The 56,595-nt window shown below is 70.6% G+C and carries 57 protein-coding genes and 1 pseudogene (1 of these 58 only partly in view); 19 read left to right on the top strand and 39 right to left on the bottom strand.

The genetic code is table 11. The features are described from left to right. Together E1161_RS00275 and E1161_RS00270 are read left to right on the top strand one after the other, a co-directional pair. A protein-coding gene (locus tag E1161_RS00275; RefSeq protein WP_132618281.1) for a LysR family transcriptional regulator crosses the window boundary here: on the top strand, positions 1-836 show its 3' portion. Its footprint begins 118 nt before the window's first position; 836 of the gene's 954 nt are visible here — the last part of the coding sequence; its start codon lies beyond the left edge, outside the window; it ends in the stop codon at positions 834-836. 51 nt (positions 837-887) lie between these two features. Continuing rightward, entirely contained in the window at positions 888-1,403 is a 516-nt protein-coding gene (locus E1161_RS00270; RefSeq protein WP_132618279.1) for an isochorismatase family protein, read from the top strand. Between the two features lie 5 nt (positions 1,404-1,408). On the opposite strand, the gene E1161_RS00265 is transcribed toward E1161_RS00270, so the two are convergent. From E1161_RS00265 to benA, 5 genes are all read right to left on the bottom strand, one after another. Beyond that, positions 1,409-4,087 carry a helix-turn-helix transcriptional regulator gene (locus E1161_RS00265; RefSeq protein WP_235874671.1) on the bottom strand — a complete coding sequence of 893 codons (2,679 nt, stop codon included), beginning with the start codon at positions 4,085-4,087 and terminating at the stop codon, positions 1,409-1,411. A gap of 159 nt (positions 4,088-4,246) precedes the next feature. Next, positions 4,247-5,590 (bottom strand): MFS transporter, encoded by a 1,344-nt coding sequence (locus tag E1161_RS00260; RefSeq protein ID WP_132618275.1) that lies wholly within the window; start codon positions 5,588-5,590, stop codon positions 4,247-4,249. 116 nt (positions 5,591-5,706) lie between these two features. After that, positions 5,707-8,358, bottom strand: a complete 2,652-nt coding sequence (gene benC, locus E1161_RS00255) for a benzoate 1,2-dioxygenase electron transfer component BenC (protein ID WP_132618273.1) — start codon at positions 8,356-8,358, stop codon at positions 5,707-5,709. A gap of 11 nt (positions 8,359-8,369) precedes the next feature. Next, on the bottom strand, positions 8,370-8,900 hold the full coding sequence (gene benB / locus E1161_RS00250; RefSeq protein ID WP_132618271.1) for a benzoate 1,2-dioxygenase small subunit: 531 nt from the start codon (positions 8,898-8,900) through the stop codon (positions 8,370-8,372). A gap of 26 nt (positions 8,901-8,926) precedes the next feature. After that, positions 8,927-10,291: a benzoate 1,2-dioxygenase large subunit gene (gene benA / locus E1161_RS00245; RefSeq protein WP_132618269.1), complete on the bottom strand. Its 1,365-nt coding sequence runs from the start codon at positions 10,289-10,291 to the stop codon at positions 8,927-8,929. A 241-nt stretch (positions 10,292-10,532) separates the two neighbouring features. Here benA and E1161_RS00240 point away from each other — a divergent pair, with 241 nt between their 5' ends. The 5 genes from E1161_RS00240 (at position 10,533) to E1161_RS00220 (ending at position 15,145) form a co-directional block, all read left to right on the top strand. Continuing rightward, positions 10,533-11,441, top strand: a complete 909-nt coding sequence (locus E1161_RS00240) for a LysR substrate-binding domain-containing protein (protein ID WP_132618267.1) — start codon at positions 10,533-10,535, stop codon at positions 11,439-11,441. Continuing rightward, on the top strand, positions 11,438-12,541 hold the full coding sequence (locus E1161_RS00235) for a mandelate racemase/muconate lactonizing enzyme family protein (RefSeq protein WP_132618265.1): 1,104 nt from the start codon (positions 11,438-11,440) through the stop codon (positions 12,539-12,541). The genes E1161_RS00240 and E1161_RS00235 overlap by 4 nt, the downstream gene beginning before the upstream one ends. 25 nt (positions 12,542-12,566) lie before the next feature. After that, positions 12,567-13,412, top strand: coding sequence for a catechol 1,2-dioxygenase (gene catA, locus E1161_RS00230; RefSeq protein ID WP_132618263.1), 846 nt, complete (start codon positions 12,567-12,569; stop codon positions 13,410-13,412). A 26-nt stretch (positions 13,413-13,438) separates the two neighbouring features. Continuing rightward, positions 13,439-13,720 carry a muconolactone Delta-isomerase gene (gene catC, locus E1161_RS00225; RefSeq protein ID WP_132618261.1) on the top strand — a complete coding sequence of 94 codons (282 nt, stop codon included), beginning with the start codon at positions 13,439-13,441 and terminating at the stop codon, positions 13,718-13,720. Between the two features lie 165 nt (positions 13,721-13,885). Then, positions 13,886-15,145: a benzoate/H(+) symporter BenE family transporter gene (locus E1161_RS00220; RefSeq protein WP_235874670.1), complete on the top strand. Its 1,260-nt coding sequence runs from the start codon at positions 13,886-13,888 to the stop codon at positions 15,143-15,145. 12 nt (positions 15,146-15,157) lie between these two features. Here the strand turns inward: E1161_RS00220 and E1161_RS00215 are convergent, their stop codons facing one another. Together E1161_RS00215 and E1161_RS00210 are read right to left on the bottom strand one after the other, a co-directional pair. Then, positions 15,158-15,781, bottom strand: a complete 624-nt coding sequence (locus tag E1161_RS00215; RefSeq protein ID WP_132618257.1) for a phosphatase PAP2 family protein — start codon at positions 15,779-15,781, stop codon at positions 15,158-15,160. A 95-nt stretch (positions 15,782-15,876) separates the two neighbouring features. Next, the gene (locus E1161_RS00210) at positions 15,877-16,824 is read right to left on the bottom strand and encodes an aldo/keto reductase (RefSeq protein WP_132618255.1); all 948 of its coding nucleotides are present in this window, start codon (positions 16,822-16,824) and stop codon (positions 15,877-15,879) included. A 127-nt stretch (positions 16,825-16,951) separates the two neighbouring features. Between E1161_RS00210 and E1161_RS00205 the strand changes: the two genes are divergently transcribed. Beyond that, positions 16,952-17,296, top strand: coding sequence for a DUF3040 domain-containing protein (locus E1161_RS00205; RefSeq protein ID WP_328591193.1), 345 nt, complete (start codon positions 16,952-16,954; stop codon positions 17,294-17,296). Between the two features lie 19 nt (positions 17,297-17,315). Here the strand turns inward: E1161_RS00205 and E1161_RS00200 are convergent, their stop codons facing one another. Next, positions 17,316-18,791, bottom strand: coding sequence for an SDR family oxidoreductase (locus tag E1161_RS00200; RefSeq protein WP_132618251.1), 1,476 nt, complete (start codon positions 18,789-18,791; stop codon positions 17,316-17,318). A 134-nt stretch (positions 18,792-18,925) separates the two neighbouring features. On the opposite strand from E1161_RS00200, the gene E1161_RS00195 reads away from it, so the two are divergent. Next, positions 18,926-20,284 (top strand): cryptochrome/photolyase family protein, encoded by a 1,359-nt coding sequence (locus E1161_RS00195; protein ID WP_132618249.1) that lies wholly within the window; start codon positions 18,926-18,928, stop codon positions 20,282-20,284. 100 nt (positions 20,285-20,384) lie between these two features. Beyond that, positions 20,385-21,029: a phosphate signaling complex PhoU family protein gene (locus tag E1161_RS00190; protein ID WP_132618247.1), complete on the top strand. Its 645-nt coding sequence runs from the start codon at positions 20,385-20,387 to the stop codon at positions 21,027-21,029. 16 nt (positions 21,030-21,045) lie between these two features. On the opposite strand, the gene E1161_RS00185 is transcribed toward E1161_RS00190, so the two are convergent. Genes E1161_RS00185 through E1161_RS00160 form a run of 6 tightly spaced genes read right to left on the bottom strand, consistent with a single transcriptional unit; the run spans position 21,046 to position 26,007 of the window. Beyond that, positions 21,046-22,065, bottom strand: coding sequence for a DUF5914 domain-containing protein (locus E1161_RS00185; RefSeq protein WP_207920038.1), 1,020 nt, complete (start codon positions 22,063-22,065; stop codon positions 21,046-21,048). 2 nt (positions 22,066-22,067) lie between these two features. Further along, positions 22,068-23,633, bottom strand: a complete 1,566-nt coding sequence (locus E1161_RS00180; protein WP_132618243.1) for an FAD-dependent oxidoreductase — start codon at positions 23,631-23,633, stop codon at positions 22,068-22,070. Next, positions 23,626-24,369, bottom strand: a complete 744-nt coding sequence (locus tag E1161_RS00175) for a class I SAM-dependent methyltransferase (protein WP_132618241.1) — start codon at positions 24,367-24,369, stop codon at positions 23,626-23,628. The genes E1161_RS00180 and E1161_RS00175 overlap by 8 nt, the downstream gene beginning before the upstream one ends. Further along, positions 24,366-24,698: a lycopene cyclase domain-containing protein gene (locus E1161_RS00170; protein ID WP_132618239.1), complete on the bottom strand. Its 333-nt coding sequence runs from the start codon at positions 24,696-24,698 to the stop codon at positions 24,366-24,368. Before E1161_RS00170 ends, E1161_RS00175 begins: the two co-directional genes overlap by 4 nt. Further along, positions 24,695-25,042, bottom strand: coding sequence for a lycopene cyclase domain-containing protein (locus E1161_RS00165; protein ID WP_268951352.1), 348 nt, complete (start codon positions 25,040-25,042; stop codon positions 24,695-24,697). The genes E1161_RS00170 and E1161_RS00165 overlap by 4 nt, the downstream gene beginning before the upstream one ends. Further along, complete coding sequence (locus E1161_RS00160) at positions 25,039-26,007, bottom strand: phytoene/squalene synthase family protein (protein ID WP_132618237.1); 969 nt, start codon at positions 26,005-26,007, stop codon at positions 25,039-25,041. The genes E1161_RS00165 and E1161_RS00160 overlap by 4 nt, the downstream gene beginning before the upstream one ends. 234 nt (positions 26,008-26,241) lie before the next feature. On the opposite strand from E1161_RS00160, the gene E1161_RS00155 reads away from it, so the two are divergent. After that, positions 26,242-26,457, top strand: a complete 216-nt coding sequence (locus E1161_RS00155) for a hypothetical protein (protein ID WP_235874669.1) — start codon at positions 26,242-26,244, stop codon at positions 26,455-26,457. A 252-nt stretch (positions 26,458-26,709) separates the two neighbouring features. On the opposite strand, the gene E1161_RS00150 is transcribed toward E1161_RS00155, so the two are convergent. Together E1161_RS00150 and E1161_RS00145 are read right to left on the bottom strand one after the other, a co-directional pair. Beyond that, complete coding sequence (locus E1161_RS00150) at positions 26,710-27,357, bottom strand: CoA transferase subunit B (protein WP_132618233.1); 648 nt, start codon at positions 27,355-27,357, stop codon at positions 26,710-26,712. 9 nt (positions 27,358-27,366) lie between these two features. Continuing rightward, positions 27,367-28,080: a CoA transferase subunit A gene (locus E1161_RS00145; RefSeq protein WP_132618231.1), complete on the bottom strand. Its 714-nt coding sequence runs from the start codon at positions 28,078-28,080 to the stop codon at positions 27,367-27,369. 169 nt (positions 28,081-28,249) lie between these two features. Here E1161_RS00145 and E1161_RS00140 point away from each other — a divergent pair, with 169 nt between their 5' ends. Then, on the top strand, positions 28,250-29,029 hold the full coding sequence (locus E1161_RS00140; RefSeq protein ID WP_132618229.1) for an IclR family transcriptional regulator: 780 nt from the start codon (positions 28,250-28,252) through the stop codon (positions 29,027-29,029). Positions 29,030-29,375: 346 nt separating this feature from the next. On the opposite strand, the gene E1161_RS00135 is transcribed toward E1161_RS00140, so the two are convergent. The 10 genes and pseudogenes from E1161_RS00135 to E1161_RS00095 form a co-directional block, all read right to left on the bottom strand. Continuing rightward, positions 29,376-30,176, bottom strand: coding sequence for an urease accessory protein UreD (locus tag E1161_RS00135; RefSeq protein ID WP_132618227.1), 801 nt, complete (start codon positions 30,174-30,176; stop codon positions 29,376-29,378). 7 nt (positions 30,177-30,183) lie between these two features. Continuing rightward, entirely contained in the window at positions 30,184-30,882 is a 699-nt protein-coding gene (gene ureG / locus E1161_RS00130; RefSeq protein ID WP_132618225.1) for an urease accessory protein UreG, read from the bottom strand. Then, the gene (locus E1161_RS00125) at positions 30,875-31,543 is read right to left on the bottom strand and encodes an urease accessory protein UreF (RefSeq protein WP_132618223.1); all 669 of its coding nucleotides are present in this window, start codon (positions 31,541-31,543) and stop codon (positions 30,875-30,877) included. Before E1161_RS00125 ends, ureG begins: the two co-directional genes overlap by 8 nt. Positions 31,544-31,553: 10 nt before the next feature. Then, on the bottom strand, positions 31,554-33,263 hold the full coding sequence (locus tag E1161_RS00120; RefSeq protein WP_132618221.1) for an urease subunit alpha: 1,710 nt from the start codon (positions 33,261-33,263) through the stop codon (positions 31,554-31,556). 191 nt (positions 33,264-33,454) lie between these two features. Beyond that, positions 33,455-33,736 (bottom strand): annotated as a pseudogene (locus tag E1161_RS27800) (urease subunit beta); the annotation flags it as partial. Then, entirely contained in the window at positions 33,733-34,035 is a 303-nt protein-coding gene (locus tag E1161_RS00110; RefSeq protein ID WP_132618217.1) for an urease subunit gamma, read from the bottom strand. The gene E1161_RS00110 and the pseudogene E1161_RS27800, both read right to left, overlap by 4 nt. Before the next feature lie 508 nt (positions 34,036-34,543). Then, positions 34,544-34,720, bottom strand: a complete 177-nt coding sequence (locus E1161_RS26945; protein WP_165939639.1) for a hypothetical protein — start codon at positions 34,718-34,720, stop codon at positions 34,544-34,546. 85 nt (positions 34,721-34,805) lie between these two features. Further along, complete coding sequence (locus E1161_RS00105) at positions 34,806-35,693, bottom strand: universal stress protein (RefSeq protein WP_132618215.1); 888 nt, start codon at positions 35,691-35,693, stop codon at positions 34,806-34,808. A 120-nt stretch (positions 35,694-35,813) separates the two neighbouring features. Beyond that, a complete protein-coding gene (locus tag E1161_RS00100) occupies positions 35,814-36,539 on the bottom strand; it encodes a DUF1990 family protein (RefSeq protein WP_132618213.1) in 726 nt (241 codons plus the stop codon). Positions 36,540-36,559: 20 nt separating this feature from the next. After that, positions 36,560-36,772 (bottom strand): hypothetical protein, encoded by a 213-nt coding sequence (locus E1161_RS00095; RefSeq protein ID WP_132618211.1) that lies wholly within the window; start codon positions 36,770-36,772, stop codon positions 36,560-36,562. Between the two features lie 91 nt (positions 36,773-36,863). Here E1161_RS00095 and E1161_RS00090 point away from each other — a divergent pair, with 91 nt between their 5' ends. Next, positions 36,864-37,607, top strand: coding sequence for a DUF1990 family protein (locus E1161_RS00090; protein WP_132618210.1), 744 nt, complete (start codon positions 36,864-36,866; stop codon positions 37,605-37,607). A gap of 465 nt (positions 37,608-38,072) precedes the next feature. Then, positions 38,073-38,225, top strand: a complete 153-nt coding sequence (locus E1161_RS26940; protein ID WP_165939638.1) for a hypothetical protein — start codon at positions 38,073-38,075, stop codon at positions 38,223-38,225. 18 nt (positions 38,226-38,243) lie between these two features. On the opposite strand, the gene E1161_RS00085 is transcribed toward E1161_RS26940, so the two are convergent. After that, entirely contained in the window at positions 38,244-38,525 is a 282-nt protein-coding gene (locus E1161_RS00085) for a DUF6343 family protein (protein ID WP_132618208.1), read from the bottom strand. 96 nt (positions 38,526-38,621) lie between these two features. Here E1161_RS00085 and E1161_RS00080 point away from each other — a divergent pair, with 96 nt between their 5' ends. After that, a complete protein-coding gene (locus tag E1161_RS00080; RefSeq protein WP_132618206.1) occupies positions 38,622-38,858 on the top strand; it encodes a hypothetical protein in 237 nt (78 codons plus the stop codon). Positions 38,859-38,943: 85 nt separating this feature from the next. Next, on the top strand, positions 38,944-39,498 hold the full coding sequence (locus E1161_RS00075) for a glycerol-3-phosphate responsive antiterminator (protein WP_132618204.1): 555 nt from the start codon (positions 38,944-38,946) through the stop codon (positions 39,496-39,498). Position 39,499: 1 nt separating this feature from the next. Here E1161_RS00075 and E1161_RS00070 read toward each other — a convergent pair whose 3' ends face one another. From E1161_RS00070 to E1161_RS00050, 5 genes are all read right to left on the bottom strand, one after another. After that, positions 39,500-40,927, bottom strand: a complete 1,428-nt coding sequence (locus E1161_RS00070) for an FGGY-family carbohydrate kinase (RefSeq protein ID WP_132618202.1) — start codon at positions 40,925-40,927, stop codon at positions 39,500-39,502. 136 nt (positions 40,928-41,063) lie between these two features. Beyond that, positions 41,064-42,521, bottom strand: coding sequence for an FAD-binding oxidoreductase (locus E1161_RS00065; protein WP_235874668.1), 1,458 nt, complete (start codon positions 42,519-42,521; stop codon positions 41,064-41,066). 29 nt (positions 42,522-42,550) lie between these two features. Next, positions 42,551-43,327 (bottom strand): SDR family oxidoreductase, encoded by a 777-nt coding sequence (locus E1161_RS00060; RefSeq protein WP_132618200.1) that lies wholly within the window; start codon positions 43,325-43,327, stop codon positions 42,551-42,553. A 591-nt stretch (positions 43,328-43,918) separates the two neighbouring features. Further along, entirely contained in the window at positions 43,919-45,424 is a 1,506-nt protein-coding gene (locus E1161_RS00055; protein ID WP_132618198.1) for a glycerol-3-phosphate dehydrogenase/oxidase, read from the bottom strand. A 4-nt stretch (positions 45,425-45,428) separates the two neighbouring features. Then, positions 45,429-45,995, bottom strand: coding sequence for a TetR/AcrR family transcriptional regulator (locus E1161_RS00050; RefSeq protein WP_132618196.1), 567 nt, complete (start codon positions 45,993-45,995; stop codon positions 45,429-45,431). 17 nt (positions 45,996-46,012) lie between these two features. Here E1161_RS00050 and E1161_RS00045 point away from each other — a divergent pair, with 17 nt between their 5' ends. Together E1161_RS00045 and E1161_RS00040 are read left to right on the top strand one after the other, a co-directional pair. Further along, positions 46,013-47,614 carry an FAD-binding oxidoreductase gene (locus E1161_RS00045; RefSeq protein WP_132618194.1) on the top strand — a complete coding sequence of 534 codons (1,602 nt, stop codon included), beginning with the start codon at positions 46,013-46,015 and terminating at the stop codon, positions 47,612-47,614. Beyond that, entirely contained in the window at positions 47,611-48,489 is an 879-nt protein-coding gene (locus E1161_RS00040) for a diacylglycerol kinase (RefSeq protein ID WP_132618192.1), read from the top strand. Before E1161_RS00045 ends, E1161_RS00040 begins: the two co-directional genes overlap by 4 nt. A 74-nt stretch (positions 48,490-48,563) precedes the next feature. Here E1161_RS00040 and E1161_RS00035 read toward each other — a convergent pair whose 3' ends face one another. From E1161_RS00035 to E1161_RS00005, 7 genes are all read right to left on the bottom strand, one after another. Next, a complete protein-coding gene (locus tag E1161_RS00035) occupies positions 48,564-49,688 on the bottom strand; it encodes a S1 family peptidase (RefSeq protein ID WP_132618190.1) in 1,125 nt (374 codons plus the stop codon). 523 nt (positions 49,689-50,211) lie between these two features. Next, positions 50,212-51,819, bottom strand: coding sequence for a solute symporter family protein (locus E1161_RS00030; RefSeq protein ID WP_132618188.1), 1,608 nt, complete (start codon positions 51,817-51,819; stop codon positions 50,212-50,214). 20 nt (positions 51,820-51,839) lie between these two features. Beyond that, complete coding sequence (locus E1161_RS00025) at positions 51,840-52,181, bottom strand: DUF485 domain-containing protein (protein ID WP_132618186.1); 342 nt, start codon at positions 52,179-52,181, stop codon at positions 51,840-51,842. 170 nt (positions 52,182-52,351) lie between these two features. Beyond that, entirely contained in the window at positions 52,352-54,025 is a 1,674-nt protein-coding gene (locus E1161_RS00020) for a sodium/solute symporter (protein WP_132618184.1), read from the bottom strand. 3 nt (positions 54,026-54,028) lie between these two features. Beyond that, positions 54,029-54,379, bottom strand: a complete 351-nt coding sequence (locus tag E1161_RS00015; protein WP_132618182.1) for a hypothetical protein — start codon at positions 54,377-54,379, stop codon at positions 54,029-54,031. Continuing rightward, positions 54,376-55,155, bottom strand: a complete 780-nt coding sequence (locus E1161_RS00010; RefSeq protein ID WP_132618180.1) for a LytR/AlgR family response regulator transcription factor — start codon at positions 55,153-55,155, stop codon at positions 54,376-54,378. The genes E1161_RS00015 and E1161_RS00010 overlap by 4 nt, the downstream gene beginning before the upstream one ends. After that, entirely contained in the window at positions 55,152-56,234 is a 1,083-nt protein-coding gene (locus E1161_RS00005; protein WP_132618178.1) for a sensor histidine kinase, read from the bottom strand. The genes E1161_RS00010 and E1161_RS00005 overlap by 4 nt, the downstream gene beginning before the upstream one ends. 198 nt (positions 56,235-56,432) lie before the next feature. On the opposite strand from E1161_RS00005, the gene E1161_RS28470 reads away from it, so the two are divergent. Then, a partial coding sequence (locus E1161_RS28470; protein WP_328591198.1) for an acetyl-coenzyme A synthetase N-terminal domain-containing protein occupies positions 56,433-56,595 on the top strand: 163 nt, incomplete at its 3' end.

The following is a 56,595-nucleotide window of genomic DNA, read 5'->3' as shown; positions in this document are numbered from 1 at the left end:
TGGAAGCGGAGGTCGGACAGCCGTTGTTGCACCGCTTGCCACGCGGAGTCCGGCTCACCGATGCCGGGCACGCGCTGGTCGAGCGCGGCCGCGCCATCCGCCGCGAACTCCGCGGCGCGCAAGCGGATCTGGAATCGCTGGCCCAGCTCGACCAGGGCACGCTGCGCCTCGGATCGTTCCCGACGGCCAGCGCCTCGCTGCTGCCGCTGGCGCTGACCCGGTTCTCCCGCAAGCACCCGGGGATGCGGACCGCGGTGCGCTCGGCGCTGTTCGCCGAGCTGCTCGAACTCCTCGACACCGGCGAGGTCGAGCTGGCGCTGCTGTGGGACTACGACTGGAACCGCACCGACGAGCAGGCCCTGCACGTCGAGCACCTCCTCGACGACCCCACCGTCCTCGTCGTGCCCGCCAACTCCGAGCTGCTGGAGGAACCGCGCATCAGCCTGGCCGACCTGGCGAGCCAGGAGTGGATCATCCGCGCTGACAACCACCCGGTCGCCGAGGTGCTGCGGCGCAGTTGCCGCCTCGCCGGTTTCGACCCGAAGATCTCCTACGAATCCCACGACTACCAGGAAGCGCAGGCGATGGTGGCCGCGGGCTTGGGGATCGCGATCGCACCACGCCTGGCGTTGACCAACCGCCGCCACGACGTGCGGCTGGTGCACTTCGCTGACGACGTGCCCGCCCCGACGCGGCGAATCCTGTTGGCCCGCAACGCGACCAGGCCGCCGACACCGGCCGCCTCCGCCATGACCGAGATCATCCGCTCGGTCTCCCAGCGGTTCACCGAGTCCAACCTCCACCGCACCCAGCTCGGCACCGTGCGCACCGGCTGACACCGCGTCGCCGTAGAGCCGTCGAGTGGTCTCGCGCCTAGGCTTGGTGCCATGCCGCTGCTCCACGCCGATTCTTCCGTCCTGCTGGTCGTGGACCTGCAGGAACGCCTCATGCCGGCCATCGCGGACGGCCCTGCCGTGCTGGACAGCAACGCGCGGCTGCTCCGCGCTGCGACGCGGCTGGGCGTCGATGTCCGGGCCAGCGAGCAGAACCCCGCAGGACTGGGCGCGACCGTCGGCGAGATCGCCGAGCTGCTGCCCCGGCCGGCCCAACCGAAGACGTCCTTCGCCGCCGGGTTCGATCCCGGACCCGGAACGGTCGTCGTGACCGGGTGCGAGACGCACGTCTGCGTGCTGCAGACGGTCCTGGCGCTGCTGGAACGCGGCCGGGACATCGCGGTGGTCGCCGACGCCGCCGGCAGTCGCGTCGAGTCCAACCACGATCGCGCGCTCGACCGGATGCGCGCCCACGGCGCCGACGTCGTGACCACCGAGATGGTGCTCTTCGAATGGCTGCACGACAGCGACAACCCCGCCTTCCGCGAGGTGCTGGAGCTGATCAAGTAGCGGCGTCAGTCCTGTTGAGGCAGGCCGAAGTCGCTGCGGGCGGCGAGTTCCGCGCGGGAGCGGATGCCCAGCTTCGCGTAGACGCGGGTGAGGTGGTACTGGACTGTTTTGCTGGACAGGAACAGTTCCGCCGCGACTTCCTTGTTCGACAGTCCGCGGGCGACCAGTCGCGTGACCGATTCCTCCTGCGGGGTCAGAGCGTCCGCGGTCGGTTCCGGCCGGGTTCGGTGCACACCACCGGCTTTGAGCTCGCGGTCGCAGCGCTCGACGTAGGTGGTGGCGCCCATGGCGGCGAAGCCGTCCCGGGCGGCGCTGAGCACGACGTCCGCGCGGGCGCGGCGTCGGAGGCGGCGCAACGTCTGGCCGTAGCTGAAGTTGATGCGGGCCTGGTCGTAGCGCATCGGCAGCGCGCTGATCAGCTCCAGCGCCTCGTCGAAGGACGCCGACGCGGACGCGACATCACCGCGGGCGCCGTGCAGGCGGCCGCGGGCCGCGGCGAGACGCGCGCGCATCGAGGCGTGGCCGCGCTTGGCGGCCAATTCCTCGTGCGGGACCAGGAACTCGCCGGCCTCGTCGAGGCGGCCTAGCAGGACCAGGGCGTGGGCGTACATGTCCTGCCAGGGCCAGTGGCCGGGTTCGTCGGTGCTGGCGCTGGGTGACGGTCTGGTCAGCGGGTACAGCGCGCGCAGCACGCCGTCGGAGTCGGCGCGGGCCTCGGCCGCGTGCGCTCGGGCGAGCTGGCTCGGGACGCGCATGATCTGGTAGTCGCCCGCGCCGGTCGCGCTCTTCAGCAGCACCTCCTCGGCCTCGGGGAACTCGCCGCGCAGCGCGTGCACCGCCGCAGCCGTCCACAGCAGGAGCGGGCCGGTCACCAGGATTCCGGTGCGCTCCTGCATGTCCATCGCTTCGCGCACGGTGGCGAGCGCCTCGTTCCACTCCCCGGTGAGGAACTGGACCCTGGCGAGCCAGGCGCGGGCCCACAACGAGATCCGTGCGGACCCGCCGAGGTAGGCGGTGGGGATGGAGCTCTCGAAGTCGACCCGGGCGTCGTCGACCCGGTCGGTGATCAGGTTGATCCAGCCGCGGGCCATGGTGGCGCGCTGCCACTGCGCACCGTGGCGCAGCCGGGCGGTGAGCGCGTCGTAGTGGTGCTGGCCCTGCGCCACGTTGCCGGTCGCGGCCAGGCCGAGCCCGCGGATGGCCTCGGCTTCGACCGCCGTCGGTGTGTTGGGGCCCGCCAGCTCGATGGCCCGATCCGCCCACAGGACCAGGTCGCGACCGTCGTACCGGCAGAGCGCGTCCAACACGTAGCGCTGGCAGATCAGCGCCGCGGTCTCGGGTTCGCGGTCGGTGTTGACGATGTCCCAGGCTCGCCGGAGCCTGCTGCCCGCTTCGGCCGCGCGACCTCGGACCATGGCGAGGTATCCGAGAACGGCGTCCCGCAGCGGAGTTTCGCGGATGCTCTCGACCTCGGGGATCAGGGCCGTGGCGCGGAAGACGTCGCCCGCGCCGATGAGCGCGTCGACCGCGCGGGTGATCAGCGCCTGCTGGTGCTGCGGGTCGTCGGTGAGCCGGCTCGCGTCGCTGAGCAGGGTGGCGGCGGTTCCCCAGGCTCCTTCGGCCGCGCGCTCACCAGCGAGGGCTTCGAGCCGACCTGCCACGTCGGCGTCCGGCACTGGACTGGCGGCGACCAGCAGTCGCACGGACCGGACCGGGTCGTCGACCAGCTCGGCGGCTCGGCGTTGCAGCGCGGCGCGTCTCGCCGGTCCGAGGACGGTGAGCACGGCGGCGCGCACCATCGGGTCGGGTGGGCTGACGTAGGTGAGTCCGCGCGGGGCCAGCGCCACGAGGCCGGCGGCTGTGGCTTCGTCCATCAGCGGCAGCGGTTCGCCATCGAGCTCCGCCAGGGACATGACGTTGCGGACCGGGGCGTCGTTTCCCAGCACGGCGGTGGCCTCGGCGAACCCGCGTGCGCTCGGTGTGCACGTCTCGAGGCCCTCACGCACGAGGGCCTGGACCGCGGCGGGCGCGGGGAGGGTGGGTTCGAACTGCGACCAGGTGGCGCGGGGGAGCTCGGTGAGCAGCTGCACAGCCGGTCGCGGCCTGCCGAGGGTGTGTCGCCGCAGGCGTTCGGCCATCGACGGGTGCAGCGCGACTCCCCGCGCGGCGGCCAGCTCGCTGATCTGCGCGGCGTCCAGCGGCGGGATGCGTGGTGCGTCGGTCGCGATGCGCGGCAGCAGGTCCAGGACCTCCGCGGACGCCCGCCGATCGCCGGAGGTGGAGGTCGCCACCACCCGCAGCGCGGCTTCCGGGTGGTGGCGCTGGGCCGAGGCGAGGGCGCGCAGCGAGTCGAGGTCGCCGAACTGCGCGTCGTGGATCACCAGCACCGTGCGCGGTGCGAGTCGTGCGACGAGTTCGGCTGCCGTGACCAGCGGGTTGGACGTCGGCAGACCGGGGAAGAGCTGGTCCAGCAGGGTTCCGGTCTGCTCCGCCTCCCACTCCGCTGCCGTGGCGCGCAGGACCGGTCCGTCGTGACGGCGCGCGAGGTGTTCGGCGAGCGTGGAGCTGCCGATCCCGGGCGGCCCGCTGAGCAGCACGAAACGGCTCTGGCCGGTCTGGAGGGTCTGCTCCAGACCGGCCACGAGCTCTGACCGCCCGATCAGCGGCTGCGCTGGTCGTGTCACGTCCACCTCGTCGTTGGTCCCAGGTCCGGGGCCGCCGGTGCGTCCACGGTGACTCATCGCGTCGGCGGCGGTCGAGTCACGCTGCTGGGACTCTCCCCGATCGCCCGTCCCGATCGCCCGTCCCCGGTTCGCCGGCACCGGGAACGGGCGCGGGAGGGCCTAGGCCGGGTTCGGGCTGCCGACCGCGGCCGCGGCCAGCGGCCGTTCCGCCTCGTCCTCGTCGCGCGAGCGGGGGACGAGCAAGGTCACCACCGCCGCACCGGCCGCGACGGCGGCGAACAGGTAGAACGCCGTGGTGCCGCCGAGACCCGCTCCCACGAGGAGGCCGCCGACGACGGGTCCGACGATGCCACCGATCCTGCCGAAGCCCGCGCACCACGCGACACCGGCCGCGCGCGCCCTGGTCGGGTAGTAGTTCGACACCAGACCGTAGATGAGCACCTGAGTGCCGATCGTGCCGATCCCGGCCACGGCGACCGCGAACAGCAGCACGATCAGCGGGAGTTCCATCGGGAGCAGCGCGAGGGTGCACGCCGCGAGGACGAACGTCGTGGCGACCACGCGCTTGGCCCCGGCTCGGTCAGCCCACAGCGACGCGAACAAGCCGCCCACGATGGCGCCGAGGTTCAACACGAGCAGGAACGCCAGCGAGTACGTCTTGTCGTAGCCGTTGTTGGCCATGATCTGCGGCAGCCAGGTGTTGAGCCCGTAGGTCAGCAGGAGACCTGCGAAGCTCATCAGGCCCAGCAGCGCCGTCGGCCACGCGAGGTCCTTCGACGCCAGCGCGGGGAATCCCGAGCGGGTGGTGGCCGCCGGCGCCACCGGCTCGGCGCGCAGCTCGATCCCGGTGCGCTCGGCGAGCGCCTTCGCCTGCTCGAACCTGCCGCGCGAGGCGAGCCACTTCGGTGATTCCGGCAGCTTCACCACCGCCAGCGGCAGCACGAGCACGATCGGCAGGGCACCGATCCAGAACAGCCCGCGCCAGCCGACCACGTCATCGAGCACCAGGGCGAGCAGACCGGCCAGCACGCCACCGGCGGGCACTCCGCTGTAGACGATGGCGTTGAGCCTGTTCCGCCGCCCGGGATCGGCGAATTCCGCCACCAGCGGTCCTACCGTCGCCACCAGCGCACCGACACCGATACCGGTGAAGAAGCGCCCGATGCCGAAGGCGGCGACGTTCTGGGTGAGCGCGGTCGCGCCCATCCCGATGGAGAACCAGGCGAGGTTGATCAGCATGATGCGGCGGCGGCCGATCAGGTCGCCGAGGGAGCCCGCGACCAGCGCGCCCACGAGGACTCCGATGAGCGCGTAGCTGCCGAGGGTGCCCGCCTGGCCGGGCGTGATCGCCCCGAGCTGGGTCGGGTCCTTGAGCAGGGTGGGCAGGACGGTGCCGTAGACGACGAGGTCGTACCCGTCGAACACCAGCACGATGGTGGACAGGGCCACGACCCAGGAGACGGTTCGTTGGCGCCGACGCATCGTTGAGTCGGTTTCGGACATGAGGAGCTCCCGATTCGTCGGAGGAGGAAGAGCGGCCTGTTCAGGCCGAACCGGCGGCGCGCAGCCGCACGTGCGAGAGGGGGCGGAAGCGCTCCTCGCCGCCGCCCCGACCGGCGTCAACCGAGGTCGCCGCCTGCGACCGGCAGGACGCTGCCGGTGATGTAGGACGCCTCGTCGGAGGCGAGGAAGGCGATCGCCGCGGCCTGCTCGTCCAGCGTGCCGTAGCGCTTCATCAGCGAGGTGCTCACGGTCTGGTCGATGTGGGCCTGGAACCAGGCGCGTTCCTCGTCCGTCTCCAGCGCGGACCCTCCGCGCGAGATCCGCCGAGGTGGCGCCTCCGTCCCGCCGGGAGCCGTGGCGACCACGCGGATGCCCGAGTCAGCGCACTCCAGGGCCAGCGACGCGGTGACAGCGTTGATGCCGCCCTTGGCCGCCGAGTACGGGATGCGGTGGACGCCGCGCGTGGCGGCGGACGAGACGTTGACGATCACACCGGTGCCGCGCTCGCTCATCGAGGGCAGCACTGCTCGGCAGGTGAACAGCGTCGTCAGCAGCGACCGGCGCAGCTCGGCCTCGATCTGCTCCGGGGTGAACTCGGTGAACGGCTTGAACCAGATCGCACCCCCGACGTTGTTGATCAGCACGTCGACGCGGCCGTGGCGAGCGATCGCCGCGTCCACCACCGCTTGCGCGCCTTCCCAGGTCTCCAGGTCGGCGACCACGGGCACGCCCGCCAGCTCCCGGGCCAGGTCCTCGACGAGCGCCGACCGGTCGGCGAGCACGAGATCGCCGCCCTCGGCCGCGACCCGGCGGGCGGTCCACTCCCCGATGCCCTGGGCCGAGCCGGTCACGACGACGACCTTGCCGTCGAAGCGTCCCGGGGTGATGAACCGCGGCCGCTTCGCCGGCTCGGCGTCGGCAATGGCCCGCCGCGTGGTGACCTTCGAACGATCCGCGTGCTCGGCGATCAGCTGGCGAGCGGTCGTGCGGTCTCCCGCCTCGAAGGCGCTGACGATGTCGAGGTGGTCCTGCGCGCAGCGCGGGTGGCACCAGGTCGCGTTGCGCAGCGTCGTCTCCATGTAGCCCTTCACGCCGAGCGCGCGGTAGGCCTGCAGGAGGTGCTCGTTGCCGGTGAGGGTGAACAGGTAGTCGTGGAAGGCCGCGTTGGTCTCGGTGTACTCGGCGGCGTCCACGAACCGGTCGCCCTCGACGTAGGGCACGGCGGACTCGGCGAGCAGCCGGTAGCCCGCCAGCTGCTGCGAGGTGAGCCTGCCGATGGTGAGTTCGAGCGCGCCCAGTTCCAGCGCCTGGCGGGCCTCGAACACCGCGTCCGACTCGTGCACCGACGGGTGCTCCTCGCCGATCTCGTACCCGCCGGGCGCGGGTGCGGACAGCGGTTCGAGGTCGGTCTGCGGGGACAGCAACTCCTGCCCGGCGATGGATCGGGCCTCGGCGTTGTCGATCAGCGCCGCACCGGGATCGAGGGCACGGCTACCGCTGCCGGTGCCCTGCCAGATCCGCTGCCCGGCGATCTGGCTCGCGGTGACCGTCTCCTCCCCCGCCGACCGCGCGAACCCGGCGTGCAGAGGCGGGATCGAGACGTCCGGGAAGAGGTCTTGCCCGGCGACCTCCCGGCTCCCACCGGGGCACCCGCCCGGAGCGAGCTCAGGTCCGGGTTCGGGTTCCACCTGGGCGGATGGTCCCGGTTCCGGTCCCGGCTCGGGCTCCTCAGCGGGTTCGGGCGCCGGTTCCGGAGTCCCGGTGGCGGCGAGGGCGAACTTCTCGTAGTAGAAGCCGGTCGGCTCGAACCCGCCGTCGGCGAAGTGCTCGCGCACCGCCTCCACCATCGGCGGAGGTCCGCACAGGTACACCGCGACGTCGCCGCCGTGCAGGTGCTCGTCCTGGATCAGCTTGGTGACGTAGCCCTTGTTGGGCGCTGCGCTGTCCGGATCGGCGACGCAGTAGTCCCAGGTGAGGTTGTCGATGTCGGCCGCGAGCTCGTTCACCGCGTCGGTCTCGACGAGGTCGTCGTCGGTCGTCACGCCGTAGATCAGGTGCGCGGGGCGCTTCGACCCGCACGCCCGCATCGTGCGCAGGATCGACAGGATCGGCGCGAGCCCGGTGCCACCGGCCAGCAGCAGCACCGGGCGGTCGGTCTCGCGCAGGAAGAAGCTCCCGTGCGGGCCGGTGAACGACAACTCGTCGCCGGGCTTCGCGCGCTCGGTGAGGTACTCCGACATCACCCCGCCCGGGGTGATCTTGACCAGGAAGCTCAGGTGCTCCTCGTCGGGAGCGCTGCTGAAGGAGTACGACCGCGTCTGGTCGGTGCCGGGCACCGCGATGTTGACGTACTGGCCGGGCAGGAACGCGAGCTTGTCGCGGTCCGGCGTCTTCAGCGTGACCGACACCGTGGTCGGCGAGAGCCGTTCGAGCGCGGTGAGCGTCGCGGGGTAGGTCGCCGCCTGCGTCTTGGCCACGGCCGAGGTGCTCGCGATGCGCAAGACCAGGTCCGACTTCGGGGACATGCTGCACGGCAGCACGTAGCCGCGCTCGGCCTCGTCGGAGGTCAGCGCGTCGTCGATGTAGGTCCCGCCGTCGTACTCACCGGACTCGCAGAACGCCTTGCACGTGCCGCAGGCGCCGTCCCGGCAGTCCAGCGGGATGTTGATGCGCTGCCGGTAGGACGCGTCGGCCACGGTCTGGTCGGGAGCGCACGTGATGAACCGGGTGACACCGTCCTCGAAGGACAGCGCGACTTGGTGGGTCATGGCCGCCTCGCTCAGATGTGGTACACGTCGACGACGTGGTGGATGTAGTCGTTCTTGAGCACCACGGTCTTCCGGCGGATCAGCGGCGCCGGGCCGGAGAAGTCGATGGTGTAGAACGACGTCCCGTAGTAGGGGTCCACGGTCTTGTACCGGAAGTACATGGTGTGCCAGTTGAAGCGCACGTCCACGATGTCGCCGCGGCGCTCGATCAGCTCGACGTTGCTGATGTTGTGGCTGGTGCGCGGTTCCGGGATCGAGGTGGCGCTGGAGCGCTCGGTGCGGATGCGGAACACCCGGTCCTCCAGGCCGCCCTTGTTCGGGTAGTAGATCAACGAGATGTCGGTCTGCGGATCTTCGGTGAGCAGGTCGTCGTCGCCCCACGAGGGCATCCAGTAGACGACGTCGTCGGCGTAGCACTCCAGCCACTTCTCGAACTCGCGGTCGTCGAGGTAGCGGGCTTCGCGGTAGAGGAACTGCTCGATGTCCTGCTGGGTGATCGGCTTTCCGGTGGTGGTGGCGGTGGCGTCGGCGTGGACGGTCATCGGGAACTCTCCTGGCGCAGAGGGGGTCACTGGGATTCGGCGGCGCGTTCGGCGGCGATGGCGGCCTGCATGGTCTGCTGCCAGTAGCCGTGCTGAACCGGGTAGAGGCCCTCGTCCTCGTTCTTCTTGCCCGCCGAGATCACGCCCGGCATGTCGAGGGCCTCGGCGACCTCGTCGGGACCGGTGAGCCAGTGCTCGGCACCGCGGCTCATGTCGTTCCACGGAGCGGCGCTGGCGCGGAAGGTGAGCTGGCAGGAGCGGAACTCCTCCAGGTCGTCGGGAGTGGCCATGCCGGAGGCGTTGAAGAAGTCCTCGTACTGGCGGATCCGCCAGGCCCGCGCCTCGGCGCTCTCGCCCTTGGGGGCGATGCAGTAGATGGTGACCTCGGTCTTGTCCGGCGCGATCGGCCGGAAGTGCCTGATCTGCGTGGAGAACTGGTCCATCAGGTACACGTTGGGGTACAGGCACAGGTTGCGGGAGCCGCGAACCATGAACTCGCCCTTGGCCTCGCCGAACTGCTCCTTGAGCTCGTCCATGCGGTCCCACAGGGGACGGTCCTGCGGGTTGCCGGCCCACGTCCACAGGCACAGGTGGCCGTTCGGGTAGGACCAGTAGCCACCGCCGGACTTGCCCCAGCTGCCCGCGTCGAGGGTCTTGGTGCTGTTCTTGGACTCGCCCGTGCCGCGCCGGGCGGTGGTCGCCGCGTAGTTCCAGTGCGTGGCGGTGACGTGGTAGCCGTCGGCGCCGTTCTCGGCCTGCACCTTCCAGTTGCCGTCGAAGGTGTAGGTCGACGCGCCGCGCAGCACCTCCAGCCCGTCCGGGGACTGGTCGACGAGCATGTCGATGACCTTGGTGGTGTCGCCCAGGTGCTCGCTCAGCGGCGCCACGTCAGGGTTGAGGCTGCCGAACAGGAAGCCGCGGTAGGAGTCGAAGCGGGCGACCTTGGTCATGTCGTGCGAGCCGCCGGTGTCGAACGAGTCCGGGTAGCCGGCGCCGTCGGGGTCCTTGACCTTGAGCAGCTTGCCGTCGTTGCGGAACGTCCAGCCGTGGAACGGGCACGTCAGCGTGCTCCGGTTGTCGGCCTTGCGGCGGCAGATCATCGCACCGCGGTGAGCGCAGGCGTTGATCAGGCAGTGCAGCTCGCCGTCCTTGTCGCGGGTGATCACCACGGGCTGGCGGCCGATGTAGGTCGTGAAGTAGTCACCCGGGTTCGGCAGCTGGCTCTCGTGGGCGAGGTAGATCCAGTTCCCCTCGAAGATGTGCTTCATCTCGAGTTCGAAGATCTCCTCGTCGGTGAAGATGCGGCGATTGGCCCGGTACACCCCGGCCTCGCGGTCTTCTACGACAGCGTCTGCGACGACGGCGGACACGTGGTTCAGCATCTCGGTCATGGATCCTCCAACGGCCCAGATCGACTTTGATCGGCCCAGCGGCGACACCTGGCCGCGGTGGCATGACTGGGAACCATGACACCTCGTGGTAGCGGTCACACCAGGCAAATACCCAGACCTGGCTTAGGGTGCTGTTCATCCACGCTGTTTATCAATCGAGCACAACCAAGTCTTTGTCTTCGATGAGAGCGTTCCTTACCGTGAGGAAGGTCGGTGACGAGGACGAGGGAGGAGGCCCGCCGTGGAGCTTCGCCACCTGCGCTACTTCGTCACCGTGGCTGAGACGTGCCACTTCGGACGCGCCGCCGAGCAGCTGCACATCGCCCAGCCCGCGCTCTCGCACACCGTCCGCCAGCTCGAGGACGAGCTCGGCGTCGCACTGCTGGCCCGCACGACCCGGCAGGTCCGGGTGACCCCGGCAGGCGAGTTCTTCCTGGGCGAGGCCCAGCGCGTGCTCTCCGCCGTGGACGCCGGGGTGCGCGGGGTGCAGCGCATCGGAGAGGGGAAGCTCGGGCTCGTGCGGGTCGGGTTCACCGGCACGGCCGCGTTCTCCCACCTGCCGCACCTCGCCCGGGCGCTGGCCCAGCGCGTTCCGCAGGTCGAGCTGGAAGTGCACCCCGAACTCCTCACCGCCGAGCAGTGCGAGCAACTGCGCGACGGTTCGCTGGGCATCGGCGTGCTCCGGCCGCCGGTGACTGGTGACGACATCGACTACCGCGTGATCGAGGTGGAGCCGCTGGTGCTGGCGGTGCCGGCAGACCACCGGCTGGCGGTCGAGCCCGTGGTGGCCACGACCGATCTGCGAACCGAGCCGCTGGTGACCTACGACGGGCGCAACTCCGTCGTGCACGCGGCGGTGCTGCGCAGCTGCCGGGACGCCGGGTTCACCCCGGACCAGCAGCACCAGGCCCCGGGCACCGCAGCACTGCTCGCGCTCGTCGCGGGCGGTCTGGGCGTCGGGGTCGTTCCGGCTTCGGCGCGCTCGTTGCCGCTGGCCGGAGTGGTGTTCCGGGACCTCGCCGGTGCGGCGACCGTCGAGCTGGCGCTGGCCTGGCACCGCGAAACGAGCTCACCCCTGGTCAACACCGTCCTCGCCGAACTGGAGGACGTCTTCCCGTCCGCACGACCACCAGCAGAGGCCGGTTCATGAAGATCACCCAGGTGGAAGCGATCCCGTTCGCCATCCCGTACCGCAAGCCGCTGCGCTTCGCCTCCGGCGAGGTGCACGCCGCCGAGCACGTGCTGGTGCGGGTGCACACCGACGACGGGATCGTCGGCGTTGCCGAGGCTCCGCCCCGGCCGTTCACCTACGGCGAGACCCAGGCCGGCATCGTCGCCGTCATCGACTCGATCTTCGCTCCGCAGCTGGTGGGCCTGAGCCTGCTGGAACGCGAGACCGCGCACGCCCGGCTCGGGCGCACCGTGGGGAACCCGACCGCGAAGTCGGCCATCGACATGGCGATCTGGGACGCGCTCGGCCGCGGCCTCGACGTGTCGGTGACCGAGTTGCTCGGCGGCTTCACCGACCGGATGCGGGTGTCGCACATGCTCGGCTTCGACGAGCCGGCCGCGATGCTGGCCGAGGCCGAGAAGATGCGCGACAGCTACGGAATCACGACGTTCAAGGTCAAGGTCGGTCGCCGCCCGGTGTTCCTGGACACCGCCGTGGTGCGCGCGCTGCGCGAAGGGCTCGGCGACTCCGTAGAGCTCTACGTCGACGGGAACCGGGGCTGGACGGCCGCCGAGTCCGCGCGCGCCATGAAGGAGATGGCCGACCTCGACCTGCTCTTCGCCGAGGAGCTGTGCCCGGCCGACGACGTTCTCGGACGGCGCTGGCTGGTGCAGCAGCTCGACGTGCCGTTCATCGCCGACGAATCCGCCGTCTCCCCCGCGGACGTCACCCGCGAGATCCTCGGCGGCTCGGCCACGGCCGTGAGCATCAAGACCGCGCGGACCGGGTTCACCCGCTCCCAGCGCACCCACCACCTGGCCGAAGGGCTCGGGCTGGAGGTCGTGATGGGCAACCAGATCGACGGCCAGCTCGGTTCCCTGTGCAGCGTGGCCTTCGGCGCCGCCTACTCGCTGACCTCCCGCCGGGCCGGCGAGTTGTCCAACTTCCTGGACATGAGCGACGACCTGCTGGCCGAGCCGCTGCGCATCAGCGACGGTGAGCTCACCGTCCGACCCGGCGCCGGTCTCGGCGCCGAACTCGATCCCGACAAGCTCCGGCACTACCGCCAGGACTCCTGACCCACCACGAATCGAGGAGGATCCCATGACCACCGCTTCTGACTCGGCCACCGCCGCCGCTTCCGGCGCCAACGCGACCGAGCGGTTCAAGAGCGACAAGCTGGTCGGCGTGGAGGGCACGCCGCCCGAGCGCGTCAGCACGCTCGCCCGCGAGGTGCTGGAGGCCGTCCACGAGACGATCCGCAAGCACAAGGTGACCTACGACGAGTACAACGCCCTCAAGGCGTGGCTGATCAGCGTCGGCGAGGACGGCGAGTGGCCGCTGTTCCTCGACGTCTGGGTCGAGCACGTCGTCGAGGAGGTCGCCACCGAACACCGCGAGGGCAACAAGGGCACCATCGAGGGGCCGTACTACGTCCCGGACGCCCCCGAACAGGGCGCCAGCGGAGCGGTCCCGATGCGGGACGACGAGCCGGGCACGCCGCTGACCTGGACCGGGAAGGTCACCTCCACCCACGGCTCCGCGCTGGCGGGGGCGAAGGTGGAGCTGTGGCACGCCGACGCCGACGGCTACTACTCGCAGTTCGCGCCGAACCTCCCGGAGTGGAACCTGCGCGCGTCGTTCACCACCGACGCCGACGGGAACTTCGAGATCCGCACGGTCCGCCCGGCTCCCTACCAGATCCCCACCGACGGGGCCTGCGGCAAGCTCATCTCCGCCGCCGGCTGGCACGCGTGGCGCCCGGCGCACCTGCACGTCAAGGTGTCGGCACCGGGCCACGAGCTGCTGACGGCGCAGCTGTACTTCCCCGGCGACGAGCACAACGACGACGACATCGCCTCGGCCGTCAAGCCCGAGCTGATGCTCGCCCCGAAGCCGGCCCCCGGCGGCGAGACCATCGAGTACGGCTTCGTCCTCGACCCCGCCTGACCGATCAGTCCACAGGAGACAGACTCGTGCTCTACCACATCCGCATGGACGTGAACCTCCCGCCGGACCTCGATCCGGAGGAGCGCGCCGACCTCCTCTCGCGGGAGAAGGAGTACAGCCAGGAGCTCCAGCGCGAAGGCAAGTGGCCGCACCTGTGGCGGATCGCGGGCGAGTACGCGAACGTCTCGGTCGTCGACCTCGCCGACCACGACGAGCTGCACTCCGTGCTGTCCGGGCTTCCGCTGTTCCCGTACATGAACATCGAGGTCACGCCCCTGGCAGTGCACCCGAACAAGATCGACGGCTGAGGTCCCTGTTGAGCAGTCGCCATGCGTGGCGGTGCGGGTAGCGGAACCTCGATCGGTCTTCTGACAACGGCTCCCGCAGCACACCTCAACAGCTCTCAGCAGGACTCCACCGATGCCGGGTGTCCGTTGTGGACGCCCGGCATCTCCTCTGCCCGAGGGGGACTCGTGACCAGCACGCTCGACGACGTCGACACCGAGAAGCCGGTCCACCAGGAACGGTTCGAACGCCCCACCCCTGCCGGGCCGCGCCAGGTGCTGCGGGATCTGAGCGGGGCGTCGGTCGCGGGCGGGGTGGTCGGTCTCGTCTTCTCGGCCACCGGCCCGATCGCCGTGATCCTCTCGGCGGGCACCCACGGCGGTCTCAGCTCGGCGCAGCTGGCGTCGTGGGTGTTCGGGGTGTTCTTCCTCAACGGCATCCTCACCGCCATCGCGTCCTGGGTCTACCGGCAGCCGCTGGCGTTCTTCTGGACCATCCCGGGCACCGTGGTGGTCGGCGCGTCGCTGAACCACCTGAGCTGGCCGGAGGTCCTGGGCGCCTTCGTCGTGACCGCGCTGCTGATCCTCGCGATCGGCCTCACGGGCTGGGTGCGCACGATCATGGCCGCCTTGCCGATGCCGATCGTGATGGCGATGGTGGCCGGGGTGTTCCTCCGTTTCGGGCTCGACCTCGTCACCGCGACCGGGTCGGACGTGAGCGTCGCCCTACCGATGATCGCGGTCTTCGCGCTGCTGAGCGCAATTCCCCGCGCGGGACGGCTGGTGCCGCCGATCCTCGGCGCACTGGCCGCCGGTGCCCTCGCCGTCGGCGCGTCGGGCCGGTTCGCCCTGGACAGCACGGGATGGCTCGCCCAGCCGATGCTGCAGACCCCGGAGTTCTCCTGGCGGGCGATCACCGAGCTCGTCGTGCCGCTGGCGATCACGGTCCTGGTGGTCCAGAACGGCCAGGGCACAGCGGTTCTCAAGCAGGCAGGTCACAACCCGCCGACGAACGTGGCAGCGGTCCTGTGCGGGCTCTGGTCGTTGCCGGCCGCCGCGGTCGGCGCGGTCTCGACCTGCCTCACCGGCCCGACCAACGCGCTCCTGGTCGCCTCCACCGAACGCTCCCGCCAATACACGGCGGGCATCGTGTGCGGGCTCGGCGCGATCGTCGTCGGCATGTTCGCCCCGGCGTTCGTCAGCTCCATGCTGGCCACACCCCCGGCGTTCATCGCCGTGCTGGGAGGCCTGGCCATGCTCCGCGCCTTGCAGGGCGCCTTCGTCACGGCGTTCAGCACGAACTTCACCCTAGGCGCCCTGCTCGCCTTCCTCGTCACCGTCTCAGGCGTGAGCCCGCTGAACATCAACTCCGCGTTCTGGGGCCTGCTCGCAGGAGTCCTCGTCGCCCTAGCCCTCGAACGACAAGACTTCACCCCGCGCAATCCCTGACCGACGACCCCGTCAGACCAGGACGGCGAACAAGCCCCCGACAACAGCCGCACCCACTGCCGAACCGACCACGACCTGCGCGGTCGTGTGGTCACCAAGCCTCACCCGCGACCACGAGATCGCCGCGACGACGACTGATGACAGCAACCACGCCGGGCCGTGCAGAACCACCATCACCACCGCTGCACCGGCGGCCACGGTGGCGTGCAAGGACACCTTCCACCAGACGGTGATCGCCCCGGTCACGAGCAACGCCGCGACCATCGTGATGTCCAGCGCCACCAGCATCCACGGCGCGCCCAGAACGACGAGCAGCACCAAACCGACGCTGCTCAGCAGGATCAGGGTGAGGAAGGGCACGAGCCTGCCCTTCCGGTCTCGGACATGATGCCCGTCCCACCGCCCCGAACGCGCACCCCACACGATCACCGCCATCGGCAGCACGCTGCTGGTCAGCGCCACCAGCAGTCCCCATCCCAGCGCCGGCCCCACCGAACGGGTCGCCTGCCACGCCGCGGCCAACGGCAACACCGTCACGACCACGGATGGCGCCAACACCTCGGTGAGCGCACGCGCGACCCGATCAACCCACGTCCAGCGCGCGAGTTCGCCCACTGCTTGCAACTCGGTTCGCATCTCCGCCCAGTTCTCCGAAGCAGCACCCAGGCCAGATGTTGCCTGACCGGACGCAGCGTCTCCCATCGTGTCGTCTTCTCCCACGAGCACTCGCATCACGGCACGCGGTGGCCTGCTGCTTGGAGGAGGCCGTACCACTCGCCTCGGGTGAGCCGGATGTCCGAGCCCGCGGCGGCATCGGTGATGCGCTGCGGGGTGGTGGTGCCGAGGACCACCTGCATGCCGGCCGGGTGGCGGGTGATCCACGCCGTGGCAATCGCGATGGGCTTGACGCCGTACTTGGCAGCCAGCTCGTCGAGCATCGCGTTGAGCTGCGGGAACTCCTCGTCTCCCAGGAAGACCCCGCCCTGGGCGCCCCTCTGGAACGGCGACCACGCCTGGACGGTGATCCCGTTGGTGCGGCAGTGATCCACCAGACCACCGCCGTCGCGGGTGAGGGCATCGTCGACGGCCATGTTGGCGGTCAAGCCCTGCGCGATGATCGTCGCGTGCGTCACCGACAACTGCACCTGGTTGGCCACGATCGGCTGCCGCACGGCGGTCTTCAGCAGGTCGATCTGCCGCGGCGTGTGGTTGGAGACACCGAAGCTCCGCACCTTGCCCGCGGCTTCGAGCTCGTCGAAGGCCCGCGCCACCTCTTCCGGCTCGACCAGCGCGTCCGGGCGGTGCAGCAGCAGCACGTCCACGTGCTCCGTGCCCAACGCGCGCAGCGATTCCTCCACGGAGGACACGATGTGCTCGTAGGACGAGTCGTAGTGCCACTGCTCGTCCACGATGCTCGTCTTCGTCTGCAACGTGATCTGCTCGCGCTCCGCGGCGGGGAGCCCCAACGCCTCGTTGAACCTCCGCTCGCAGTGGTGCGTGCCGCCTCCCGGGTGCCGGAAGCCGTAGAGGTCCGCGTGATCGAAGAAGTCGATCCCGGCCTCGCGAGCCGTGGTGTAGAGCTCGCGGATCTGCTCATCGGTCTTGTCCGCGATCCGCATCATCCCGGAGATGACGTTGGGGGCATGAGCACCGGTCGTTCCGAACGGAACAGTCCGCATAGGTCGTTTCCCAATCAGTAAGCGTCAGCAGGAGCCCGGACGCGCCCGAGGCAGCAACGGAGATTCTTCAGGAACGCACTGCGGTTCGGCCAGGCCGCACACCTGTTCCACCCGTCCCGAGGGCTGGATGGAGGGTCTATCGGCCCTACCCGTGCCGTGGCGGGCTCGGCATGGTGGCCCTAACAGACCCCGCCGACCGCCGGAGGACTCCATGCTTCGACGACATGAAAACCGCATTCTCGGCGAGATGGAACGGCAGCTGCGCACCGACGATCCCGCGCTGGCCGGTGTGTTGACCCACCCCCGGACCCGGTTCCGCGACTGGGGGACCACGCGCAGAGCGCTGGGGTTCACGACGGTGGGTCTGTCCCTGCTGTGCCTCGCGCTCGGCGAGGGCGCGGCCTTCTTCACCACCGCAGCGCTGGCCGCAGCGCTGATCCTGCTCAGCCAATGGTCCGTCCGAACCGATTGAGGGCCTCGACCGATCGCGCTCAGCGCGGGGTTCGAGGTGCGCGGCGGAGGTCGGCGGCACTCGTGATGTTGCGAACCATCCCACCGAACACGAGACCGTGGAACGGGTAGATCACCGCCCAGTACAGCTGTCCCGCCAACCCGTGCGGTTCGAACACCGCGCGCTGCCGGTACACCGCGCCGCCATCGTCAGCGGGTTGCACACCGAGCTCCAGCCAGGCGCGACCGGGTACCTTCATCTCCGCTCGCAACCGCAGCAGCCTGGGGCGGTCGACGTGTTCGACCCGCCACCAGTCCAGCGCTTCCCCCGCGTGCAGCCGATGCGGGTCCCGACGTCCTCGCCGCAGCCCCGCCCCACCGACCAACCGGTCGACCCACCCGCGCACCGACCACGCCAGTGGGAACGAGTACCAGCCGTTCTCACCGCCGATCGACTCGATGACCTCCCACAACGCCTCCACCGACGCGGCCGTGCGCTGCTCCCGCACGTCCTGCCGCACGCTGCCACCGGTCCACTCCGGGTCGCTGGGCAGCAGGTCCGACGGCGCGGTCGGCCCGGTGGCGTCCGACCACCGCGTGGGCACCTCGGCTCTGCGCATCCGCGCCAGCGCGAGCTCCACCGCACGTTCGTAGCTGGTCAGGCCGCCCTCGGGGTCGCCGATGTGGTTGGCCACCGCGTGGTCGCGGCAGACGACCTCGTGCACCAGCGATTCGATCAGCGGCACGGCGATCGCCTTCGGCACGGGGGTGACGAGGTTGACCCACTGCGCCGACAGCCACGGCGTCAGCACCGGCACCGGGAGCACCACCCGCCGCGGCAGACGGGCGACCACCGCGTACCGGTGCATCATGTCCAGGTACGTCAGGACGTCCGGGCCACCGATGTCGAACGCACCACTGGTCTCCGCTGGGATCCCGGCAGCGCGCACGAGGTAGTGGAGCACGTCGCGCACCGCGATCGGCTGGATCCGGTTGTGCACCCAGCGGGGCGTGACCATCGCCGGAAGCCGATCCGACAGGTACCGCAGCATCTCGAAGCTCGCCGACCCGGAACCGATGATCACCGCCGCCCGCAGCACGATCGTCGGCACACCCGAGTCCGAGAACACCCGGCCGACCTCGGTCCGCGACGCCAGGTGCGGCGACAGCTCCCCCTCCCCCGGCACGATCCCGCCCAGGTAGACGATCCGTCCGATGCCCGCCTCCCGCGCGGCGTCGGCGACGGTGCGCGCGGCAGCGCGATCCAGCGCGACGAAGTCCCGGCTGGTCAGCGAGTGCACCAGGTAGTAGACGACCTGCTGGTCCGACAGCGCCCGCGCGACGCTCCCCGGATCGGAGACATCGCCCTGCACCACCTCCACCTGGTCGCGCCACCGCATGTCGTCGAGCTTCTCCGGGGAGCGGGCGAACACCCGCACCCGGTGCCCGGCATCGAGCAGCTCGGGCACCAACCGCCCACCGATGTAACCCGTAGCACCCATGACCACGCACCGCATACCGCGATGGTTCCCCGAACCGAGGCGCTCCGCAGAGCCATCCCCGACGCACCGCGGTGCGCAGGCGGGTCCTGCCCGAACGATTCGGGCATGCTGTTCAACCTGCACGATCGAAACCCGTGAGGTGCCTTCCGATGACCGTCGCCGTCGCCCTGTTCACCCGTGACCTGCGGGTGCACGACAACCCGGTGCTGCACGCCGCGGCGACCTGCGCGGACCGGGTGATCCCGGTGTTCGTCCTCGACCCCGCGATCATCAAGACGGGGTTCGCCGGGCCCAACCGAGCCGACTTCCTCGCCCGCAGCCTGGCCGACCTGGACGACGCCCTGCGCGAACGGGGTGCCGCGCTGGTCGTCCGGCGCGGCGATCCGTTGCAGGAGCTGGCGGAACTGGTCGCCGAGCACGACGTCACCGACGTCCACCTGGCCGCCGACGTCAGCGGTCAGGCGCAGCGCAGGCAGGGAGCGCTGGTCGGGGAGCTCGACGTCGGGGTGCACCTGCACGACGCGTCGATCACCACCGTGGCGCCCGGAGCGGTCACCCCGTCCGGAGGCGGCGCGCACTTCGCGGTGTTCACCCCGTACCTGCGGCGCTGGCAGGAAACCGGTCAGCGGTCACCACTGCCCCCACCGGACCGGGTGCGCATGCCCGACGTCGACCCGGGAAAGGTCCCGGAGGCCGCTGAGATCAGCTTCGGCGACCCGGCCGAGGACCTGGTCCGAGGTGGTGAGCGCAACGGCCGGAGCATGCTGTCGGCATGGGCTGATGAGCTGGTCGACGACTACTCGTCCGGGCACGACGACCTCGCCGGGGATCGCACCTCGCGCCTGTCGCCCCACTTGCACTTCGGCACGCTCTCGCCGACCGAGGTGGTACAGCGGGTGGGTACCCGCACTCGGGGTGCGCAGGAGTTCGTCCGGCAGGTGGCGTGGCGGGACTTCCACCACCAGGTGCTTGCCGCGAACCCGCGCACCTCGACCGAGGACTACCGCCCTCGCGGCGACGACTGGCGCGACGCGCCGGAGGAGCTGCGCGCCTGGAAGGAAGGGCGCACCGGGTATCCGATCGTGGACGCGGGCATGCGCCAGCTGCTGCGGGAAGGCTGGATGCACAACCGCGCCCGGGTGATCACCGCGAGCTTCCTGACCAAGACGCTGCACCACGACTGGCGGGCCGGTGCGCGGCACTTCCTGTGGCACCTGGTGGACGGGGACGTGGCGAACAACCAGATGAACTGGCAGTGGGTGGCCGGAACCGGCACGGACACCCGGCCCAACCGGGTGCTCAACCCGCTGCGCCAGGCCGAGCGCTACGACCCGCGCGGGGACTACGTGCGGCGGTACGTGCCGGAACTGCGCGGCATCGACGGCCCCGCGGTGCACGCGCCGTGGGAGCTCCCCGCCGACCAACGCCGCGCGCTGTCGTATCCGGAACCGATCGTCGACCTGGACTTCGGGCGCCGCCGCTTCCTGGACGCCCGCAAGGCCGACTGAGGTTCCAGGATCGCCGCTGACCTGGGCCGCGCACCCGCATGGGCGGGCGAGGCCGTTGCTGAACACGCACGAGTTGGTATGTCCGCTTAGGGTGGATCAGATGCGGGAAGCGTTCCACGGCGAGCTCGTGGCACTCGGCGAGCAGCTGGCCGCGATGGCCGGCCAGGCGGCCGAGGCCATGCGCCTCGCCACACAAGCGGTGACCACGGGCGACGTGTCGCTGGCCGAGCAAGTGCTCACCGCCGATGCCGAGCTCGATGCCGCTCGCAACACCTGCGAGGACCACGCCCAGCGGCTGCTAGCGCTGCAATCACCCGTTGCCGGTGATCTGCGCACCGTCCTGGCCGTCCTGTACTGCGGGGTGAAGGTCGAGCGGATGGGTGATCTCGCCGCCCACGTCGCGGGTCTGGTCCGCTACAGCCATCCGGACCCGGTGGTCCACGAGGAGGTCGCCGACACCGTGGACGCCCTCGGTGAGGTGACCGTGACCATGGCCGGTTCTCTCCAGGAGCTGGTCCGAGGGTCAGGCCCCGCCGACTTCACCTGGCTGAGCGGCACCGACGACGAGGTCGACGCTCTGAGCAGCCGGCTGGACGCCGCGGTGCGCAGCGAGAGCTGGCCCCACGGCGTGGCCGCGGCGATCCACCTCGCGCTGCTCGCCCGGTTCTACGAGCGCTTCGCGGATCAGGCCGTGTCCGTGGCCCGCCGCCTCGAATTCGCCACGACCGGCGCCATGCCGGACTGAAGCGGGCCTGGGCGTCTCAGGGCCGCCGGGCGCCGCGAGCGTGTTGCCCGGTGCGAACGGCGTACCGGCGTTCGGCGTAGGCGAGGTCGTCCCGCCAGAGCCTGCGCGCGACCCGCGCCATGGCCGGTCGCAGCAGCGTCGCCGCGTTCCTGGCGAGCAGGAAGCCCGTCCTGCCCGAGGTCGCGACGACGGCTTCGACGACCTGCGTCAGCGGACGCCCATCGGCCGTGCTCCCCACCGGTGTGGCGTGCGTTTCGACCACGCTGCCCGCGCCCTCTCCGGAGACGATGCGCATGAGCACGGTCCTCGCTTCAGGGCAGGTGAACTCGGCGAGGACGGGAACGCCGAGGCGTCCCGCCACGCGGAAGGTGACCTCGACGAGGTAGCGGTCCTCGACGGGTCCCGCGCCGTCGACCGGCGGGGTTTCCAGGACGCGGAGCCGGGTGAACGAGTAGGGGTGGAACCACGACCCGTGCCAGGGATCGAGGCGGTTGGCGACCACATCGGCCGGTTCGCAGACGCCGGTCGCGGTCATGACCGCGTCGATGCTGCGGCGCGCCACCGGACGCGCGGCGATCACCGGCTCGTCGAGCGGTTGCTCATCGCCCGCTGTGTCGAGCCGGACCCAGGCGAGGACGCCGTCGTCGTGGCTGGGCAAGGGTTTCCAACCGGGGCGTCCGCGCTCCCCCAGGCGCATGCCGTGCCACCGGCACACGAGAGCTCCGCAGTGCACGGCGGCCTCGCTCAGCGGGGCTCCGAGGTGCGGGCACGCACCGGGCCCGACCTGCAGCAGGCCCGACCGATCGCGCCAGGCCACGAGTTCGGTTCCCGCGACGTGAAAACCCAGCGGCCGGTCGGCGCGAACCTGGCGGCTGCCGGCGAAGACGTACCAGTTGCCGCCGGATCGGCGCTCGGCACGGGCGAGCGCGGCCCGGATGATGCGCGGCTCAGCCTCGGGGTAGGTCGGTTGCTGCTCGGCCCACGCAGCCCTGGGAACGGGTTGCAGGGGCCACCTCTCGGGCCACTGGTCGAGGATGTTCACCGCCGAATCCTCCCCTCTCGCTGGGCGAGCCGCCGCAACAAGCCGTTGCGGCCGCAGGTGGGGACCGAGCGCAGCTCGTGCCCTCGAAGACCCCAATGGGCGAGGAGCCGGTTGGCGGCGTGCCAACCGGTGGTCGCAGCCCGTTCCATCAGCGCCACGGGCAGGTCGACCCGGATGCCGTCGCCGGCGAGCACGAGCCCTTCGTGCGGAGTCCTCACGCCCGGCCGCCGGAGGAAATCGCCGACGCCCAACAGCGGGCAGTCCTCGCGCCACAGCACCGATTCCGCGACGACGCCGGCTCGCGCGGTCTCCGGGTAGAGCTCGTGGAGCCGACGCACCAGGTCGCTTCCCAGGCAGCGCGTTCGGCCGCAGTCCCCCGGGTGCTCCGCCACGGCGTAGGCGTGCAGCTCGACCACGGAACCACCGCGCCGGGCCGCCCAGCCACGCGCTTCGCCGTCGTAGCGGTCGAGCACGCTGATGTTGTCGAGCGGGCCGTACCCGCTCGTGGCCAGGAACGCCGGGCGGTGCGGCTCGACGGGCCGGTCCAGCCAGAGCCGTTGGACGAAGAACGACGGGGCAGATCGCAGCCCGCGCACCGACTCCGACCATCCGGGCACCTCGAGGTCCTGCGAGTCGTCCAGGAGCTGCCGCAGCGCCCGCGCGTCAGCGGCGATGACCACGCCGTCGGCTTCGAGAGGTGCGCCTCGGTCGCGGTGCACCCGGTAGGTGCCGTCGGCGGCGCGTTCGATCCGCGACGCCGCGGTGCCCAGGTCGAACTCGACGCCGAGCGCGGTCAGGTACGTGCGCAGCGGATCCCACAGACTCCGCTCGAAACCCGCGTCCGGAACGTCGAACAGCAGCCCTTCGCTGGAACCGAGGAAGAAGATGTGGAACATCGTGGCGAGCTCCGCCGCCGACATCTGCTCCGGGGCCGCGAAGAAGCTGCGGGAGAACACCTCCAACGCCAGGTGCCGGGCCGCTTCGGGGAAGCGGATGCGATCGAGGAACGTCGCGGCGTCGACGTGGTCAAGCCGGTCGTAGATCCCGGGGACCGACACGGCCGCCAGCCCCGCCGCTGCGCGGGGGTTCAGCCTGCCGAGGTCGGAGAGCCGGAAAGTGGGGCTGCGCAAGGCGAACAGCAGCGCGTTCCACGGTGGCGTGCGGGGCAGGCCCTGGAACGTGTCGACCCGGCCCTCGGCGTCGACCAGCGGGTAGTCGGGCAGAGCGACGAGGCGTTCCAGCCGCGGGTCGCTCCTGCGCAACAACTTCCGCAGGTTGTAGTACTGGCGGAAGAACGCGTGGAAACCGCGGCTCATCGCGACCTCGTCACCGTCGGGCAACCGCTCGGTCCACCCACCCACCCGACCGCCGAGGTAGGTGTTGCGCTCGACGAGCTCCACCTCCACACCCCGCTCGGCCAGGCCGGTCGCCGCGCACAACCCGGCGACCCCACCCCCGACGACCACGGCGCGGGGCCTGCGCCCGAGCGCACCCGCGTCCGCCACTCCCGGCGGTGCCCGGTGCCGCACCGCCCGCGGGTCCGCGCACCCCTGATCACGCATCGGCGGGGTTCCCGGAAGGTGCCCTGGCGAGGAAGGTGTGCACCACGTGCCGCTGCCACCCCGGCACCGTCCGGACCTCGACGTCGGTGAAACCGCAGTCCAGCAGTCGCCGCTGGAGGCGCTCGACTCCGTCGAACGCCCGGACGCTGCGCCACAGGTACCGGTACAGCGCGGAACTCCCGCTCGCCGCGGTTCCGGCGGGGATGATGACCGTCCAGCACACCAGGTTCCAGACCGCGCGCGCCCGCACCGAATCGCGCACCGAGAACTCGTGCACGACGAGCCTGCCGCCGGGGCGCAGCAGCCTCCGGAACGCGCGCAGCTGCCCGTCGGGGTCGTCCAGGTTGCGCACCAGGTAGGCGGCGAAGACGGCGTCGAAGGGACCGTCCTCGCCCGCGCCGGCCAGGTCTTCGACCCGGCAGTGCGCGAAGCGCACCGAAGGCGGCCACGTCTTCCGCCGAGCGCGGCGCAGCATCTGCTCGGACGCGTCGACCGCGACGACCTGCGCGAGCGGCGCCGCGTTCAGCACCGCTCCCGTGGAAGCCCCCGTGCCGCAACCGGCGTCGAGGATCTTCAGCCCATCACCGTTGCCGGGCAAACCCATGCGGCGCGCGGAGGCGCGGAGGTGGCGGTGGTAACCGGGGTCGGCTGCCACGAGGGCGTCGTAGGACGCGGCTGCGTCGTCGAATGCCGCCGGGACCGCGCGGGCGTGGAGCGCGACCTGCCTGCGCCTCATCGCGCGGCCCCCGTTCGACCACGTCGGTGGCGTTGCCGCTCCCACGCCAGGAGCACCGCGGTGACCAGGGAGAAGCCGAAGAGGAAGTCCTCGACCGGGATGTCCCACGGGAACCTGATGCCGCTGACGTGCGCGGGATCGTAGACGATGATCGGTGCGTCGAGCTTGGTCAGCCACCCGTCGACGGGGACCTGGAACGCCAGGACGATGACCACGGAGATCCAGTAGGCCGGCTTGGCGAACAACCCGGTGCGCAGGACGGCGCACTCCAGGAGGATCACGACGCCCACCGACAGCAGCGCCGGGACCGTGTACCCGAGCCCGGTCACCGGTGCACCTCCACGTCGCCGCGGGTTCGTCGACCGCGCCGCGTCAGCGCCTCGACGGACTGGTAGGTCAACAACGCGCACAGCGGGATCACGAGGAAGAAGACGAACTCCTCCAACACGATCCCGGCCAGCGAGACGCCGAGCGTGTAGCGCGGGTTGAAGCTCCACACCTCGGCCCAAACCGCCACCGCGTCCCACACCAGGAAGATCAACGCCACCGGGAGCACGGCGGCGGCGATCCTCCCCGGTTCGCGGAGCACACGTGCGCCGAGGCACTCCAGCGGGAGCACGAGGAGGAGGCATCCCGCCATCAGGAGCAGGTACTGCCACTGGTCCGCCTTCACGACCGAGCACCCCTCGCGGTGGCGGGCCGGAGCGCACCGCGCTCGCGCGCCCGGACAGCCCGGAACAACGCGGCACCGGCGATGCGCGCGCGATAGGCCTTGCCCACCACCGCACGGCGCGTGAACACCGCGAAGTCGTCGGCTTCGATGCGGTCGAGGATGCGCGAGTAGAGGGCGTGCGCGGTCTCCACGCACGGCCGCGACACCGGGTCCAACATCCTGATCCCGACCTCGGCGAACCGGTAGATCTCCCGGGTGAGCGCGTGTTGTTCGACGAGCGCCGCACGCACCCTGGGATCGGTGCGGCGGTGCCGGTGGCACCACTCGAGCAGGTCCCGGTCCACTCCGTGCGCGGCGAGCTCGTCGGCGGGCAGGTACACGCGTCCGCGTTCGAGGTCTTCGGCGACGTCGCGCAGGAAGTTCGTCAGCTGGAAGGCCCGGCCGAGCGCTGCCGCGTGCGGCGCGGCTTCCTCGAGCGGAACGACAGCGCCCAGCACCGGCAGCACCTGCAAGCCGATCACCTCAGCGGAACCGCGCAGGTAGGTGCCCAGCGCAGCGCGGTTCGGGTAGTCGCGAACAGAGAGGTCCATGCGCATGGACCTCAAGAAGTCCTCGAAGAGCTCGCTCGACAGCCCGTGCCGCACGGCGGTGTCGACCACGGCGGCCAGCAGCGGATCGGAACAGCTCCCGCTCCGGATTCCCGAGAGCAGTGCGGCGCCCAGCCCGCTGAGCCGTTCCGCGCACCGCTCCGGTCCCTCGTGCTCGCCCGGCTCGTCGACGATGTCGTCGGCCCAGCGGGCGAACCCGTAGAGGGCGTGCACCGACGGCCGTTGCGCAGGCGCCAAGAGCCGGGTGGCCAGGAAGTAGGTCCTCCCGTGGCGGGCGTGGAGGCCGCGGCAGAGCTCGTAGGAGCGGCGCAGGACGGGGTCGGCGATGCGCGCGACGTCCAGCTCAGCTCGTGGCACGGCACCTCCCTCGTCCGCGACCGGGCTGCCCGCCCGTCCGTGCACCCGCACCATTGCAGCGCCGGGCGCGCCTGATCGCCATTCAGCACCGCCGTGGCCGCTGGGTTCTCACCTGACCCGGCGTCTCGCGGTTTCGGGATCGCCGCCACCGGGAAGACGCCGCGTGTAGGTCTGCAGCGCGGCTCGGCCGCCGGGACACCGAACCAGGAAGCGGGGAACGACATGCTGACGACAGTGCGGAAGTGTGGAATCACCTCGGACCACCTCTTCATGGCCGGGATGGCTTCCATCGGCCTCTCACTGGTGAGCTGGCTGAGCTCCATCAAGGTGGAGAACGTCGCCCGAGCCGACCGCTGGGGCATCTTCGTCGGTGAGTGGGCCCCGACCTTCTTCGCGCTCGGCGCGGCAGTGCGCCTCGACGAGCAGCAGAACCCGAAGATCGATCGGTGATGTCGGCGAGCGCGGTGATCTTGGAAAGCCGATTCACCGCGCTCGACCGCACAAAGCCGATTCACCGCGCTCGACCGCACGAGGAGCACCGCCGGGGTCGTCCCCCCGCCCTGTTCCACCGGCCACCGACCTCGTCGTGCGCACCGGTTCGGGCTCACGCCGCATTCACCCCGCGCGAGACGGCGGGCGACCCGCTGCTGCGCCCGGAGGACCTCAGCAGCGAGCGCACCGAAGCCTGAACTCGCAGTCCGGTCAGGCGCCCGCGGGAACCGGTCGGTGGACGCGAGCCCCCGTCTTGGCCTGCACCTCGTCCGGGGTGACTCCAGGCGCCGCGGACACCAGGTGCAGGCCGTCCGGGGTCACGTCGAGCACGGCCAGGTCGGTGATGATGCGGTTGACCACACCGGCTCCGGTGAGCGGCAGGGTGCAGCGCTCGACGAGCTTCGGGGTGCCGTCCTTGGCCACGTGGTCGGTGATCACGACGATGCGACGAGCGCCCACGACCAGGTCCATCGCGCCGCCCATGCCCTTGACCAGGGACCCTGGGATCGTCCAGTTCGCCAGGTCGCCGGTGCTGCTGACCTGCAGCGCACCCAGCACAGCGATGTCGATGTGCCCGCCGCGCATCATGCCGAACGAGGCGGCCGAATCGAAGTAGCTGGCGCCCGGGTTGACCGTGACGGTCTGCTTGCCGGCGTTGATGAGGTCGGCGTCCTCCTCGCCCTCCCACGGGAACGGGCCCACGCCGAGGATGCCGTTCTCGCTCTGCAGCGTCACCTGCACGCCCTCGGGGACGTGGTTGGCGACCAGGGTCGGGATGCCGATCCCGAGGTTGACGTAGTCGCCGTCGCGCAGCTCGGCGGCGGCGATGGCGGCCATCTCGTCACGAGTCCAGCTCATCTGCTGCTCCTAGTTCGTCGAGGCGGTGGCTCGGGGGCGCACAGTGCGCTTCTCGATGTCCTTGACCCGCGGCTTGGCCCGCACCAGGCGGTCCACGTGGATGCCCGGCGTCACGATCCGCTCGGGGTCCAGGTGCTCATCGGCGAGGTGCTCGACCTCGACCACCGCGACCCGCCCGCACGTCGCGACGATCGGGTTGAAGTTGCGGGCGCTGGCCCGGTAGACGAGGTTGCCCGCCGGGTCGGCGGTGTGGGCGTGCACCAGCGCGACGTCGGCGACGATCGCCCGCTCCTGGACGTAGGTCCGCCCGTCGAACTCCGCCAGCGGTTTGCCCTCCGCGACCGGGGTGCCCACGCCCGCGCGGGTGTAGAACGCGGCGATGCCCGCGCCACCGGCTCGCAACCGCTCCGACAGCGTCCCCTGCGGCGCGAACTCCACTTCGAGCGTCCCGTCCAGGTACTGCTGGGCGAACCGCTTGTTCTCACCCACGTAGGACGCGATCACCCTGGACACCTGCTCGTTCTCCAGCAGCAGTCCGAGGCCCTTGCCGTCCACGCCCATGTTGTTCGACACCACCGTCAGATCCCTGACGCCGCTGTCGCGCACGACCTCGATCAGATCGTTCGGCACACCGCACAGGCCGAACCCACCGACGGCGAGCGTCGTGCCGTCGGTGAGCACACCGCGCAGCGCCTCCTCCGCGTCGGAACGCAGCTTCGACACCTCATCACCTCTCCCGCGTCCACATCTCACGTCCACTTGGCGGACGTCGAGGAGTAAAGGGGTCTGAAGGTGCTATTGCAACGTCCAGTGACTATTCGAGCGCAATCCGCTCGCTCCTCGACCGACAGGACCGGAACGCGTTCACTCAGCGGACGCTACGATGGCTGGTATGAGCGACGGCCCGAACGCCCACCTGGTCGGCAAGATCGGCGCCGTGCTCCGCGCGCTGTCCACGACGAACGCGGCGGGCACGACGACGACCGATCTCGCACGCGACGCCGGGCTCCCGCGGCCGACCGCGCACCGGCTGCTCAGCTCGCTGTCGGAAGAAGGGTTCGTCGACCGCGACCTGCACACCGGCAACTGGTTCCTCGGTCCCGAGCTCTACCTCCTCGGCCAGACCGCAGGCAGCCGGTACGACGTCACCCACCACGCGCGCGACAGCGTGCACCGGCTGGCCGCCAAGACCGGCGAGAGCGCGTTCTTCTCGGCGCTGCGCGGTCAGGAAACGGTGTGCCTGCTGCGCGAGGACGGCGATTTCCCGATCCGCTCGTTCGTGCTCTACGAAGGCGCCCGGTTCCCTCTCGGAGTCGTCTCCGCGGGCCTGGTCCTGCTCACATTCCAGGACGACGCCGACATCAACTCCTACCTAGGAAGCACCGACCTGACAGCCCGCTGGGGCCAGGACCACTCCCCCGAGGCGATCCGCACCCGCATCGACCGAACCCGCCGCCGCGGCTACGCGGTGAACCCCGGGCTGGTCGTCGAGGGCAGCTGGGGCATGGCCGCCGCCGTGTTCGACCACACCGGCAAGCCCGCCTGGGCCCTGACCCTCACCGGCGTCGAGTCGCGGTTCAAGCCGGCCCGGCAACCGGAGCTCGGAGCACTCCTGCTCCACGAAGCCCACGTCCTCACCCGATGCCTGACCAGCACCCGGCCAGGCCGGTGAGCACTCCTCCGTCCCGTCGTCCTCCGCGCTCAGACCATGTCGGCTTCGATGAGCGCGGTGATCTGCTGGTCGCTGCGACCGAGCGAAGGCGAGGACGTGCCGGGGTCGGCACCCTGCTCGCGCGCTGCGCCTGCCCGAGCTGGACCCACCCCGGTCCTCGCTGCACGGCCTGGTCGAGGTCACGGCCTGGTCGAGGTCATGGTCGCCGACGGTCACCTCGGAACGGGTGCTGCCGCCCTCTTCCCGAAGCGCTCCGAAGAGGGATGACCCGCACGGCAGGCCCCACGAGCTGGTCGGCCTCCCGGACGACGACACCGCGCCGTGAGCGGACACGACGCACCCGCAGTCACGTCACGCTGAAAACCCCGGCCCGGTCCGGGTTTCCGCGCGGCTCGTCCTCCCCACCGGGCTCGGCTGTGGGTCCAGCAGCGGTGTTGGAGGCGACGAAGCGCCGCCAGCGCTCCCACGTGCCCCGCAGGGCCTCGTCGGCGCTGTGCGCGTGCGGGGCGAGCGAGCGGGCGATGGATCCGGGCCCCGCGAGGGGCGTTCCCGGTGGGGAGACCCGCTCGCCAGGAGGGACGCCGAGCAGCGCGGCGGTGGCGAGCACCCGGCAGTCGCCGAGGATTCCCGGCGCCTTCCTCAGCTCCGGCGACCGCAGGTCGAGCTCCTCGACGAGGAGGTCCCGTCCGGCCAGGGCGCACCGCAGCTTCGAGCGCAGCCCGCCTCCCTCTTCACCGCTGCGCCCGAGCACCAGGGTTTCCGACAGGAGAGCGACCGCGCCATCGTCCAGCACGATGCCGGTGCGCCGGTCGACGTCGGCACCGCCCGCGACCACGAACGGAGCCGCGGACCAGACGAGCGAGCCACCGGTCTCGACGTGCACGTCGGCCGCCCAGCGCTGGTGACCACCCCGCGCGTCGTAGGCGACCATGCCCGACGGTTCGACGAGTTCGAGGTGCGCACCGCTGCCGACCGCGACCTCCACTCGCAGGTCGTCTCCGGCGAGCAGGGTGGCGCACACGCCGACGAGCGCGATGCGCACGCGCGGTCCGTCGATCCCGAGCAGGCGGGGGCGCAGGTAGGCGCCCGCCCGCAGGACCGTGGCCCGCGCGACGCCGTCGACGAGTTCGATGGACACCGTTGCCATCGCGCGGTCACCCGTGGTGGACGTGCGGGGCCATCGGGCCCGGGTCCACGGCGGTGTGCTCACCCCGTCGGTGCTCGGCCACCAGGTGGTGCACCCACTTGCACAGGTCACCGACGGCCGTCGGATCCGTGCGGGACAGGGCGAGCGTGGGCAGGCCGGAGCGCACCGATTCGGCGTCGGTGATCATCTGGGTGACGTCGACGTCGACGTGCTCGGCGAGGTCGGTCTTGTTGATCACGAGCAGATCGGCTCGCTCGATGCCCGGACCTCCCTTGCGCGCGACGTCACCGCCACCTGCCACGTCGATGCAGAAGATCTGGGCGTCGACCAGCGCTGGGCTGAAGGTCGCCGTGAGGTTGTCGCCGCCGCTCTCGACGAGGATCAGGTCCAGCGGCCTGAAGGCGCGTTCCAGGTCTTCCACGGCGATGAGGTTGGCGGTGACGTCGTCCCGGATCGCCGTGTGCGGGCACGCGCCGGTCTCCACGGCGCGGATCCGCTCCACGGGTAGGACGCCTGCGGCGCGCAGCATCCGGGCGTCCTCGTCGGTGTAGATGTCGTTGGTGACCACCGCGAGTTCCAGCTCGTCGGCGAGCTGCCGGCACAGCGTGGCGATCAGGGTGCTCTTGCCGGTGCCGACCGGCCCGGCGATCCCCAGCCGCAGTGGCCGGGACGCAGCGCTGGTGTCGCGGTGCTCGTGTTCAGGCAACGAAAATCCTCCTCGTGCTGTTCTCGTGCTGCAGGGCCCAGTGCTCTGCCAGCGGTGCCGTCACCGCGGGCATCTCGGCCGGGCAGGTGACCGCGACGGCGATCTCCGCGGATTCGCCGACCACGGCCGCCGACTCCCAGATCCAACGCGCGGTGTCGACGGGATCGACGGGCAGCAGCTTGAGCGCCGCCGCCGCGACCGTCTGGGCGTCCTCGTACAGGCACGCCCGCGCGACGTGCGACTCGTCCAGTCCCATGACGGCCGCGACGACGCCGAGGGCCACGGGGCGCTGCGGTCCCGGGCCGAGCGCGTCGAGAGCAGCCACGGTCGGGTGATCCGGCCACAACCGCTCAGCGAGCCGGACCAGTCCCCGTCCGAGCAGGGCGGAGGCCGCGCGCACCGGCTCGGTCGGCGTGCGCGCGAGCAGCGCGTCGTGGATCTCGTCGAGCCGGACGTGCTGCTCGCCGGCCGCCCGCAGGGTCAGGACGGCGGCCGAGGCGTCGACCAGTGCGACCGAGCGCAGTCGTGCGCGGATGTACTCGGGAACCTCCGCGCGGTCGAGACCGGCCGCCAGCGCTGGTTCCAGACCGGCCGAGTGCGCGTGCCCGCCGGTGGGAAGCCGAGCGTCTGCCAGGAGCATCGCTCCCAAGTCCGGATCCATCACCCACTCCTCAGAACAGCGAGTAGCGCTGGGCGAGCGGGACCGTCTCGACCGGGTTCGGGCGGACGCGCTCACCGTCGATGCTGATGTCGAAGGTCTCCGGGTCGACCTCGATCCGCGGCAGCGCGGTGTTGTTCGGCATGTCGTGCTTGGTGACACCGCGGGTCTCGCGCACCGCGGCGAGCCTTCGCCGCAGGCCGAGCTCGTCGGCCAGGCCGTCGTCGAGCGCCGCCTGCGCCACGAAGCTCACCGACAGGTGCGGCGCCGACGCCGGCCCCTGGGGCAGCGCCGGGCGCATCATGACCGGCTGCGGTGTCGGGATCGTGGCGCTGGGATCTCCCAGCGCGCCCCACACGGCGGCGCCACCCTTGATCACGGTGGAGGGGCGGATGCCGAAGAAGGCCGGGTCCCACAGCACGAGATCGGCCAACTTGCCCGGTTCGACCGAACCGACCTCGTGGTCGATGCCGTGCGCGACGGCAGGGCAGATCGTGTACTTGGCGACGTAGCGGCGGGCGCGCTCGTTGTCGGCGGGCAGCGACGAGCCCAGCGGCCCGCGCTGGTTCTTCATCACGTGCGCGACCTGCCACGTGCGGCACACCAGCTCACCGATGCGCCCCATCGCCTGCGCGTCGGACGAGGTGATCGACATCGCGCCGATGTCCTGCAGGATGTCCTCGGCCGCCATCGTCGTCGGGCGGATGCGCGACTCGGCGAACGCGAGGTCCTCGGGCACCTGCGGGTTGAGGTGGTGGCAGACCAGGAGCATGTCCAGGTGCTCGGTGGCGGTGTTGACCGTGTGCGGCAGGGTCGGGTTCGTCGAGGCCGGCAGCACGTTGGACTCGCCCGCGACGACGATGATGTCGGGCGCGTGCCCGCCACCGGCACCTTCGGAGTGGAACGCGTGGATGCCGCGGCCGTCGATCGCGTCGAGGGTGTGCTGCACGTAGCCGGTCTCGTTGAGGCTGTCGGCGTGCAGGGCGACCTGCAGGCCGTGCTCGTCGGCGGCGCGCAACGCCGCGTCGATGGCCGCCGGCGTGGCGCCCCAGTCCTCGTGCACCTTGTACCCGCCCGCACCGGCCAAGGCCTGCTCGGCGAGTCCCTCAGCGCTGACCGTGCTGCCCTTGCCGAAGAGGATGACGTTGAGCGGCAGGTGGTCGAGGGCCCGGTGCATCATGGCCAAGGACCAGGATCCCGGGGTGACGGTCGTGGCCTTCGACCCCTCGGTCGGTCCGGTACCGCCGCCCACCACGGTCGTGGTGCCGGTGGCCAGCGCTTCGGCCAGCTCGATCTCGGTGAGGAAGTGCACGTGGCTGTCGACCGCACCGGCGGTCATGATCTTGCGGTCCCCCGCGATGACGTCGGTGGCCGGACCGATCTCCAGGTCCGGGTGCACGCCGTCCATCACGTCCGGGTTCCCGGACTTGCCCACCGCGACGATGCGTCCGTCGCGGATGCCGACGTCACCGCGAACGACGCCCCAGTGATCGAGCACGATCACGTTGGTGATGACCAGGTCGAGAGCACCCTCCGCGCGCGTGGTCGTTCCCTGCGCGCCGGACTCGCGGATGCTCTTGCCGCCACCGAACACCGCCTCGTCGCCGCCGACGCAGAAGTCCTGCTCGATCTCGATCCACAGGTCGGTGTCGCCGAGCCGGACCTGATCGCCCGTGGTCGGCCCGTACAGCTTCGCGTACTCGCGACGACCGATCTGGCTCACTGCCCCTCCTCGGGGTGCTGCTGATCGCCACCGCGCTCGGTAGCCGATTCGTCGTTGACTGGTTCGTCGGTGACCCGCGCCCGTTCAGGAGCCGAGGCCGTGCCGGGCAGATCGGGTTCGGAATCCGGGGTTCCGCGCGGAACGGCCTTCCTGGGTTCCCGCGTGTAGCTCGGCAGCTCCCGATCGCGGACCTGCAGGCCGGGCACGTGCCCGGTCCCGCCCAGTGCCACCAGCTCCACGAGCTTGCTCACTCCGGGCTCGAAGCGCACCGAAGTCCCCGCCGGGGAGTCCAGGCGGTAGCCGTGGGCTGCGTCGCGGTCGAAGGTCAGCGCCGGGTTGGCGTCCGGGAAGTGCAGGTGCGCCCCGATCTGGATGGGCCGGTCACCGTCGTTGACCACCAGCAGCGTGCGCCGCTCGCGCCCGGCGTTGAGCTCGATGGGTGTCTCGCGCACGCGGACCTCTCCGGGGATCACGAGATCGGCTGCGTGATCGTGACGAGCTTGCGCCCGTCGGGGAAGGTCGCTTCCACCTGCACGTCCGAGAGCATCTCCGGGACGCCCTCCATCACTTCTCCTCGCGTGAGCACGCGCCTCCCCTCGTTCATGAGCGCGTCGACGGTGAAGCCCTCCCGGGCGCGCTCGATCGCCCAGCAGGACAGCAGAGCGACCGCTTCTGGATGGTTGAGCAGGACGCCGCGTTCCCGCCGATCGCGGGCGATCATCCCGGCGACGCTCAACAACAACTTCTCACCGTCAGACGGAGTGAGATTCATGAAACCACACCTCGTATCACTGCAGTTCGCGACCGACTGCAAGGCACGTGCGGATCACTCGCACAACGCCTATGAGAATCGCGAAACCGCGCGCAGAAAAGGCGAACATGCTGTTCATGACCCCACTTGCGCTGCGCTCGAACGGCTTCCACGCCGGACGGGCGTCTCGCGATGAATTCGGTCCGCTCAGGGTATTCCGACCACCCTCGCGGCACAACGCATTTTCAGGAACTTCATCGGGGACCAATTCCCGAAACCTGCGCGTCACATCCGCGCAATGCGAAGCTCCATCGAACTCTCGCACTCCGCCTCGTCGGCTCGGAGGATTTCCACCTCGACTGCGGGGAGCAACGACTCGTCGGAACACCCAGTTCGCGGCGCAGGCGCGTCTCGAACCCCGCCGCGCTCCTCGCGCTCACTCTGTCGACGCCGTGGTGCTGTGGAAGATCGCCACCGCGCGGGATCACCCACCAGCACCCGTCGACCGCGAGCAGGGGGACTGACGGGCTCAGCTCTCCGCGGGCGGATCGGGGCGAACGTCGGTGTCCGGGTCGTCGTCCGCCGGCGGTTCCGCCTCGAGCGCCTCGTCGGCTCGCTGACTGCCGCCGCTGCGGAGGTGCCCCTCCATCTCCTTCTCCAGCTCGTCGTCCTTCATCGGTCCGTGCTTGTCCGAGCCTCGCTGCATTGGTCCCACTCCTCATCGTCGAGAACCCGCAAGCCAGGCCCTACCCGGTCGGCGACGCGGGAAAACCGGGCCTCCGGGCCCGGCGTCACTCCGCGGCGAGCACCGCTACCGGGCAGTTCGCCTGGTTGAGCACGGCGTGACTGACCGATCCGAGGAAGGCACGGCGCACCGGTCCCCTCCCGTGGCTGCCCACCACCAGGAGGTTCGCTCCGTCGGCCTCGCCGAGGAGGAGGTGCGCGGGCTGGTCCGCACCGACGACGTGGCGGACTTGCACATCGGGGTACTGCTCACCCCACCCGGACGTCGATTCGGCGAGCACCTCGTTGGCCCTGTCCCGGAACTCGCTCCGGTCGGCGTCCCACTCGTCGACGATGTCGAACGGGTTGAACGCCGATTCGCCCCACGAGTGCACGGCCACCAGCGGGCGGTTGCGTCGAGCAGCCGATTCGAAGGCGAAGCCGATCGCCCGGGTGCTCACGGCGGAACCGTCGACCCCGACGACCACCGGGGCATCCGCTGCCGCGTTGGTCTCGCCGCGAACCACGACGATCGGGGCAGCGGCACGGCGGGCGATCACCTCCGCCGCGGTGACCCCCAGGCGATCCGTTCGGGCCCCCACCAGCGGGCCGCCCAGCACGACCAGCTCCGCTTCGCCGGCGAACTCGATCAGGATCTCCGCCGCGTCGCCGATCGGGATGCTCTTGCGCACCTCGACGTGGGGGTCGATCGCCCTGCACGAATCCTCCAAGGAGTCCAGCTCCCGGCGGACCGCCTCCGCCAGCTTCCCCATGACCTGGTCCTCGTCGGGGATGCGCATCGGGATGGAGTGCTGGAAGGGCCGCGCCAGGACGTGCACCAGCAGCAGCGGCGCACGTCTGCTGGACGCCTCCTTCGCGGCCCAGCGGACCGCTTCACGAGACGGTTCCGTGCCGTCGAAACCTGCGAGCACCGCTGAGCGAGCTTCCTCGGCCATGCGCATCTCCTCCGATCGAACCGCAGCGGGACTGCGGGCCCCGAATACCCGCTCGGCCTCGCGGTCAACCGAGCAGGGGCACCACGAACTTCGCCGCCTCGTGAGCGGGGTGTGTGGTCTCTACCGCTCGCGCCCGGAGCTGGGGTGGTCGATGCGCAGCGCGATGCGTTCGAGCGGCCCCGGCCGGGCGTCCGATGGCGCGAGCAGCAGCGCGTCGTGACGGCGTTCGGGCGCGACGCCGCGCCCGTTGGCGAGGCGGGCTCGGACGAGCTCGTGCATGCGCCTACCGCATCGCCGGTAGAACGCCAGCTGGGTGGCCCGGCCGAACAGCCGCCAACCCAGCCGGAGCACCGGATCGAGCGCAGGGGCGCTCTGGGAGAACCCGGTGATCACGAACTCGACCTCCCCCGAACCCATGTCCTTGACGACCTCGTAGGTCATCCGGCCGCGTTCGAGATGACCTACGAGCGTTTCGTAGCCCCAACCCCACACCCTGCTGCCACCCTCGCGCGTCTCGTCGACCACCACGGTGACCCGAACGCCCATGTCGAAGCGCAAACCGTAGAACCGCCCCTCCAGCAGCATGTTCCGGCCCAGCAACTCATCGCGGCTGTCGTAGACGGCGCGGACGCGGTCGGGGTCGGAGAACTCGTAGTCGCGCACCAGCGCGCTCGCGATGTCCCACGCACCGCCCGGTTCCGGAATCCCCGGCGCTTCGCTGGCGAGGAAGACCCGGTGGGTGTCGAAGTACCACTCGCCTGCGGACGAATGCGGCTCGTCCTCGGTGAAGTTCACACTCCTGGTCCGCAAGCCCTCCAGCGCGCGAGCGCGCTGCACGCTGCTCATGGGCCGAGGAACGCGCACCGTCATTCGAACTCGCGCAGCGAGTCACCGATCAACCACAACGTCGGAGGCCACAGCCCGGTGAACAGGGCGCGGCGTTCAGCGTTGCCGCGCTCCTGCTGGTCAACGGTCTTGGCCCGGACCCACAGGCCGAGGCACAACGCGATCCCGACCATCGAGGCCACGTGCAGCTGCGCGCTGCGCAGTCCGATCCGGTGTAGCAACCGCACGAACATCGATCCTCCCCAAAGCCTGGGTTTCGCTCGCCGCCCGGAGGGGCACACCTTCACCATGCCGGTCTGAGAGCGTCCACGCGAAAGGAACGACGTGGCAGCCGACCTCTCGCCCACGCGCATCGCGCCGATCGCGGTCCGTTCTGCGTTCGGGTTGGCACTGGTCTCCTGGCGCTACCTCTGGCTGACCACTCCGCTGCACCGGCAGGAGGAACCCGGCGACGAGTCGGACCTGCCCGTGGACGTGCCGGAGGATCAGCTCGACGGGCGCTGCCAGCAGCTGTGCGATGGAGCGGGGCCGCTGTTCCACCGGCACTTCAGCGTCGTCATCGAGGAACCCGACCTCGGCGCGCCGGAGCTGATGGCGATGGTGAGGCGCGACTTCAACCGCGCTCTGCCCAACGAAGTCGCGACGTTCGACCGCCCGCAGACGAAGCAGAACCCCTTGCAGCCCGGGGAGGACTGCGTCGTGCGCATGCCGGGCCCGTGGAACGGCCCGGTTCGCGTCATCGCTCGTGAGGACACCTCGTTCCGGTTCGCCACCTTGCGCGGACACCTCGAAGCGGGCCAGATCGAGTTCCGCGCCGCGCCAGCGGGAAACGCGATCGTCTTCGAGATCGAAACCTGGGCGCGACCCGGCAACCGGCTCGTCCACCTGTTGTACACCCGCCTCCGGCTGGCCAAGGAGATACAGCTGAACCTGTGGGTGCGCTTCTGCCTCCAGGTCGCCAAGATGGCCGGCGGGCGCCCGCGCAACGGCGTCCGCATCCACACCCGCGAACTCGTGCACCACTTCCCCGCCCCCGCGGACGCCTCGCCCTCCACGACGCCTGGCTGACGCTCCGGCCGTCGAACGCCCCGCGATCCGCAAGACGCAACAGCTGTCCGGTAACCGCAACCGTGGTTGCCTCGGAGGGATACCGCACTCCGCGTGCCCGGGGCGCTACGCGGCCCGACTCCTCCCACGACGTCGAACTGGTGTTCACCTCTTCCCGAGCCGATTCGCGCACCCCTGCGACTCCACTGGCCAGACGTGCCCGCCGCACCCGGCCAGACGATCCGAATTCAATTCCCCGGACGAACACCGAATGATCAGAAATTGTTTCGAGGGACGCACATCGACGACTGACCGATAGATGAGTCGGTCGTCTCAGAAGGATTCGGGGACTTGACGCCGCGGTTAGGATTGCGCATTCAAAGCGAACGTTCTGCCCTGCTCAGGGCGTTGCGATTCACCTCACTCGTAGCATTCGGAGGAGACGTGGCAAGGCGCGTTGGAAAGCTGCTCGTTCCAGTCACCGGCATGTCCGGCGTCACATATCCCGTTGGCACCACGGTGGTCACTCATGGCCGCGGATCCGCCGTCGACGCCTTCGTGAGCGGCGACTGGCTTCCGCTCGCGTGGTGGGAGTTCGCCGACCTCGCCGACCACCAACTGGACTCCTCCCACCCCTGATGTGCCGAACGACCGAGGCTAGCCCGGTTCCCCGCGGCTCTTCCGGTGCAGCACCCAGATGAAGTCGATCAACGCGGCGATGGCGAGGACGACCAGGACCCAGGCGAACCACGCCAGCGGTGGGACTAGCACGAAGAGCCCGACCGCCGCCGCGGTGCAGAAGACGAGGCCGAACCCGGCCAGCCACAGCCGCAGCGTCAAGGCGCTCCGCGCGGCGGGCGCCCCCAGGTAGCGCACCCCGGGATCGTGGTAGCCGGGCAGCCCCCGCTCGTAGTCACGCTGGTCACGTTTCCGCTCCATGCGCGAGGACTACCCAGCACGCCTCCCGCTGTACACCGGCCCGCGCGCTAGGACTCGCAGCGCTGCGGCCGCATCCGCTGCCGTAGCCGCCGGGGTGTGGGTGGGGACGGGCCACTGCCGCTTCCGCGGAGCGCCTCCCCTGCTGGTGGTCGTGGAGGTCTCGGCGCACTGGAGGACCGCAGGCACGCGGTCCTGCGGGAGTTCGCCGAGCTCACCAGCGCCGTGTGGCTGCGCTCCGACGACCAAGCCGATCCGACCGAGGAGGGACCCGCGACCGACCTCGTCGAGACCTGCTCCACCCTTCGAAGGCGCCGGCAGCAGCTCGACGCCTGACGCGCGCGGACCGTCCGACACCTCCGCGGATCACCGCAACGCCGCAGGTCATGCGCGGTGCGTCGTGTGAGAGCATGACGTCACCATGGAGGAACTGCTGCTCGACAACCCGGTCATCGCCAGCGTCAAGGACGATGCCGGGCTGGATGCAGCGCTCCGGTCGGAGTGCCCGGTCGTGTTCCTGCTCCACGGCTCGGTGCTCACCGTGCCCTCGCTGGTGGAACGGCTCAAGAACGCCGGCAAGACGGTCCTGGTCAACGTCGATCTCGTCGAGGGCTTCGTCGCCAAGGAGATCGTCGTCCAATTCGTGCGCGAGAAGACCGTTGCCGACGGGATCCTCAGCTCCAAGGCCGCGCTGGTCAAAGCCGCTCGCGCACGAGGACTGCTGGGTGTGCACCGGTTCTTCCTGGTCGACTCGTTCTCCTACCACAACCTCGGCAGGCAGATCGCGATCTCCAAGCCCGACTACGTCGAGATCCTGCCCGGCTGCGTGCCCCGGGTGATCACCTGGCTGCGGGCGGACGTCGACGTGCCGATCATCGCCGGCGGCCTGGTGTGCGACAAGGACGACGTGGTCGCCGCACTCGGAGCGGGAGCGACGGCCATCGCCTCCTCGAACACCGACGTCTGGGCGATGTGAGTCAGCCGAAGATCCGGGCGGATCGGCGGAACACCTCGTCGGTGTGCCGGGTGATGTCCCGGTAGACCTCGCGCTGGCGCGCGTAGAGCTCGTGGTTCGCCTCGTCAGGCCGGAACTCCGCACCGATCGAGACCATCGCGGCGACGGCCTCGTCCACGCCGGTGAACCGGCCGAGACCGACCCCAGCGCAGATCGCGGCGCCCAACCCCGCTTCATCGTTGACCGCCGTGCGGACCGCGGGAACACCGAAGACGTCGGCGATGATGCCCATCATCACGTCTGCCCCCGCTCCGCCACCGGAGACGATCACCCGCTCGAAACCGGTGCCCAGCTCGCCCGCCATCGCGCCCGCCCGGTCGTACATCGTCAGCGCGATCGCCTCCAGCACCGACCGGTAGAGGTGGAACCTCCCCTGCCGACCGTCGAAGCCGAGGAACGCGCCCTTGCGGTGCGGCGCGTCGGTCGGCGCCAGCCAGTCCAGCACCGTCATCAGGCCCTCGCAGCCCGCGGGCACCTGCGCGGCACCCGCGTTGAGGTGCTCCTCGGGGCTCAGGCCGGCTCGCTGCGCGCCCTTGACGACTTCTTCGCCGAGCAGGTCCCGCAGCCAGCTCACGGTCCACATGCCACGCCGGATCCCGTCGCTCTCGTGGAGGTACTCGTGCGGGACGCTGCCGAAGTTGCTCCAGAACCCCTTGGCGTCGTTGATGTTCCGCTCGCCGACGATCATGCTCGCGATGTAGGTGCCCAGCGAGATCAGCAGGTCTGCCGAGTTGCGCAACCCGCACCCCAGCGCCTCGACGGCCTTGTCGTTGGCGGTGGCCACGACCGGCAGTCCGACCGGCAGCCCCGTGTGCTCGGCGGCCGCAGCGGTGACCCTGCCCAGCGTCTCCCCCGGCATGACCAGGTCGAAGAGCATCTCCGGCGGGATGCCCACCGATTCCTGCACCTCCGGGTCCTCCGACCACTGCCAGGTGTCGGTGTCGATCGGCCACATGCCCTGGTAGTTCGCCGCGGTGTCCCGGAACTCCCCGGTCAGCCTGTGGGTGATGTAGCCCGAGGAGGTCGTGACGCGGGCGACCGACTCGTCGGTGTGGACGTAGGGGCGGGAGACCCGCTCGTCCATCCAGCTCAGCACCGGCTGCGCGAGTGTTCCGTCGGCTCGCAGCAGCGCGCGGCAGAAGCGGATGGTGCACAACCCGACACCTGCGATCTCGGCAGGATCGCCCCGGAAACCGCCCATCGCCTCGCGGCACGCGGCACCCACCGAGGACCACAGGTCGTCGTCGGGGTGCTCGACCACCCCGGGACTCGGGGTGTCGTTGGGGCGCAGGGCCTGCCGACCCTGGCTGACGGGGTTGCCGCGCTCGTCGAAGATCGTCACCTTCGTGCTCTGCGACCCGTTGTCGATGCCGATCAGGTAACCCGTCATCGCCTCTCCAAGCTCGCTCTGCTCATGGGTTGCTCTGCTTGGCGGCGCCAGTGCCGGAACCTGGGCGGCTCCGTCGCATCCACAACCAACTCCTGGGGGGAAGGGCGTGCCGCGCCGTTGCGGCCGCCCTGGCTGCTCAGTCCGCGGGGAAGATCGTCCCGCGGTTCATGATCCCGCGGGGGTCGAAGGCCTCCTTGAGCCGGACCAGCACCTGGTACGCGCTGCCGTGCTCCCGCTCGGTCCACTGCGCGCGGTACTTGCCGATGCCGTGGTGGTGCACCATCGATCCGCCGTGCCGCAGGGCCTCCTCGACGATGATGGCGTTGAGCGGCTTGTGGTACTTCTCGATCTCCTCGCGGGGTTCGCAGTTGATCACGTAGTCGTAGACGAAGTACATGTTCGTGCCGGTCTGGTAGCTGTGCGAGGAGTGCCCGCCCAGCATCGTCAGGTCCGCGGCGTGCGGGTACTCGGTGCGGATCCGGTGCATCACCGCGTCGTAGATCGGGCCGACGCTGGACCAGTCGGCCGAGACCTCGGTGGTGTAGCCCAGGCGCCGCTCGGCGAGCATGGTGTCCTGCTCGGCCTTGATCTTGTCGGGTCCCCAGTTGAGGTTGTCGAACCAGGCTTGGACGAGCGCCGGGTCGACGGCGGTGTGCGGGTGCTGGGATGTTGCTCGCTCGATCTCGGCGCTGGTGGCCTCGACGATCCCCTTCGGTCCTGTGGAGACGAACGCCAGCACGCACTTGTCGTCGGCGAAGTGCGAGAAGTGCTGCGCGGCGTCCTCTTCGGAGTACACCCGCGCCACCGACGGCCGGAAGCCCTCGGTGATCACCTCGCGCAGGATCGACACACCGGTGTGCACGTCGTCGATCAGGTAACCGTGGAAGCGGTTGTTCTCCGGCTGGTGCTTGAACACCTTGACGGTGACCTCGGTGACGAAGCACAGGGCGCCCTCGTTGCCGATCACGACGTGCCGGATGTCCGGCCCGGCCGCGCGGCGCGGGACGTTCTTGATCCGGCTGGTGGTGCCGTCCGGGAACACCGCCTCCAGACCGACCACCATGTCCTCGATGCCGCCGTAGAGGGTCGAGAACTGGCCGATCGAACGGGTCGCCACCAGCCCGCCCATCTGCGCCAGCGGCTTGGACTGCGGCGAGTGCCCGGTGGTCAGGCCCTTTTCGCGCAGCGCGTCCTCCAGCACCTGCAGCGGGACCCCGCACTGGGCGGTGGCCTGCATGTTCTCCTCGTCGATGCGCACGATGGAGGCCATCTCGGAGCCGTCGAGCACGATCGTGCCCTCGACGGTGGTCTCCAGCCCGCCTTCGGTCCCCGTGCGGCCGGTGCGCGGCACCACGTTGATCCGGTGTTCGTCGGCGAAGGCCAGCACTTCGGCGACCTGCCGGGTGTCGGCGGCGCGCACGACCGCGCAGGGCAGCGGACCGTCGAAGATGCCGTGGACCGCGGTGTACTTCTTGAAGCGGTCCACGCTGGCCTCGCGCAGCACCTGCTCGTCGGTCACCACCCGTTCGTCGCCCACGATCTCGCGCAACCGCGCGACGATCTCGTCCTTCTCGAATGCCAGTGGTGCGGTCAAGGTTTCCTCCGTGTGGGTTGCGGGGTGGGTCAGCGGGTGAGGTAGCCGCCGTCGACGGTGAGCACGTGCCCGTTGACGTAGTCGGAAGCGCGGGAGGCCAGGAACACGGTGGCGCCCATCAGGTCTGCGACCTCGCCCCAGCGCCCGGCCGGGATGTGGTCCAGGACGCGCTGGTTGGCTTCCACGTCGGCCCGGGTGCGCTCGGTGATCGCGGTCGCGAAGTAGCCGGGGGCGAGGGCGTTGACCTGGATGTTGTGCTGGGCGAGCTCGTCGCAGTAGGCCTTGGTGAAGCCGACGATGCCGTGCTTGGTCGCGGCGTAGGCCGGGGACCACTGGCCACCGAGGAACGAGAACAAGGACGCGATGTTGATGATCTTGCCGGAGCGCTGCTCGGTCATGAACCGGGCCGCCTCGCGGCCCAGCTCGAACGGCGCGGTGAGGTTGATGTCGAGCATCGGGTCCCACTGCTCGCGGCCGAAATCCTCCACCGGCGCCATCCGGCAGATCCCGGCGGAGTTGACCAGCACGTCCACCGAGCCGAGCCGGGAGGCGCAGTCCTCGATCACCCGGCGAGGCGCCCCGTTCGCGGTGATGTCGATGTCCAGGAACTCCATCCGCCGACCCTCGGCCTCGACGAGCTCGCGCGTGGTGCCATCGTCGTCGAGCACGCTGGGGACGAACACGTCAGCGCCTGCCTTGGCCAGGGCCAGCGTGAACGCCTGCCCCAAACCGGTGTTGCCACCCGTGATGACGGCGTTCTTGCCCGCGAGGGAGAACGCGTCGAGCGAGAAGTCGCGGATGTCCATGGATCGCCCTCCTTGAGCGTTGGGAGTGTTCACGCGGCGGGTGTGAGAGGGTCGGTGGCCTCGGGCGCCCGTCGCGACCGCAGGGTGACCGTGGTGAGCAACGCGCCGAACACCCCGCGGCGCCGCTCGGGGATGCCGACCTCGGCGACACCCGCCCAGTAGATCCCGCCGCGCCCACGAACATCCAGCGCAGGAATCCCGCCGTCATCGACAGGATCAGGTAGCTCGCCCAGTCCCGGGCATTTCTCATCGGGGCCACCTCGTCGTGGTGAGTGCGGGTGCTCGAGATCGGTTGGGTACCGGTTCCGGGCATGCAAAAAGAGAACAGTCCCCCGGTGCGTGCACGGGTTACTGTTCTCTGCGTCTCTAGTAACCACTCGCGGCGAGCCGCGAGCGAATGTTCGGTTGTACGACGGGGCTTGCCCGTCGGCGGGAACGTTAGCCAGACCGCTCGAAGCGTGTCAAGTTCCCGCGTGAGGCGGCGGGACACGAACCCTACGCGGGCCGAGGCCACCGGCAGCACGCAGGCGGAGAAGCCGATCAGCACGATCAGGCCGAAGAGCAACGCCCCAGCTCCCCCACCAGGTGCCGTCAGCCCAGGCTCAGCGCCTCCTCCGCGGCGTTGGTCGCGAGTTCGCGGTCGGCCGCGACCAAACCGAGCCGGGTGCGCCGGTCGAGCAGGTCGGAGACGTCGAGAGCGCCCTCGTGGCGGACCGCGAAGCGGAGTTCGGCCGGGGTGACGTCCACGCCGTCGATGGGCTCCAGGAGCCGGCGGTCACCACCGGCTTCGGCGACCACGGCCGTCGCTTCCGTTCCGTAGCGGCGGACCAGGCGCTGCGGGGCCTCCACGGTGGACAGTTCCGCGGCGCTCGCCGCGCCGACGAGGGGCAGCTCGCGCGTGCGGCACGGCCGGGTGCTCAGCGCGGTGGCGTCCACGGCGTCCTGCGCCATCTTGCGGTAGGTCGTCAGCTTCCCGCCCACCACGCTGATCACGCCGTTGTCGCTGGTGATCACCGCGTGCTCGCGCGAGAGGTCCGAGCTCTGACCGCCACCCGCGTCCAGCAGGGGCCGCAGGCCCGAGTACGTGCCGAGCACGTCCTCCTCGCGGATCGGGCGCGCCAACACGGAGTTGACCGTCTCCAGCAGGAAGGAGACCTCCTCGTCCGATGCGGTCGGGACATCGGGGATCGGGCCGTCCTGCTCCTCGTCGGTGAGTCCGATGTGGACCCGGCCGTGCCCGGCGGGAAGTGCGAACGCGAACCTGTTGGTGGTGCCGGGAATCGGCACCGTGAGCCCCGCGTCCAGGCCGCCGAACACCGCGTCGGAGACGACCAGGTGCGTGCCCCGGCTCGGGCGCAAGCGCAGACCCGGCACCACCTCGCCGGCCCACACCCCGGCCGCGTTGATCACCTTCCGGGCTCGGACGTCGACGGTCTCGCCGGTGAGCCGGTCCCGCAGCACGGCACCGTCGCCGGTGACCTCCTCGGCCGCGCAGCGCGTCAGGACGCGGGCCCCGTGCGCCGCCGCGGTCCGCGCGAGGCCGACCACCAGCCGCGCGTCGTCGACGAGCTGACCGTCCCACGACAACAAACCGCCGCGCAGACCTTCCTGCCGAACGGTCGGCACCATCCGCCGCACCTCCACGCGGGAGACCGGGCGCGGCGGGGCCAGCACCGATCCGGCGGTCCCGGAGCCGCGGCGCAGCAGGTCGCCCGCGACGAACCCGGCGGCCACCAGCGCCACCTGCTTCGCCCCGGCTCCCGGGAGCAGCGGCACCAGCTGCGGGAGCGGGCGGATCAGGTGCGGTGCGGTGCGTTCCATCAGGATGCGGCGTTCCACGGCGCTCTCGTAGGCGATCCCGACGTTGCCGGAGGCCAGGTAGCGCAGTCCGCCGTGCACCAGCTTCGAGCTCCACCGGCTGGTGCCGAAGGCCAGGTCGTGCTTCTCGGCCAGCACCACGCTCAGACCGCGCGACGCGGCGTCCAGCGCGACGCCCGCGCCGGTCACACCGCCGCCGACGACGAGCAGGTCGACCTCGCCTCCGTCGGCGATTTCGGTCAAGTCGCTGGTGCGCCGGGCCGCGTTCAGCGAGATCATCAGATCACTCCTCGGGGCTGAGGTAGGCGTCGAGCACGACGCGCAGCTGCGCGTCGAGGCGTTCCGGAGGCAGCGCGTCGGAGACGATGCGGGCGGACAGGACCGCGGACTGCGCCAGCAGCAGGACCATCGCGGCGAGTTCGTCCGGGTCTCCGCTGCGGACCGTGCCACCCGCCTGCCCGCTGCGGATGGCGGCGGCGAGGACGTCGAGGATGCGTTGCTGGCTGGCTCCGAGCCGGTCGAACACGTAGGTGGTCAGCAGCTCCGGGTCGGTTTCGAGGATCTTGATGAACAGCGGGTGCTGCCGCACGGCCGAAACGGTGCGCACGATCCCGTCGACGCCGTGCTCGCGCGAGCCTTCCCCGGTGTCGGCGGGGAGCAGGGCGACGAGCTCGCGGGTGAGCAGGTCGGCGGACAGCGTTCGCACGTCCGGCCAGCGCCGGTAGACCGTCGGGCGGCTCACCCCCGCTCGGCGGGCGATCTCCGCCAGCGTGGTGCGCCGCATGCCGACCGCGAGCACGCACTGCTTCGCGGCGTCGAGGATGGCATCCTCGTTACGTCTTGACGTCATGTGTAACACTGTAACGCATGACTGAGCTTGAGCACCGCACCCCGGAGCAGGAGTGGAACGCCTGGGGCACCGCCGAGGGGGCGAGCCCCGTGCCCGAGGAGGTGCGCGCCCTGATCGAGCAGGGTCTCGGCGTGGAACGCCGGGACACGCCATCGGTGAGCCGCGCCGAGGTCCGCGTCGGGGGAACGCGACTGCCCGCGAAGGTCCGCTCAGCGCTGGCCGCGATCGTCGGTGACGACGGCGTGCGCATCGATGACGACACCCGGCTGCTGCACTCGGGCGGCAAGAGCACCACGGACCTGCTGCGCCGCCGCGCCGGCGAGGCGGAGTCCGCGCCCGACGCCGTGGTGCTGCCCGGCTCCCACGAGCAGGTGTGCGCGGTGCTGGCGCAGTGCGCCGAGCACCGCGTGGCGGTGGTCCCGTTCGGGGGCGGGACCAGCGTCGTCGGCGGCGTGGAGCCGGAACGCGGCGGCTTCAGCTCGGTCATCGCCCTGGACCTGCGGCTGTTGGACGACCTGCTCGAAGTCGACGCCGAGTCGCAGACCGCGACCTTGCAGGCGGGGCTGCGGGGCACGGAGGCCGAGGCCCTGCTGTCCGAGCACGGCTTCACCCTGGGCCACTTCCCGCAGAGCTTCGAGCACGCCAGCATCGGCGGCTTCGCGGCGACGCGTTCCTCGGGCCAGGCATCGGCCGGGTACGGCCGGTTCGACGGCATGGTGGTGCGGCTGCGCGTCGCGACCCCGAACGGCGAGCTCGACCTCGGCCGGGCTCCCGCGTCCGCGGCGGGGCCGGACCTGCGGCAGCTCTTCCTGGGCTCGGAAGGCGCGCTGGGGGTCATCACCGAGGTCACCGTCCGGGTGCACCCGAAGCCCGAGGACGTCGAATTCGAGGCGTGGTCGTTCCCGGACTTCGTCACCGGCGCGAGGGCGTTGCGGCTGCTCGCCCAGGAAGGTGCGCTGCCCACCGTCGCCCGGCTCTCCGACGAGGCCGAGACGATGATCGGCCTCGCCACCGCGCACGACGTCGGCAGCGGCGAGCAAGCGGGCGGGTGCTCGATGATCACGCGTTACGAAGGCCCCCGGATCGCGGCCCGCGAGCGGGTGGCGGAACTGCTGGCCGAAGCAGGCGGCTCCTCGCTGGGCGCCGGAGCTGCCGAGAGGTGGGACCACGGCCGCTACCACGGCCCGCACCTGCGTGATGCGCTGCTCGACGTCAACACCGTGGTGGAGACGCTGGAAACCGCGTGCACCTGGTCGCAGCTGTCGGCGACCTGCGACGCCGTGCGCGAGGCGCTCACCGAATCGCTGCAGGCGCAGGGCACCCCACCCCTGGTCATGTGCCACATCTCGCACGTGTACCCGACGGGTGCGTCGCTGTACTTCACGGTCGCCTGCGGACGCGGCGAAGATCCGGTGGCGCAGTGGCGGCGGGCCAAGCGCGCAGCGGGCGATGCCATCAGCCGGTGCCGGGCCACCATCACCCACCACCACGCCGTGGGCATCGACCACCGCGAGTGGCTGACCGACGAGATCGGCGAGCTCGGCGTGCAAGTGCTGCGCGCCGTCAAGTCCACTGTGGACCCGTCTGGCGTGCTCAACCCGGGCAAGCTGGTCCCTTGATCACCGACATCGCCCTGCTGGTCAACCCGCGCTCCGGGCAGGGCCGAACCGCTGCCGTCGCGCTGCGCGCGCTGCGACATCTGAGGGCGTGCGGCGCGTCGACGACGGTCCTGGTGGGCCGGGCCGAAGCGGATTCGCTCGCGCTCGCACACCGAGCGGTCGCGGCGGGAGCCGGTGCGCTGGTCGCTTGCGGCGGCGATGGAGTCGTCAACACCGCGCTGCAAGCGGTCGCCGGGACGGACACGCCCTTCGGCGTCATCCCCGCCGGAACGGGCAACGACCACGCCCGGATGCTGGGGATCCCGCGCCACGACACGGTCTCCGCCGCGCAGGTCGTGCTCGACGGCGCCGCGCGCCCGATCGACCTGGGACGCGTCGGCGACCGCTGGTTCGGCACGGCGTTCGCCGGTGGTTTCGACGCCCTGGTCACCGAACGCACCAACCGGCTGAGGTGGCCGCGCGGCAGGCTGCGCTACAACCTCGCGATGCTCGCCGAGCTGGCAGCACTGCGTCCGCTGGACTACGTCCTGGAGCTCGACGGCCGAACGGTGTCGACGCAGGCGGTCCTGGTCGCCGTCGGCAACGGCCAGACCTACGGCGGCGGGATGCGGATCTGCCCCGACGCGGTGCCCGACGACGGCCTGTTCGACGTCACCGTCATCGGATCGGCCCGGCGCGACCAGATCGTGCGCCTGCTGCCCACCCTCTACCCCGGAACGCACGTCGAGCACCCGCAGGTGACGACCTACCGGGCCAGCCGGGTCCACCTGTCGACCCCGGGCGTCACGGGTTACGCCGACGGCGAGCGGTTCTCGGAGTTGCCGCTGACGTGCGAATGCGTTCCGCTCGCCGCCAAGGCCATCGTGCCTTCCTAGACGAGGGTCCGCCGGGAGGGGAACGCGTTGCTGCGACCGGGTGGCCGGCCGGGCCGCAGCAACAGCGCCACCGCCTACTGGGTCAGCAGGGTCAACCCGTAGGCGGAGAGGGCTTCTCGGACCGGCTGGTAGTAGGTCTCGCCGCCGATGCGGCAGTCACCCCAACCCCCGGAGGTCATCCCCTGTGCCTGGTTGCCGGAGATGAACGAACCGCCGGAGTCGCCGGGCTCGGCGCAGACGTTGGTCCGCGTGAGCCCGCTGACCGTGCCCTCCTGGTATCGCACCGACTGGTTCTTCGCCAGCACCGTGCCGCAGTGCCAGCCCGTGGTTGACCCGGAGCGGCAGATCGACGAGCCCAGCGGAGCTTCCGCAGACCCGGACACCCGGACGTACCCGCCGCTGTAGTCGTAGACGAGGGGATGTCCGGTGTCGTCGGTGCCGGTGTTGACGAAGGCGTAGTCGTTGCCGGGGAAGGACGAACCCGCGAAGTAGCCGGTCGGCTGGGTCGTGCGCTCACCTGGCGACCCGCAGTGGCCCGCGGTCACGAATCCACCTTGGACGGCGAAGCCCATCGAGCACCGCGCGCCGGAGGCAGTGTAGTAGGCGTAGCCGCCGACGACATCGGCGTAGGTCTCCGGCTGCGCGGGAGACTCCAGCACCCGCACCGACTCCTGCGGCACATGCGCCTCGCGCACGAAACCGGTTGCCTGCTCCGACGTTCCGGGCTGGGTGGTCACCACCACCGCGTTCTCCCGCACGTCGGCGTACCAGCCCGTCACCGCCGCGGGGGCCTGCGCACCGCGGCCGTTGAGGGCTTCGACGATCTCGTCGAGCTGCCGCTCGCTCGCGGCGACCTGCCGGGGTTCGGCACCGGCCGCGCGCACCTCGTCGGACTTCGCGATGTCGGTGGTCCCGACGACGAGCTTGCCCAGCTCCGCGTCGAAGTAGGAGCCGCCGTAGCTGCCGGCGAGCGCATCGCGCAGCGCGCCGTCCGCCCGTGCGGCGGTGGATTCCTGGTCGAGCCGCGCCTCGACCTGGTCAGCGGTGAGGCCGAGATCGCGCTGCATGGCCGCGACCAGCTCCGGCGACACCGGCGCGCCGGCGGGTTCGGCGATGGTCGTGGGTGCGGTCAGCGCTGCGACCGTTCCAGCGGCGACCAGCGCCGCTCCGGTGATTCGTGCTGCGGTTCTGGGTTTCATCGGATGCCTTTCGCTCAGGGATCACCGGCCCGATCAGGGCGCGCTTGATCCGCTGCAGTGGAGTCGATCAAGGCGATCGGTCAGACCACCGATCAATGAGTGAACCGATAAGTGCCAGTGGGCCAGAAAAATCATCGGACGAAAGAAGACTAACCTGATTTCATCCGCAAGCAACTATTGTCGCGGGAACGAGCAGTTCTCGCCAAAGCCTTGCGGAATCGGAAGAACAGCACAAAGCAGGCGCCGCAGCCCCGTTCGCAGCAACCGCGAGCCGCGAACGGCGCTGGTGCAGCGGAGGAAGATGGCCACCCCGGCTCCCACCAGTGCGGACGCGCTTTGGTTCCCGGCTGGGAAGGGCTCGATCAACCCCGGGGGACCAGAGCCGATCACTCCACTCCTGCACACCTCGTCCGAACCGCATTCCGCGACGGGACTCAATTCGGCGAGCTCCGAACGCGCGTGGGCCGGGGCGCGAGAGGGGATCGCGCCCCGGCCCACCGGGAACCGCCGTGCAGCACGACGGTCAGTGTGCGGACGCCTTCTCAGCGCCCGCGCCGGTCAGCGAGCGAACCTCCATCTCCCTGTACTCGTCCTCCAAGTGCTCCTTGGACAAGACCGTGCCCAACCACCCGAAGAAGAACGCCGCCGGGATCGAGACCAGACCCGGGTTCTGCAGCGGGAACCAGTGGAAGTCCACGTTCGGCAGCATCGAGTCCTCGGTCCCGGACACCGCCGGGGAGAACACGATCAGCACCACGGTGGTGACCAGACCGCCGTAGATGCTCCACAGCGCACCGGAGGTGTTGAACCGCTTCCAGAACAGCGAGTACAGGATCGTCGGCAGGTTCGCCGAAGCGGCCACGGCGAAGGCCAGCGCCACCAGGAACGCGACGTTCTGGTTGCGGGCCAGGATGCCGCCGACGATGGCGACCGCGCCGATGACCACCGCGGTGATCCGCGCGACGCGAACCTCGGCGTCCTTGTCCTCGACCTTCCCGCGCTTGATCACGTTGGCGTAGATGTCGTGGGCGAACGACGCCGACGCGGTGATGGTCAGCCCCGCCACCACGGCGAGGATCGTGGCGAAGGCGACCGCGGCGATGAACCCGAGCAGCAGCGGGCCGCCCAGCGCCTGAGCGAGCAACGGTGCCGCGGAGTTCGACGAACCCGGCGCGTTCTTGATCGTCTCCGGCCCCACGATGGCCGCCGCGCCGTAGCCCAGCACCAGCGAGAACAGGTAGAACAGGCCGATCAGCCAGATCGCCCACACCACCGAGCGCCGCGCTTCCTTGGCGGTCGGCACGGTGTAGAAGCGCATCAGCACGTGCGGCAGACCCGCGGTGCCCAGCACCAGGGCGATGCCCAGGGACAGGAAGTCCAGCTTGCTCGTCTCGGACTTGCCGTACTTGGCGCCGGGGTTGAGCAGCTTCTCACCGGAGGACGCCCGGTCGACCGCCGCCTGCAGCAGACCCGAGAAGTCGAAGCCGTGGAGCGCCAGCGTCCACACCGTCATCACGGCCGCGCCGCTGATGAGCAGCACCGCCTTGATGATCTGCACCCAGGTGGTGCCCTTCATGCCGCCGACCAGCACGTAGACGATCATGATGACGCCGACGATCGCGATCACCAGCGCCTGCCCGCTCCCGCTGGACACGCCCAGCAGCAGCGAGACGAGCACGCCCGCGCCCGCCATCTGCGCCAGCAGGTAGAAGAAGCTGACCATCAGCGTCGAGGTCGCCGCCGCGGCGCGCACCGGGCGCTGGCGCATCCGGAACGCCAGCACGTCGCCCATCGTGTACTTGCCGGTGTTGCGCAGCAGTTCGGCGACCAGCAGCAGTGCCACCAGCCAGGCGACCAGGAAGCCGATCGAGTACAGGAATCCGTCGTAGCCGTAGAGCGCGATCGCGCCGACGATGCCGAGGAACGACGCCGCCGACAGGTAGTCACCGGCGATCGCGATCCCGTTCTGCGGCCCGGAGAACGCGCGACCGCCCGCGTAGTAGTCGGCCGCGCTGCGGGTGTTGCGGCTGGCGCGCAGCACGACGACCAGGGTCACCACGACGAAGGCCGCGAAGATTCCGATGTTGAGCAGCGGGTTGCTTCCTTGCAACCCCTGCGCGAGGTGGTACATCCCAACTACTCCTCAGGGTTTCAGGAGGCGCCTTCGACCTTGGCGCGGATGCGCTCGGCCACCGGGTCCAGGTTCCGGTTGGCGTAGCGGACGTAGAGCGTGGTGATGGCGAAGGTGGACACGAACTGCAGCAGGCCCAGCACCAGCCCGACGTTGATGTTGCCGACGAGCTTGATCGACATGAAGCCGTGCGCGTAGTCGGCCAGCAGCACGTAGACCAGGTACCAGATGAGGAACAGCGCGGAGACCGGGAAGACGAACGCCCGCAGCCGCCGGCGCAGCGTGGCGAATTCCTCGCTGGCGTGGGCCTCGTGCCACACATCTTCGGTGGGCGGCGGATTGGCCGAGTCGGTGGTGCTCACGGATCCTCCCTAACGTGTGAGGAGGGCCACGCTAAGGAAGCTGCGAGCAGCAGCGGGAGCCGTCCGGGACCGATGACCGCCGCACGAGACGAACGGTCGACGAACGGCATGCCGACCGGGACGAGCGGTCGCGCCCTTCTCCGGCCCGTTACCTGCGCGTCAACATCGCGTCAGGAGCGCGACGGTTCGTCCAGGTGCAGGCGCAGCATGGCGGTCTCCGCCCACGTCGGGGTCTTCCCGCGGAGCGAGATCGCGATCATGGTGGCGAAGGACAGCGGAACCGCCCACGGAGCGGGCTGGGCGATGAGGATTGCGGGCACGCCGTCGAGCTGCGGGCCGAACAGGGTCGCGCCGATGGCTCCCGACGTGGCGGTCAGCCCGACGAGCACGCCCCACAGCGCTCCGGTCCGGGTCAGCCGCGGCCACCAGATGCCCAGCACCAGCAGCGGGCAGAACGTGGCGGCGGCCACGGTGAAACCCCAGGTCACGAGCACGCCGGCGGAGAGGTGGGCGGCTTGCAGCGCGAGCAGGACGACCACGGCCGCCGCACCCAGCACCGTCCAGCGCAGCTGGCCGAGACCGCCCGGGGTGAGGTCGTGGGAGATCGCGCCGGACACCACCAGCAGCAGGCCCAGCGAGGTCGCGAGGAACGCCGCGAACGCCCCGCCCGTGAGCAGCGAGGTGAACACCGCGCCGACCCAGCCGGTGTCGACCTGCGCGGGCAGTCCGACCACGACCGAGTCGGTGACGCCGGAGAGGTACAGCTGTGGCACGAGCACCCGGCCGAGCGCGCCGTAAATGCCCGGGAACAGGTAGAAGCTGCCCAGCAGCAGCACGGTGATGGCCGCGGCACGGCGTGCCGCGCGCCCGTCGGGGCTGGTGTGGAACCGCACGATGACGTGCGGCAACCCCATCGTGCCGAACATGGTGGCCACCAGCACCGCCCAGGTCCCCAGCAACGGGTGCCCGGCGTTCTCCAGGTCCAGCAGCGGCCGCCGCCAGTCCGGCCCGCCCGGCACGTCCATGCCGTCGATCTCGGGGACCGCCGCACCGGCCGGGAACGTCAGCGTCCGCCCCGCCTCGATCTCGTGAGCACCAGGCGGCAACGGCACGGGCCGTCCCTCGGCGTCGCGCGCGGTCACCGGTTCGGTGATGTCGAGGTCGACCGCGACGCGAAACGTCACCGGGGTGTCCTCTGCGAAGTGCGTGAACTGCACCGGGTGCAGCGCGTCGTGCCGCACCGCCGGGCCGACCTGGAGCACCAGCCACACCGCGGGGACCACGAACAGCAGCAGCTTCAGGCAGAACTGGAACGCCTGCACGTAGGTCGCCGCCCGCATGCCGCCCAGCGCGAGGGTCACCGACACCGCGGTCCCGGCGATGACCACGCCCACCCAGTACGGCGTACCGCTGACGACGCTGAGCACCAGGCCCGCGGTGCGGAACTGCGGGACCAGGTACAGCCCGCCGATGATCAGCACCACCAGCGCTGCCAGCCGACGCAGCTCCGGCGAGGCGAAGCGGGCCTCGGCGAAGTCGGGCACCGTGAGCGCCCCTGACCGACGCATCGGGGCCGCGACCAGCACCAGCATCGCCACGTACCCGGCGGTGAACCCCACCGGGTACCAGAGCGCGCCCACGCCGTGGGACAGCATCAGCCCGGCCACGCCGAGGAAGGACGCCGCCGAGAGGTACTCCCCCGAGACCGCCGCCGCGTTGACCAGCGGTGACACCTGCCGTGAGGCGACCAGGAAGTCCGAGGTGGTGCGCATGGCCGCCACTCCGCGCAGCCCGATCAGCAGCGTGAGGAGCACGACGACCGCGACGGCCAGCAGCGCGAACACGGCTCAGCGCTCCTCGACGCGCTCAGCCGCGCGCAGCTGCCAGCGCGCCAGCGCCGCCATCGCCGGGAACGGCACCAGCACCAGCAAGCCCCAGGAGATCGGGACGCCGAGGACCCGCAGCTCGTCGAGCGCCGGAGCCGCGGCGAACACCAGCGGCAACCCGAAGACCAGCGCGACCAGCAGGAACAGCGTCACCGCGCCGAGCCTGCGCTGCGCCCGGTGCAGGGACCTGGCCCGCAGGGCCTCCCCCGGTTCGAGGCGCGGCGCTCGCCAGCGCCGCCGCATCATGCGGCGAGCGTGCGCCACCCTGGTTTGCGGACTGGTCACCGCCACCCGCTTCGGACCACCGCTCATCCGCGCCCCCGAGGGTTGGTGATCTCGGCCTGACGGGCGTTGTCCAGCAACTGCTCCCGCAGATCCCGGGCGTGCCTGCGGCTGACCGGGACGTCACCGGCATCGGTGTGGGCGTTGAGCGCACCGGCGGAATCGCTGCGCAGTTCCCGAACCGCGTCCAGCGACAGCAGGAAGCTGCGGTGCACCCGCACGAAACCGGCACCCTCCCAGTACTCCTCGAGCCGGGAGAGGGGCATGCGGACCACGTGCACGCCGCTGCGGGTGTTCAACCGCACGTAGTCGCCGTGTGCCTCGACGAACAGCACCTCGCTGCGCCGCACGTAACGGGTCCGACCTGCCGTCTCGACCGGGAGCGCGACCATCGCGTCCGGCTGCGCCGGAACGGGTTCCCCGACGTCCTCAGTGGCCAGCAGCCGCGCCACGCGGTCCAGCGCGGCCGAGAGCCGTTCCGCGCGAACGGGTTTGAGCAGGTAGTCAACGGCTCCGATGTCGTAGGCCCGCACGGCGTGCTGTTCGTAGGCGGTGACGAACACGATCACCGGCGGCTCGCTCATCTTCGCCAGCAGCGACGCCAGCTCCATGCCGTCCAGCCCGGGCATGGAGATGTCCAGGAACACCACGTCGAACCGGTCGCTCTGCAGCGTGCGCAGCGCGCTCAGCGAGTCCGATGCCGCCACGACCTCGGCGACCTCGGGTGCCTCCCGCAGCAGCCTGCACAGCTCGTCGAGCGCGGGCGGGAGGTCATCCACGGCCAACGCGCGCAGTCCTTCGCTCAACTCGGCACCACTCCCGGATGGAATCGCGGGACGCGGACCACCACTCGGGTGCCCGCTCCCTCGGCGGTTTCCACGACCAGCCCGTACCAGGCCCCGTACACGCTGCGCAGCCGCCGGTCGACGTTGGCCAGCCCGACCGAGTCGGCAGGCCCGTGCCCGGCGAGGATCGCCTCGGCGTGAGCGGGGTCCATCCCGACGCCGTCGTCCTCGACGCTGATGACCAGGTCGTTCCCTTCGGCTTCGCCGCGCACCTGCACCGTGCCGACCCCTTCAGTACCCGGGGTGAACCTGGGCTCCAAGCCGTGCCGCACGGCGTTCTCGACCAGCGGCTGCAGCACCAGGTACGGAATCGCCACGGCCAGCACCTCGGGCGCGACGCGGATCTGCACCCGCAGCCGCTCCCCCAGCACCGCGCGCTGCAGGGCGAGGTAGGTCTCGATGGCGTGGAACTCGTCGGAGACGGTCGTGTAGTCGCGGTGCCTGGCCAGCCCGTAGCGGATGAACTCGGCGAAGTCGAGCATGAGCTCGTGGGAGCGCTCGGGGTCGGAGCGCACCAACGAGCCGATCACGGTCATCGCGTTGTACATGAAGTGCGGGGAGATCTCGGCCCGCAGCGCGCGCAGCTCCGACTGCGCGGCCAGCTCCGCCGAGTGCTCCAGCCTGCCGTGCTCCAGCGCGTCCTCGACCCAGGCGGTGGCTTCGCGCACCGCGGACATCCGGACCTCGCCGTCGATGACCAGCACCCCAGCGAGCTCGTCCTGCACCAGCAGCGGCATCGCCACCAGCGGTGGACGGCCACTGCGGGTTTCGGTGTGCAGCACGTCGGCCACCGAGGTCACCGCATCCGGCTCGGCCTTCGACCGGCCGGACCACTGCAGCGACCCGGACAGATCGCTGATCCCGACCGCGTCCACGTCGAGGAGCCGGCGGAGGTCGCGCAGCGCGCTGGGCACTCCGGGCCCGGCGGGGCCGGCGCGCAGGTTCACGGCCAGGCGGCGCGCGGTGCGCAGCACCGATTCGGAGTCCGAGCGCCGCAACGACCACGCGCCCGACGGCGTTCGGTTGGTCGGTGCCGGCATCGAAACCCCAAATCGCCATTGATGGATGCTGGGATGCTAATCCGTTGGGCTGACGTGAGCGAAACCGCTCATCCGCCGCTCGTCGCGGAGCAGGGGCGTTCGAACGCGTCAGCACGACGATCGGTCGCGCAGGTGGTGCCACAGGTCACGGGAGTTGCTTACGTTGCGTGCCCAGTACCGCGCACCGACCACCAAGGAGTGTCCGTGAGCATCGAAGCCCACGACCGATTCGCACCGTCCGAGGATTTCGCGGCGCAGGCCAACGCCACGTCGGCGCTCTACGGCCAGGCCGATGCGGACCGCGAGGCGTTCTGGGCCGAGCAGGCATCGCGGTTGCAGTGGGACAGCGAGTGGAACCAGG

The organism is Saccharopolyspora aridisoli (assembly GCF_004348445.1).
Taxonomy (GTDB): domain Bacteria; phylum Actinomycetota; class Actinomycetes; order Mycobacteriales; family Pseudonocardiaceae; genus Saccharopolyspora; species Saccharopolyspora aridisoli.
This window is presented reverse-complemented; position numbering and strand designations above follow the sequence as displayed.

Coding starts and splice junctions, on each gene's coding strand:
- E1161_RS00270 (WP_132618279.1), top strand. CDS start 888: ATGCCGCTGCTCCACGCCGATTCTTCCGTCCTGCTGGTCGTGGACCTG.
- E1161_RS00260 (WP_132618275.1), bottom strand. CDS start 5,590: ATGTCCGAAACCGACTCAACGATGCGTCGGCGCCAACGAACCGTCTCC.
- benC (WP_132618273.1), bottom strand. CDS start 8,358: ATGACCCACCAAGTCGCGCTGTCCTTCGAGGACGGTGTCACCCGGTTC.
- benB (WP_132618271.1), bottom strand. CDS start 8,900: ATGACCGTCCACGCCGACGCCACCGCCACCACCACCGGAAAGCCGATC.
- benA (WP_132618269.1), bottom strand. CDS start 10,291: ATGACCGAGATGCTGAACCACGTGTCCGCCGTCGTCGCAGACGCTGTC.
- E1161_RS00235 (WP_132618265.1), top strand. CDS start 11,438: ATGAAGATCACCCAGGTGGAAGCGATCCCGTTCGCCATCCCGTACCGC.
- catA (WP_132618263.1), top strand. CDS start 12,567: ATGACCACCGCTTCTGACTCGGCCACCGCCGCCGCTTCCGGCGCCAAC.
- E1161_RS00215 (WP_132618257.1), bottom strand. CDS start 15,781: ATGCGAACCGAGTTGCAAGCAGTGGGCGAACTCGCGCGCTGGACGTGG.
- E1161_RS00210 (WP_132618255.1), bottom strand. CDS start 16,824: ATGCGGACTGTTCCGTTCGGAACGACCGGTGCTCATGCCCCCAACGTC.
- E1161_RS00205 (WP_328591193.1), top strand. CDS start 16,952: ATGGAGGGTCTATCGGCCCTACCCGTGCCGTGGCGGGCTCGGCATGGT.
- E1161_RS00200 (WP_132618251.1), bottom strand. CDS start 18,791: ATGCGGTGCGTGGTCATGGGTGCTACGGGTTACATCGGTGGGCGGTTG.
- E1161_RS00195 (WP_132618249.1), top strand. CDS start 18,926: ATGACCGTCGCCGTCGCCCTGTTCACCCGTGACCTGCGGGTGCACGAC.
- E1161_RS00190 (WP_132618247.1), top strand. CDS start 20,385: ATGCGGGAAGCGTTCCACGGCGAGCTCGTGGCACTCGGCGAGCAGCTG.
- E1161_RS00180 (WP_132618243.1), bottom strand. CDS start 23,633: ATGCGTGATCAGGGGTGCGCGGACCCGCGGGCGGTGCGGCACCGGGCA.
- E1161_RS00175 (WP_132618241.1), bottom strand. CDS start 24,369: ATGAGGCGCAGGCAGGTCGCGCTCCACGCCCGCGCGGTCCCGGCGGCA.
- E1161_RS00150 (WP_132618233.1), bottom strand. CDS start 27,357: ATGAGCTGGACTCGTGACGAGATGGCCGCCATCGCCGCCGCCGAGCTG.
- E1161_RS00140 (WP_132618229.1), top strand. CDS start 28,250: ATGAGCGACGGCCCGAACGCCCACCTGGTCGGCAAGATCGGCGCCGTG.
- E1161_RS00135 (WP_132618227.1), bottom strand. CDS start 30,176: ATGGCAACGGTGTCCATCGAACTCGTCGACGGCGTCGCGCGGGCCACG.
- E1161_RS00125 (WP_132618223.1), bottom strand. CDS start 31,543: ATGGATCCGGACTTGGGAGCGATGCTCCTGGCAGACGCTCGGCTTCCC.
- E1161_RS00110 (WP_132618217.1), bottom strand. CDS start 34,035: ATGAATCTCACTCCGTCTGACGGTGAGAAGTTGTTGTTGAGCGTCGCC.
- E1161_RS26945 (WP_165939639.1), bottom strand. CDS start 34,720: ATGCAGCGAGGCTCGGACAAGCACGGACCGATGAAGGACGACGAGCTG.
- E1161_RS00105 (WP_132618215.1), bottom strand. CDS start 35,693: ATGGCCGAGGAAGCTCGCTCAGCGGTGCTCGCAGGTTTCGACGGCACG.
- E1161_RS00100 (WP_132618213.1), bottom strand. CDS start 36,539: ATGAGCAGCGTGCAGCGCGCTCGCGCGCTGGAGGGCTTGCGGACCAGG.
- E1161_RS00095 (WP_132618211.1), bottom strand. CDS start 36,772: ATGTTCGTGCGGTTGCTACACCGGATCGGACTGCGCAGCGCGCAGCTG.
- E1161_RS26940 (WP_165939638.1), top strand. CDS start 38,073: ATGTCCGGCGTCACATATCCCGTTGGCACCACGGTGGTCACTCATGGC.
- E1161_RS00085 (WP_132618208.1), bottom strand. CDS start 38,525: ATGGAGCGGAAACGTGACCAGCGTGACTACGAGCGGGGGCTGCCCGGC.
- E1161_RS00075 (WP_132618204.1), top strand. CDS start 38,944: ATGGAGGAACTGCTGCTCGACAACCCGGTCATCGCCAGCGTCAAGGAC.
- E1161_RS00070 (WP_132618202.1), bottom strand. CDS start 40,927: ATGACGGGTTACCTGATCGGCATCGACAACGGGTCGCAGAGCACGAAG.
- E1161_RS00060 (WP_132618200.1), bottom strand. CDS start 43,327: ATGGACATCCGCGACTTCTCGCTCGACGCGTTCTCCCTCGCGGGCAAG.
- E1161_RS00055 (WP_132618198.1), bottom strand. CDS start 45,424: ATGATCTCGCTGAACGCGGCCCGGCGCACCAGCGACTTGACCGAAATC.
- E1161_RS00050 (WP_132618196.1), bottom strand. CDS start 45,995: ATGACGTCAAGACGTAACGAGGATGCCATCCTCGACGCCGCGAAGCAG.
- E1161_RS00045 (WP_132618194.1), top strand. CDS start 46,013: ATGACTGAGCTTGAGCACCGCACCCCGGAGCAGGAGTGGAACGCCTGG.
- E1161_RS00035 (WP_132618190.1), bottom strand. CDS start 49,688: ATGAAACCCAGAACCGCAGCACGAATCACCGGAGCGGCGCTGGTCGCC.
- E1161_RS00030 (WP_132618188.1), bottom strand. CDS start 51,819: ATGTACCACCTCGCGCAGGGGTTGCAAGGAAGCAACCCGCTGCTCAAC.
- E1161_RS00015 (WP_132618182.1), bottom strand. CDS start 54,379: ATGAGCGGTGGTCCGAAGCGGGTGGCGGTGACCAGTCCGCAAACCAGG.
- E1161_RS00005 (WP_132618178.1), bottom strand. CDS start 56,234: ATGCCGGCACCGACCAACCGAACGCCGTCGGGCGCGTGGTCGTTGCGG.